The following is a 43,244-nucleotide window of genomic DNA, read 5'->3' as shown; positions in this document are numbered from 1 at the left end:
GCAACGCCCGGCCCCTCGTGGTCGCGCAAGGCCTGCGCGGTCCGGGCCAGCAGGCGCAGGTTGCCGGGCAGATGGCGCAGCCCCTCGCGCCCGGCCTCGACCGCCTCGGCGGTCCGGCCAAGCCGGTGCAGCGCCTCCACCAGCCCGTTCCGGGCCCGCTCATGGGTCGGGTCGGTGTCGAGCACGCGGGCAAGAAGCGTGACCGCGTGGGCCAGGTCATCCGGCGCGGATTGCTCGGCCAGCGCGCCGGCCAGACCGACGCGCAGCGGGGTGATCCAGCCCGGCGCGTCGCCCATGCCCTCGAGCTGCGCGGCCAGCGCGCGCACCCGGTCTGCAAAGCTCTCCTCGTCCAAGGCCGCCAGGGATCTGCCCGCCCGTTGTCGCACCGTTACCGGCCCCGACGATAGGACCGCGGGCCGCGGCTTGGCAATGACGGCGCATCGGCACGGCGTATGCACGGGGTGTGTACGGAGTGTGCACGGGATGTGCACGCCCCGCGCGGGGCCAGTTCGGGCCACTCAGCCGGGCGGCGGCGGCAAGACCTCGACTCTCGGCGCGCGGGTGACGTTCCACGCCGGAACCTGCGCGCGGGCGCGCTCCACGGCGGACAGGTCGAGGTCGAGTACCCGCAGCGACGGCGCGTCCTCGCCCATGTCGGCCAGCACCTCGCCCCATGGCCCGACGGCCAGCCCATGCCCGTAGGTCACCCGCCCGTCGGCATGTTGACCCGCCTGCGCGGCGGCCATCACGAAGGCCCCCGTCTCGATCGCGCGGGCACGCAGAAGCACCTCCCAATGCGCGCGGCCCGTGGGCACGGTAAAGGCCGAGGGGATGAACATCAGCACCGCCCCCGCCTGCGCATAGGCGCGATAAAGGTAAGGAAATCTAAGGTCATAGCAGATCGACAGGCCGAACAGCCCCCAGGGCGTCCGCGCCAGCACGGCGCGGTCGCCGGGGGCGAAGCGCTTGGACTCGCCGATGGGCGCCTGCCCCTCGAGCGCCACGTCGAAGAGGTGGATCTTGTCATACTCCGCCACGATCCCGCCCGCGGCGTCGATCAGCGTGGAATGGTTCAGGAACCGCCCGTCCGGCCCCAGAACCGGGGTTGAGCCGGTGTGCAGCCAAAGCCCATGCTTCGCCGCGAGGTCGCGGCAAGCGGCGATGAACGGATCGGTGTCCGCCCCGACGACCTGCTGCCGCGAGGTCTCCGGATCACGGTTCATCAACCCCGCCACCTCCGGCAGCGCCAAAAGCTCCGCCCCCTCATCGGCGGCCTGCCGCGCAAGCGCAGAAACGCTTGAAATATTGGCCTTATGCGTGTCGCCCGAGCACATTTGCGCCAGCGCCACGCGCAGGCTGGCGGCGCTCATGACCGGCTCAGGGTGCGCGCGACCGCATCCTTCCAGCCCGCGTAGCGCGCCGCGCGCGCGGCCTCGTCCATCCGCGGCTCGAAGGTCCGGTCCAGCGCCCATGTGCGGGCAAAGCCCTCGGCATCGGGATAGACGCCCGCACGCATCCCCGCGACCCAGGCCGCCCCCAGCGCCGTCGTCTCCAGCACCTCGGGCCGGTCCACCGGCGCGCCGAGGATGTCGGCGAGGAACTGCATCGTCCAGTCCGACGCGCTCATCCCGCCGTCCACCCTGACGTTGCCGCCACCCGCGCCCTGCCAGTCGGCGGTCATCGCCTCGACCAGGTCGCGCGTCTGGTAGCCGACGCTTTCCAGCGCCGCGCGCGCGAACTCGGCGGGGCCGGAGTTGCGCACGAGGCCATGGATCGCCCCGCGGCAGTCCGGGTCCCAGTAGGGCGCGCCAAGCCCAGTGAAGGCCGGCACGAGGTAAAGCTGCTGCGCGGGGTCCGCGGCCTCGGCCAGCGGGCCGCTTTCGGCGGCGTCCTCGATGATCTTCAGCCCGTCGCGCAGCCATTGCACCACGGCGCCCGCGATGAAGATGGACCCCTCCAGCGCATAGGTGGGCTTGCCGTCGAACTGGTAGGCGATGGTGCCGAGCATCCGGTTCTGCGAGCGGACCAACGTATCGCCCGTGTTCAGAAGCGCGAAGCACCCGGTGCCGTAGGTCGATTTCAGCATCCCCGGCGCGAAACAGGCCTGCCCCAGCGTCGCCGCCTGCTGGTCGCCCGCGACGCCCAGAATGGGGATCGCCCCGCCGAAAAGCGCCGGATCGGTCGTGCCGAACTCGGCGGCGCAATCCCTGACCTCGGGCAGCATGCCCATCGGGATGCGCAGAAGATCGCAGATCTCGGCATCCCAGCGCCCCTCGCGGATGTTGTAGAGCAGCGTGCGCGCGGCGTTGGTCGCGTCGGTGACATGGGCCGCGCCGCCGGTCATGTTCCAGATCAGCCAGCTGTCAACGGTGCCGAAGGCGACCTCGCCCGCCTCGGCCCGCGCGCGCAAGCCGTCCACGTTGTCGAGCAACCACGCGAGCTTGGAGCCCGAGAAATACGGGTCGAGCAGAAGGCCTGTCTTCTCCTGCACCATCGCCTCGTGCCCCTCGGCCTTCAGCGCGGCGCAATGGGCGGCGGTGCGGCGGTCCTGCCAGACGATGGCGTTATGCACGGGCGTGCCGGTCGCCTTGTCCCAGACCACCACGGTCTCGCGCTGGTTGGTGATGCCGATGGCGGCGATATCGGCGGCGGTCACACCGCCCTTGTCCATCGCGGCGCGGCAGGTGGCGAGGACGCTGTCCCAGATCTCGCCCGCGTCATGCTCGACCCAGCCCGACGCCGGGTAATGCTGGGTGAATTCCTGTTGCGCGCTTGCCCCCGGCGACAGGTCCGCGCCGAACAGGATCGCGCGTGTCGACGTGGTGCCCTGATCGATGGCCAGAACATGAGTCATCGGCCCCTCCCCTCTTTTTCGTTTGCCGGTCAGCCTATCCCAAGCCGCAGCACCTGCAAGTCATTGGGCCAAGTCACTCGGCGAAGTCATTGGGCCGCCAGCGCCGGGGCCTCGGCCTTCATGAAGGCGTCGATCCCCTCGATCTGCTCAGGCGTCAGGCGCAGGCCCAGCTTGGAGCGGCGCCAGACGACATCCTCGGCCCGGCGGGCGTATTCGCGCGTCATCAGCCAGCGCAGTTCGCCCTCGGTCAGGGTCGCGCCGAAGTCGCGGCCGAGATCCTCGGGGGTTGTCGCCCCGTCCAGGATCAACGCCGCCTCGGTCCCGTAGGCGCGGACAAGCCGCTTGGCCCAACGCTCGGACAGGAAGGGATAGGCGGCGCGCAGCCCGTCGATCAGCGCCTGCACGCCCTCCACCGGGAAATCCCCGCCGGGCAGGGGCACGCCCGCGGTCCAATGCCCGCGGGTGCCGGGGAAGGCGGGGGAAAGCTTGTTCCACGCATCCTCTGCCAGCTTGCGATAGGTGGTGATCTTGCCGCCGAAGACGTTGAGCAGCACCGGGCCGGTGTCATCGACAGACAACACGTAATCCCGCGTCGCCGCCGTCGCCGACTTGGCCCCGTCATCGTAGAGCGGGCGCACGCCGGAATAGGTCCAGACCACGTCCTCGGCGCTCAGGGCATTGCGGAAATACTGGTTGGCGAAGGCCAGCAGGTAGTCGCGTTCCGCGTCGGTGCAGGTCGCGTCCCGCGGGTCGCCGTGATGCTCGGCGTCGGTGGTGCCGATCAGCGTGAAATCGGTCTCGTAGGGGATGGCGAAGATGATGCGCCCGTCCGAGCCCTGAAAGAAGTAGCACTTGTCATGCTCGGCCACGCGCGGAACGACGATATGCGAGCCGCGCACGAGGCGCACGTTCTCGCGGCTGTTCTGCCGGATGACGCCCTGCACGATATCGGCCACCCAAGGCCCGCCCGCGTTGACCAGCGCGCGGGCCTCGACCACTTCCTCCGCGCCGTCGCGGTCCAGCGTGATGCGCCAGTGATCGCCCGCGCGCTCGGCGGCGACGACCCTTGTCCGCGTCAGGATACGCGCGCCGCGCTCCTCGGCGTCGCGGGCGTTCAGCACGACAAGGCGGGCATCCTCGACCCAGCAGTCGGAATACTCGTAGGCCTTGGTGAAGCGATCCTGAAGCGCCGCGCCCTCGGGCGTGCCGCGCAGGTCCTGCGCCTTGGTGCCCGGCAGGATCTTCCGCCCGCCGAGGTTGTCATAGAGGAACAGGCCCAGCCGGATCAGCCAGTCGGGCCTGCGCCCCTTCATCCACGGCATGAATGTCGTCAGAAGACGCGAGGTCGGCGTGGTGCTGTCGAAGCGCATGTCGCGCGACAGCGGCAGGACGAAGCGCATGGGCCAGCTGATATGCGGCATCGCGCGCAGAAGCGTCTCGCGTTCCTCGAGCGCGTGGCGGACCAGGTTGAACTCGAAGAACTCGAGATAGCGCAGCCCGCCGTGGAACAGCTTGGTCGAGGCCGAGGAGGTCGCGCCGGCCAGATCGCCCATCTCGGCCAGACAGACCGACAGGCCCCGCCCCGCCGCGTCGCGGGCGATGCCGCAGCCGTTGATGCCGCCGCCGATCACGAAAAGGTCGTAGCGCGCGCCCATGGCGACTCCTTCCCCTCGCGGGGTCTGAAAAACGCCCTCTGCCTCTCACCTCATGTTCGTTTTGTCAATTTTCATGTTCGGTTTTTTTCGCTATAGGCGGTCACATGATCATGACCCCGCGCCAATCCGACATCCTCGACCGCGCCCGCCAGATGGGGCGCGTGGCGGTGGAAGAGCTTGCCGAGACCTTCGGCGTCACCGTCCAGACGATCCGCCGCGACCTGACCGAGCTGTGTGACGCGGGGCTGCTTGCCCGCACCCATGGCGGCGCGATGCTGCCCTCGGGGGTGACCAACATCGCCTACGAGGAACGCCGCCGCCTGTCGGCGGATGCGAAAGAGGCGATCGGCCGCGCGGCCGCCGCGCTGATCCCGGCGGGGGCGTCGCTGTTCCTGAACATCGGGACGACGACCGAGGCCGTGGCCCGCGCGCTGGCCGAGACGCCGAACCTGATGGTGGTCACCAACAACCTGAACGTGGCGCAGATCATGAGCACCCATCCGACCGCCGAGGTGATCCTGACCGGCGGGCGGCTGCGCCGCGCCGATGGCGGGCTGACCGGCGACATGGCGGTCGAGACGATCCGGCAATTCAAGGTCGATATCGCCGTGATCGGCGCCTCGGCGCTGGACAGCGAGGGCGATTTGCTCGACTTCGACCCCGACGAGGTGCGCGTCAGCCGCGCGATCCTGTCACAGGCGCGCGCGGCCATGCTGGTGGCCGATCAGGGCAAGCTGAAGCGCGCCGCGCCCGTGCGGATCGGCTCGCTCCGCGATCTCGACCGTTGGGTGACGGATGCCGCGCCCCCGCCCGCGCTGCGCCAGCTCTGCGCCGAGGCGGGCACGCGGGTCACGATTGCGGAACCCGCGCGATGAGGCGCTCGACCTCGGGGCCGAGCGCCTCGACGATCAGGGCGACGCCCGCGGCGTTGGGGTGGATGCCGTCAGGTTGCATGTAGGTGGCAAGGGCGGTGGCCGGATCGGCCTCGGCCGCGTCGGTCAGCGCGCCGAGGAAGCTGTCGACATGGAGAACGCCGTAGGCTTCGGCCAGCTCGGGATACATCGCGTCGAAGGCGGCCTTGAACTCCGGCCCGTAGTTGCCCGGCGCAGACAGGCCCACCAGCAGCACTTCCACCCCGGCCTCGGCTGCCGCGGACAGGATGCCGTCGAGGTTCGCCCGGCTCGCTTCGGGCGGGATGCCGCGCAGCAGGTCGTTGCCGCCAAGCGCCACGATCATCGCGTCCACCTCGGGCGTGAGCGTCCAGCCGACGCGCGCCAGCCCGCCGGCGGTGGTGTCGCCCGAGACGCCCGCGTTGATCACGCGCACCTCGTGGCCGCGGTCGCGCAGCCACGCCTGAAGCTGCGGGACGAACCCCTCGTCCTGCACCAGCCCGTAGCCCTGGGTCAGGCTGTCGCCCAGTGCGGCGATGGTCAGCTCTTCCGCCGCGGCGGGCGACGCGACCATCAGCGCCAGCGCCAGCGCCTTGCCCGTGCGGGCCAAGGCCCCATATGCCAAGGACCGAAGTGAACCGAGGCGTTTAGTGATGACCGATCCCGTCCTGTCCCTGACCGATGCGCGCCTGTCGCTCGATGGCAACGCCGGCCGCGTCGATATCCTGCACGGCATCACGCTGCAGGTGGGCAAGGGGGAAACCGTGGGGCTTACGGGGCCGTCGGGGTCTGGCAAGTCGTCTCTCCTCATGCTCATGGGCGGGCTGGAACGTGCCACCGGGGGCGAGGTCCGGGCGCTGGGGCAGGACCTGACCGCGATGAACGAGGATCAGCTCGCCCGCTTTCGCAGGGAGAATATGGGGGTGGTGTTCCAATCCTTCCACCTGATCCCGACGATGACGGCGCTGGAAAACGTAGCGACCCCGCTGGAACTGGCAGGCCACGCCGATGCCTTCGAGCGGGCCGAGGCGGAACTGGCCGCCGTGGGCCTCGCCTCCCGCGCGCATCACTACCCCAGCCAGATGTCGGGCGGCGAGCAGCAGCGCGTCGCGCTGGCCCGTGCCGCGGCACCGCGGCCCGCGATCCTTCTGGCCGATGAGCCGACCGGCAATCTCGACGGCACCAACGGGCAGGCGATCATGGACATGCTCTTCGGGTTGCGCGACCGGCACGGGGCGACGCTGGTTCTGGTCACCCACGCCCCCGAACTGGCCGCGCGTTGCGACCGCGAGGTGCGGCTGCGCGACGGGCGGCTGGACGCCGACGCGCTGAGGGATGCCGCGGAATGAGCGTCGCGCTTCGCATCGCGCGGCGGGAATTGCGCGGGGGGCTGAAGGGGTTTCGCATCTTCCTTGCCTGCCTTGCGCTTGGCGTGGCCGCCATCGCCGCGGTCGGATCGGTGCGCGAGGCGATCCAGTCGGGGCTGACGCGCGAGGGGGCGGTGATCCTCGGCGGGGATGCCGAGATGTCCTTTACCTATCGCTTCGCCTCCGAGGTCGAGCGGGCGTGGATGGAGGCCACCGCGCTGCGCGTCTCCGAGACGGTCGATTTCCGCTCGATGGTCGTGGTCGACCGCGGCGAGACCCCCGAACGCGGACTGACGCAGGTGCGCGGCGTCGACGGGGCCTATCCGCTTTACGGCACGGTCGCGCTGGACCCCGCCATTCCCTTGGAGGAGGCGCTGGCCACCACGGACCGCCCCGGCGCGGTCATGGACCAGCTGTTGATCGACCGGCTGGCGCTTGCGGTGGGTGACACCTTCCGCCTCGGCACGCAGGACTTCGAGCTGCGCGCGGCACTTGTCACCGAACCGGACGGGGCGTCGGGCGGCTTCGGCCTGGGCCCGCGGACCATCGTGACGCTGGAGGGGCTGGAGGGCTCGGGCCTGCTTGCGCCCGGCACGCTTTACGACAGCCAGTATCGCCTTGCCCTGCCCGAGAGGGCGGAGCTTGCCGCGCTGGCCGAGGACGCGCGCGCGCGTTTCGAGGACACCGGCATGCGCTGGCGCGACAGCCGCAACGGCGCGCCGGGCGTGCAGGAATTCGTCGACCGGATCGGGGCCTTCCTCGTGCTGGTGGGGCTGGCCGGGCTCGCCGTGGGCGGTGTCGGCGTCTCGGCCGCCGTGCGCGCCTATCTCGACGGCAAGGTCGAGACCATCGCCACGCTCAAGACGCTGGGGGCCGAGGGGCGGACGATCTTCGCTGCCTATTTCGCGCAGGTGGGGCTGTTGACGCTGGTAGGGCTGGCCATGGGCCTGGCCCTCGGGGCCGCCCTGCCCTTCGTCTTCGCCCCGCTGATCGCCGCGCAACTGCCGGTGCCCATCGCCTTCGCGGTCTACCCCGGCCCATTGGCCGAGGCTGCGCTTTACGGTGCGTTGACCGCGCTGATCTTCACGCTCTGGCCGCTCGCCCGCACCGAACAGGTGCGCGCGGCGGCGCTGTTCCGCGATGCCTCGGGGCCGGTGAGGGCATGGCCGCGGCCCATCTGGGTGGGTTTGACCCTCGCGCTGGCGGCAACGCTGGTGGGGGCCGCGACATGGCTGTCGGGGATCGAACGGCTGGCGCTTGGAACGGCGGGCGGCATCCTTGGCGCGCTTCTGCTGCTGGCGCTGGCGGCGCGCGGCATCCGAGCGCTGGCGCGCCGGTTGGCGCGGTCGAAAGCCGTCCGCGGGCGCACCGCGCTGCGCACGGCGCTTGGCGCGGTCGGCGGGCCGGGGTCGGAGGCTACGAGCGTCGTCCTGTCGCTCGGCCTCGGGCTGGCCGTTCTGGCGTCGGTCGGGCAGATCGACAGCAACCTGCGCGCCGCGATCCAGCGTGACCTGCCTGAGGTCGCGCCGTCGTATTTCTTCGTCGATATCCAGCCCGACCAGCTGCAGCCCTTCCTCGACCGCGTCACCACCGACCCTGCCGTCAGCCGGGTGGACACCGCGCCGATGCTGCGCGGCATCATCACGCGGATTAACGGCGCGCGCGCGCAGGAGGTGGCGGGCGATCACTGGGTGATCCAGGGCGACCGGGGCGTGACATACACCACCACCGCCCCGCCCGCCGAGGAGATCGTCGCGGGCACATGGTGGCCCGACGACTACAGCGGCCCGCCGCTGATGGCCTTCGCCGCCGAAGAGGCGATGGAGATCGGCATCGGCGTCGGCGACACGATCACCGTCAACATCCTCGGCCGCGACATCGAGGCCGAGATCGCCGCGCTCCGCGAGGTGAGCTTCGAGAACGCGGGGATCGGCTTCGTCGTGACCATGTCGCCCAACGCGCTGGCGGGCGCACCGCACACCCATATCGCCACCGTCTACGCCGAGGAGGCGGCCGAGGCCGCCATCCTGCGCGACGTGGCCGGGGCCGCGCCCAACATCACCGCGATCCGCGTGCGCGACGCGCTCGACCGCGTGGCCGAGGCGTTGCGCAGCCTTGCCGCCGCGACCTCCTACGGGGCGGGGGCGACGCTGGTGACGGGGTTCATCGTGCTGATCGGCGCGGCGGCGGCGGGCGAGCGGGGGCGCGTCTTCGAAGCGGCGGTGCTGAAGACGCTGGGCGCCACGCGCGGGCGCATCCTGTTGAGCTTCGCGCTCCGCTCCGCCTTTCTTGGCGCAGCGGCGGGGGCGGTGGCGATCCTGGCGGGCGCGCTGGGGGGCTGGGCGGTGATGACCTTCGTGATGGACACGTCCTATCGCTTCGAGCCCGTGTCCGCGATTGCCATCGTGCTGGGCGGGGCGCTGGCCACGCTGCTCGCGGGGCTTGCCTTTGCGTGGCGGCCGCTGGCCACGCGCCCCGCCCGCGTGTTGCGCGCGCGCGACTGACGCAGGCAGGACGCAGCGGGCACCCTTGCCAATCGGCAGCGAAGGGCGCACCTGCAGCGCATGTTGCGCCCGTTTCGTTCCCTCTTCGGCCGTCGTGCCGCCGACCTGCCCCCCGAGGGGGGGCCGAGGCACGAGGATCTGCCGCGCCCGCAGAGCACGTGCTATATCGTGGGCGACCTGCACGGGCGCGCCGACCTGCTCGAGCTGATGCTCGAACTGATCGACGCGCATATCGGCGGCACCGGCAGCGCCGATCCCAAGCTGGTTTTCGTGGGCGACTACATCGACCGCGGCCCCGACAGCGCGGGGGTGCTGACCCGGTTGCGCGAGCTGACCCGCGATTTCCCCGAGAACGTCGCCTGCCTGATGGGCAATCACGAGCGGATGCTGCTCGACGTGCTGGCCGACCCGGCCTTGCGCGGCCCGCGCTGGCTGCGCGAGGGCGGGGCGGCGACGCTGGACAGCTTCGGCATCCGCAGCGACCCGCTGCTGGGCCCCGCGCCGGAGCCCGACGCCTGGATCAGCGCCGCCGCACGGCTGGCCGAGGCGCTTGGCGCGGAGGGACGCGACTGGCTGAACGGGCTGCCGCTCAGCTGGCACTCGGGCAATCTCTGGGCGGTGCATGCGGGCGCCGACCCGGCGCGCGGGATGGCGGACCAGACCCCACGGGTTCTGCTGTGGGGCCACCCCGAGTTCGACAGCGCGATCCGCGGCGATGACGCGTGGATCGCCCATGGCCATGTCGAGCGGGACAGGCCGGTCTTTGCCGAGGGGCGGATCGCGCTTGATACCGCGGCCTGGTCCACCGGCAAGCTGACCGCCGTCGCCATCAAGCCCGACGGCAGCCACGCCTTTCTTCAGACCTGAACCGGGGCGGGCGCCTCAGCGGTTCAGCTTTTCCTCGGCCCCGTCCTCGATCCGGGTCTGCCACAGGGGCACGCCCTTGCGGAAGGCCGCGCGCCCGATCATGTGCGCGGCCACCGGGGCCGTCACCAGCAGGAACAGGATCGCGGCAAGTGCCCGCGTGATCGTCGCGGCGTCCGCGAAATAGATCGCCCCCGCGCCCAGGATCAGCCCCGAGCCCAGCGTGCCCGCCTTGGTCGAGGCATGCATCCGGATCAGCACGTCCGGCAGGCGCAAGACGCCAAGCCCCGCCACGAAACAGAAGAAACCGCCCAGCAGCACCATGGCCGCCATGATCCATTCAGCCATTGCTTTCGCCCTCCGCCGCCGGTGTCTCTTGCTTGGTGTCGCGCGTTACCGTCGTGTTGCGCCGCTCGACGTAGCGGGCAAGCGCGACGGTGGCGAGGAAGCCGACCAGCGCCAGCACGATGGCCACGTCGATGAAGGCCGTGTCGTCCGAAAGCATCGCGTAGAGCCCGCAGAAGCTGACGATGAGAACCGTCATCATGTCCAGCGCCACCACCCGGTCGGGCAGGCTGGGACCGAGGATCAACCGGATGAAGGCGAAGGCCACGCCCAGCATCACGAGAACGAAAGAGATGTCGATTGCCGTGCCGAGAATATCCATGTCCCTACTCCGTCGCCTCGATGACCCAACGCTCCATCCCGTCCTTGATCTGCCGCCGGATCTCGTCGGGGTCATCGGCGAACATGGCGTGGATGTAGAGCGTTTCGCCATCCTCGGTCACGTCCAGGCTGAGGGTGCCCGGCGTCAACGTGATCAGGTTCGTCACCAGCAGCACATCCATCTCGCGCCGCACGGTGAGCGGCACCGAGATGATGCCGGGCCGGGCCTTGTGCTGCGGGGTCAGCACGTCCCAGACCACCTGCAGCGACGAGACGACCAGCTCGTAAAGGAACAGCACGATCAGCTTGGCCCATTTCGTCGCCCGGCGGAAATAGCTTTCGCATCCCGGAAACAGCGACCGCGTGAGCCAGAGGCAACCCGAGCCGATCACGAAGCCCACCGCGAGACCGCCCAGCGTGATGTTGCCGGTCAGCGCCGCCCAGGCGAGCGCCAGCAGGATGTTGAGCGCGAAGACGTTGATCATTCCGTCACCTCCATCAGGGCAAGGCCCGTGGGCGCTTCGGTCTCGGCCGTCGCGCCCAGCACGGCGGCGACATAGTCCGACGGGTCGAGAAGCTGCGCGGCCGAGCGTTCGGCGAATTGAACGAAGGGTTCGGGGAAGAAGCCGATGATGCAGGTCAGCACCGCCAGCGCCGCGATGGGCGTCAGGAGCGCCGCGCGGTCCTTGCCCTCGAGGCGCGACAGCCGCGGCTCGACGCCCTCGGGGTGCGGCTTCCAGAAGGCATAGCCCCAGATCTTCGTCATCGAGTAGATCGTCAGAAGCCCCACGACCAGCGCCACCGCGGCGATCCACCAGGCCCCGGCGTCCAGCGAGGCCTTGACCAGCACGTATTTCGCCCAGAACCCCGAGAGCGGCGGGAAGCCCGCCAGCGAAAAGGCCGGGATCAGGAACAACAAACCCAGGAACGGCGCATACCGATAAAGCCCGCCGATCCGGTCGAGGTCGGTCGACCCCGCGATCCGCTGCGCCACGCCCGCGACGAGGAACAGGTTCGCCTTCACGATGATGTGGTGCACCAGGTAGAAGACCGCGCCGACGATGGCGAGCGGCGTGAACAGCGCAAGGCCGAGGATCATGTAGCCGATCTGGCTGACGATGTGGAACGACAGGATGCGCCGGATGTCGTTCATCGCCGCCGCCCCCAGGACGCCCGTCACCATGGTGAAGCCCGCCACCCACAGAAGGATCGTGTGGGTATAGGCGATGTCGGTCGTGAAGATCAGGGTGAAGGTCCGGATCAGCGCGTAGACGCCGACCTTGGTCAACAGCCCCGCGAATATGGCCGAGACCGCGATCGCGGGCGTGTGGTAGCTCGCCGGCAGCCAGAAGAAGAGCGGGAAGACCGCGGCCTTCACCCCGAAGGCGATCATGAAGAGAATGGCGATCAGAACGAGCAGGCCCTCGTTCTCGACCTCCTGCACGGCGCCGTGCAGGTCGGCCATGTTGAGCGTTCCGGTCATGCCGTAGAGCAGGCCGACGCCCGACAGGAACAGGATCGTCGAGACGAGGTTCAGCGTCACGTACTTGATCCCGCCGTCAAGCTGCACCTTGCGCCCGCCGAGGATCAGCAGCCCGAAGGACGAGATCAGCATGACCTCGAACCAGACATAGAGGTTGAAGAGGTCGCCGGTCAGGAACGCCCCGCAGACCCCGGCAAGCAGCACCTGGAACAGCGCGTGATACCCCAGCGCCTCTTTCTTGGTGTCGATGTCCGACAGCGCGTAGACCGCGACGGCCAGCCCGGTGATCCCGGTGATGACGACCATCACCGCCGACAACAGGTCTGCCACCAGCGTGATGCCGAAGGGCGCCGCCCATTCGCCCATCTGGGCCGCGATCACGCCCTGGTCGAGCACGTCGACCATCAGGATGATGGACGCGACCAAAAGGCCCGCCGAACCGATGACCGACAGCCACCGCCCCTCGGGGCCTGCGCGGAACAGGAAGGCCAGCACCGCCGTGGCGAAGGGGATGATGATGGGGCTTGCGAGAACCCAGCTCATTTGCCGCCCTCCTCGGGCTCGGCGAGACGCATCTCGTCGGAATTCAGGGTGCCGAGGTTCTGGTAGGTCCGGTAGACCAGCGTCAGCGCGAAGGCGAACAGGCCGAAGCCGATCACGATCGCGGTCAGAACCAGCGCCTGCGGCAGCGCGTTGGCGACGGTCCCCAGCGGCGCGTCCGCGCCCTCGGGGATCAGCGGCGGCGCCTCGGCCGTCAGGCGGCCCGAGGCGAAGATGATCAGGTTGGCCGCGTTCGAGATCAGGATCAGCCCGAAGAGAAAGCGCAGCACGTTGCGCGCCAGCATCAGGTAGACCGAGGCCGCGACGAGGACGCCGACCATGATGGCGACAAGGATCTCCATCAGACTTCCTCCTCCAGCGCGAGAACAAGGGTCAGGATCGACCCGAAGACCACGAGATAGACCCCGATGTCGAAGACGAGGACCGAACTGATCGGCAGGCCCTTGTCATCGGGGTCGGCGGGGTCGGCGCCCGCGAACCACCATTGCCCGGTAAAGAAGGCTTCGCCGAAGAAGGCGGCGAAGACCCCCGCGGCCAGCGCGATGCCGAGGCCGACCATGGCGATGTTCTGCGGCTCGTAGCGGAGCGTGCGGCGCGTGGCCTCGGCCCCCTGCGCGATGGCATAGAGCACGAAGCCGGTGGCCCCGATCAGCCCGCCGATGAAGCCGCCGCCGGGCAGGTTGTGACCACGCAGAAGCATGAAGATCGAGAACAGCAGCAGAAGCGAGGTCAGAAGCCGCGTCGCGGCCACGAGGATGATGGAGTTGTTCATTTCCGGCCCTCCTCGATCTCGTCATCGGTGTTGCCGTAGCGCGTGCCGCGCAGCAGCGCATAGGCCGAGAGCGCCGCGATCACGACCACGGCGATCTCGCCGAAGGTGTCGATGGCGCGGAAGTCGACGAGGATCACGTTGACGATGTTGCGCCCGTAGGCCTCGGGCCAGCTGGCGACCTCGAAATAATCGGTGATGCGGCGGTCGATGTCGCCCTGCAGGACGGCGACCATCACCAGCGTGACCAGCACGCCCACGACGCCCGCAAGCGCGGCATGGAGGGGCCGCCGCTTGCGATCCTTGGCAAGACCCAGATGCGGCAGTTTCAGCATGGCCACGGCGACCAGCACCACGACCAGCGTTTCCACCAGAAGCTGCGTGATCGCCACGTCGGGCGCGGAGAACATGATGAAGATCAGCGCGACGCCGATGCCCACCACGCCCAGCGCGGCGATGGCGGTCATCCGGCTTTGGGTGATCGCGGTCAGGATCGCGCCGGCGGTGATGAACACGAGCACGGCCCAGTGCTTGAACAGCAGCCCGTCGAACTCGCCCGCCCAGTCGACACGGAAATTCAGGACGTCCTTGAGATACATCGTGGCCCCCACGCCGATGGCGAGCGTGGCGAAGATGGTGAAGATGTAGCGTTGCAACACGCCCGATTGCAGGATGCCGGTCTGCCACGCGGCCAGCGCCTTCAGCCCGTCGAGCACGCGGTCCCAGCCCGGATCGAACTTGATCGGGTTCGCCTCCATCACCCGGCCGAGCCAGGCGCGCATGGGCCGGTGGACCGTGTAGAGCAGCGCACCGGTGGCGAAGGTGGCCAGCGACAGCAGGAAGGCCGCGTTCACCTCGCGGAAGAGGTAGAGATCGACGGTATAGTCGTAGTCGCCATACACCGCCCAGGTGCCGGGCGCGACCAGCCAGGCCTCGACCGTATCGGGAAACAGGCCGAAGCCCAGCGAGAACACGCCAAGGATGATCGGCCCGATCCACATCGCCCAGGGCCCTTCATGCGGGGTCTGGGGCGTGTCGGCATCGGCGAGCTTGCCCGTGAAGGGGCGCAGCACCGCGATACCGGCGGCGACGAACATCAGCACCGAGGCCGCGAAGATCGTGCCGGTGATCCAGATGGTCGCCTGCTCGTGGCCGAGGCCCGCCTTGTAGAGGAACTCCTTGCCGATGAAGCCCACGAAGGGCGGAATGCCCGCCATCGAGATCGCGGCCAGCGCGCCGCCGAGGAAGGTCAGCGGCATCTTGCGGCCAAGGCCGCGCAGACGGTCGGCCTCGCGCGTGCCGGTCTCGTGATCGACGATCCCGATCATCAGGAAGAGCGCCGCCTTGTAGAGCGAGTGGACGACGAGGAACGCCATCATCCCCTTGATCGCATCGGGCGAGCCGGTGCCGATGAAGAGCGTCAGCGCGCCCAGCGCCATCAGCGTGGTATAGGCCAGCACCTGCTTGATGTCGGTCTGCCGCACCGCAAGGATCGAGGCGAAGACGGTGGTGAAGCCGCCCGCGATGACCAGCGTCCAGAACCACAGCTCGCTGTCGCCGAGCGCCGGGTTGACCCGCGCCATCAGGTAGACGCCCGCCTTCACCATCGTGGCAGAATGCAGGTAGGCCGACACGGGCGTGGGCGCGGCCATGGCGTTGGGCAGCCAGAAATGGAACGGGAACTGCGCCGACTTGGTGAAGGCACCGGCAAGGAACAGGATCACGATGGGCACGTAAAGCGGGTGTGCGCGGATCATGTCGCCCTGTTGCAGGATGACCGACAGCTCGAAGCTGCCCGCCACGTTGCCCAGAAGGATCATGCCCGCCAGCAGCGCAAGGCCCCCGGTGCCGGTGACCAACAGCGCCTGCAGCGCCGAGCGGCGCGATTTCGCCTCGTCCGAGGAGAAGCCGATCAGGAGGTAGGAGGAGATCGTCGTGATCTCCCAGAACACGAAGAGCGCGATCAGGTTGTCCGACAGGACAAGGCCCAGCATGCCCACCATGAACATCATCAGGAACAGCACGAAGCGCGGGTATTCGGGGTGGGTGCCCAGGTATTTCGTCGAATAGAGCGTCACCAGCGCCCCGATCCCCGAGATCAGCAGCGCAAAGGTCAGCGACAGCCCATCGATCAGCACGGACAGCCGGATGTCCATCGACGGCACCCAGTCGAGCGCCAGCAGCACCGTGTTCCCGGCCGAGACCGGGCCGACATATTGCAGCATCCAGACAAAGATCGCGGCGGGTATCGCCACCGAGATCCAACCCGCCGGGCCACCGTAGACCCGCGGCACCTCTGCGCTTGATTTCGCCACCCCTTTGGTCCCTCTGTTGTTAGGCCGTCATCGCCATGGCGTTTCGTTATGTGCTTGTCGCATCCGCATCATGCAGCGTGACCGGTGTCGAGAAGCCGGCCGGCTTCACCACCAGCACCGGACACGGACAATCCCGAACCAATCCCTCGGCCACCGGACCGGTGAGCGCGACGACCAGATCATGCCCCTCGCGCAGCACCATGCGGATCACCTCGACCGCCGCATCGCCGTGCAAGACGGCCTCGCTTGCGTCCAGCCCGGCCTGCCGCGCTGTCTCGGCAGCTTCGGCAAGCCGTGCGCGACGCATGGCAAGGTCGTCAGCACTGGTGCCGTGCCGCTCGATCACATCAACGACGGTCAGGGCGGCACCATTAGCCTGCGCGAGGCGCACGGCCTCGGCCACGACGGCATCCTGCGCCGTCCCCGCCCCCTGCACCGCCAGTATGGAATTGAATGCCGTCATCCACCTCACCCGTGTTGGCAGGCGAGATAGGGGGCGAGACGACATAGGTCCAATCGAAACGAAACTGGATATTGATAGAAGTTGTCTATAAGAAAAGCCTCATGCCGACGCTTCAGCAACTCAGATATCTCGCCCTGCTCGATGAAACGCTGCACTTCCGTCGCGCGGCCGAGCGGGCGCATGTGACCCAGCCCACCCTCTCAGCGCAGCTGTCGGCGCTGGAGGAAAAACTGGGGCTCATGCTGGTCGAACGATCCAGGTCGCGGGTCATCATGACACCCGAAGGTCATGACATCGCAACGCGGGCCCGGCGCATCCTGCGCGAGGTCGACGAGATCATGGACCTCGCGCATCGCGGGCGGCAACCGCTGGGCGGGACCGTTCGCGTCGGTGTCGTCGCCTCGCTGGGGTCCTACTTCCTGCCGCTGGTCATCCCCGATCTGCACGCCTCGCACCCCGACCTGCGGCTTTACGTGCGCGAAGGGGCCGCGGCGGACCTGTTGGCGCGGCTCGACGATGGAACCCTCGACATGCTGTTCGTGCCCCTGCCCGTGCGGGGTCACGAGCTCGAGACCGCGCGCCTGTTCCGCGAGCCGCTGCTGGCGGTGGCGGCGAACGACCACCCCCTTGCAGCACTCGACGCGGTGCCGCGCGACCGGTTGAAGGGCGAGACGATTCTGTCGCTGGAACCGGGGCACAAACTGCATGAACAGGTGCGCCAGATCTGCGAGGACACCGGCGCCGAGATCAGCCTGGATTACGGCGCCACGTCGCTCGACACGATCCGGCAGATGGTCGGCATGGGTCTGGGTCTGTCGCTGCTGCCCGCGCTCTACGTGCGGTCCGAGGTTCAGCCCAACCGCCTTGTCACGGCGCGGCCGCTGGCCGGGCCGCAGCCGTTCCGCACCGTCGGCATGGTCTGGCGCAAACGCGCGGCCCGCGCCACCGAACACATGGAGCTTGCGCAGATCCTGCGCGGCATCCTGCGGCGCACCGCCCCCGAGGTGACGGTGATCGACTGAGCCGGGTCGGGGGAACCAAAGGTCCGGATGCATCCCCCCGGCTGACGGCAGGGGCCGAAGGGATGCACCCGGAATGGAGGGTCCGCAAGGTCCGTGAACGCTGGAAGGGACAACCACCAGCTTTGCGACCCCTCCGACAACGGTCCGCGCGTGCCCACGTCCCGTTATCCTGTCTGTTGACACGTGGAGAGTTAGCGCAGGACTTGCATAGGGAAAATACAGTCTTGTATTGAAGTTCGATTGGAAAAAGCTAATCTCGCGCCATGGCCAACAGCGTCCCACCGATCACCCTGCGGCAGATGCGATACCTAATCGCGCTCGAGGAAACGCAGCATTTCCGCGAGGCCGCGGAAAGTTGCGGCATCTCGCAGCCTTCGCTGTCGGTTCAAATCAAGACGCTGGAGGAGACGCTGGGCCTGACCCTCGTCGAGCGCGGGCGCGGCCCGGTGCGGCTGACGCTGGCCGGGCGCGAGGTGACGCGCCGCGCGCGCGAGATCCTCGACGCCACACAAGGCATTCTCGACCTGTCGGTGACGCTGACATCCGGGCTTGGCGGCACCATCCGGCTGGGCACCTCGGCGACGCTGGGGCCCTACCTGATGCCGCATGTGGTCGCCGACCTGCGCGAGACGCATCCCGACCTGCGGCTCTACATCCGCGAGGCGGTGCCGCGCGACCTGCTGCGCGAGCTGCATGACGGCGTGCATGACCTGATCCTGACGCAGCTTCCCGTGTCGGGCGCGACCCTGTCCACCGCGCGGCTGTTCCGCGAGCCGCTGTCGGTCGCCCTGCCGGTGGATCACCCGCTGACCGCGCGCGAGATGCTCAGCAACGACGACCTGACCGGGCAGACCATCCTGTCGCTGTCGCCCGCCTATGCCCTCTACGACCTGATTTCCGCCGTCTGCGCCGAGACCGGGGCCGACCTGTCACGGGAATACGAAGGCACCTCGCTCGATGCGTTGCGGCAGATGGTGGCGATGGGGATGGGCCTGACCTTTCTTCCGGCGCTCTACGTGGAAAGCGAGATCGCGGGCCGCGCGCGCGACGTGGCCATACGGCCGTTCCGCGGCCGCCGCTTCGCGCGCTCCGTCGGCTTCGTGTGGCGCACGGCCTCGGGTGCCGGGCCGGCTTATGAACGGCTGGCCGCCGCGATCCGCGCCACGGCAGGGCGCTTTCCGCACCTCGTGATCGAGGGGTGAACCTGCGGCATTGACGCCCGGCTTGGCCATGACAAGACTGCGCACATGACGCAGCTTCTGAGCCTCCCCGATGTCCATGCGCTGGCCTGCGATTGCCTGACCCGCGCCGGTGTTCCCGACCCGGTCGCCCGGCATGTCGCGGCCGAGGTGGCGGCGGCCGAGGCCGCGGGCGAACGGCACAACGGGATGGAGGCGCTGCTGCGCGACATCCGCCTGTTGCGCTACGGGCGCATTCACGCCGACGCGCCGCCGACCGAGACCCGACCGCGTGCCGGGTTGATCCGTATCGACGCCGCACATGGCTTCGCGGCACCGGCGCTTGCCGGGGCGATGGCAGAGCTGGCGCAGATGGCGCTCGCACAGGGCATCGCCATGGCCCGGCTGGAACGCGCAAGCGCGCCAGGCGCGATGATCCGTGCGCTCGACCGGCTGTCGGGCCGCGGCCTGATCGCGCTGGGTTTCGGCCCCGCGGGGCCGGTGCGGCTGGCGCATCCCGACCTGGTCGCACCGGTTCGGCTGGGGCGCATGGCGGCCGAGCGGCTGCCGCCGCTGTTCGCCCCGGTGGCCAACGGGCAGCCCGCCGACAGCCCGCTGGGCGGGCCGGTGAACCACGCCGCCTGGCTGGTCGCGCTGACCGAGGACGGGCTGGGCGCAAGCCTGTTCGACGCCGATCTCACGGATGCGCCCGACCCGCTGCCGCCGACGCATGAAATCGCCTTTTCCGTCGAATTGCTCGAACAGATCGTGACCGCCTGATGCCCGAAACCTTGCTCAAGGGGCTGACGTTGCGCGGGCTCGAGGTGTTCGAGACGCTCGCGCGGACCGGCTCGGTCGCCGTCACCGCAGACCGTCTCGGCATGAGCGCGCCCGCGGTGTCGCAGCAGCTGCGCAACCTGAGCCTCGCGCTGGGGGTGGAACTGGTCGATCACTCGCGCCGCCCGATGGTGCTGACCCCTGCCGGGCGTCTGTTCCTCGGCCGGGCCGAGGCGGCGCTGCAGGCGCTGAGGGCAGGCCAACGCGGCCTGTCGATGCTGGACCTGGCCGAGCTTTCGGCCCTGTCGATGGGGGTGATCGACGATTTCGAGAACGAGGTGACCCCGCAGCTGGCCATCGACCTGGCCGAGGCGATGACCCATTGCGCCTTTCACCTCGTGACGGGGGCGAGCCATGCGCTGCACGCGCGGATCGCGGCGCGCGAGCTCGATATCGTGATCTGCGCTGCCGGCAGCCCCGATCCGCTCGGTACGCTGGCGCATCCGTTGATCGAAGACCCCTATATCCTGGCCGTGCCCGCCGGAACCTCGGTCGCGGGCGGGCTGGGGGCGCTGTCGCACCTGACCTTCGTGCGGCGCGATCCGGACCAGGTGATGGGCCAGCAGATCGAACGCTACCTGGCCGGTGCGGGTCTCAGCCCGCCGCAACGCTTCGAGATGGATTCGAACCAGTCGATCAGCGCGCTTGTCGCAGGCGGCAGCGGCTGGACGATCACCACCCCGCTCAGCCTGCTGCGCGCGGGACGCTTCGCCGACCGCATCGACGCGCATCCCCTGCCGGGCGCGCCGATCTCGCGGCGGATCGTTCTTTACGCGACCGACGACTGGACCGGCCCGATCCCGGCGCAAATCGCCGAGCGCGCGCGCGACCTGATCGAGGAACATTTCGCGGAGCCCGGACGCAGCCGGATGCCCTGGCTCGGCGACAGCTTTCGCCTGCGCCGGGATGACGGGACCGGGACGGGCGGCGATTCCAGCCCCGCCTAGGGGCACCTCGGGCCATCTCAAGGCCGACAGATCGCGCCATCTGCGCTGCGGCGCAGAAAACGGGGCGGTCCAGCCGCGCCGCCGCGGTCCGGCCGAGGCGAAAACCCCCTGCAACTGCAGCCTTGAGTTGCAAATTGTAAATTAATTTACTCTTTCTGCAGCGTGAAGAGAAAAGCGTTTACATAAAACTTCTGCACCCTCAGTCAGATGTTCGTGATTAACGACGGACCTGTCATCTTCTCGCCACATCCGTTGGTGGGTCGCGTATTGACCCCCGATGGATATGCGGCCTGTCGGTCGGCGCAGATCGGAACGGATGGGACTAGGGACCGATCCGATCAAGCGCTCCGGGAAACGGGTCTGCACGTCAGGGGAGGCTGACCATATTTCGATGCCCCGTCCGGGGTCCGCGTGCCGCAAGCCTGTCGGCTGGATGCGGCAGATCACATCCGCGAACCGGTCCGTGCCAGGATCGGCACGGAGCGCCTTCATGCGCCTGACGGCGCGTAACACTCGAGGGAGAACTACCTTGGCCACAGATACTCAATCCGGCCCCGCCCTGCTTGACGACGCACATGTCGACGCCGCGCGCTACGACGCGATGTATGCCGCCTCGATCAACGACCCCGAGGCGTTCTGGGGCGAGCACGGAAAGCGCATCGACTGGATCAAGCCCTACACCAAGGTGAAGGACACGTCCTTTGCCCATGACGACGTGCATGTGCGCTGGTACGAGGACGGCACGCTGAACGTGGCCGCCAACTGCATCGACCGCCACCTCGCCACCCGCGGCGACCAGACCGCGATCATCTTCGAGCCGGACGAGCCGACGGACGAGGCCCAGCACATCACCTACAACGAACTGTCCGGGCAGGTGGGCCGCTTCGCCAACGTGCTCAAGGGGCTTGGCGTCCAGAAGGGCGACCGCGTCGTCATCTACCTGCCGATGATCCCCGAAGCTGCCTACGCGATGCTGGCCTGCGCCCGGATCGGCGCGATCCACTCCATCGTCTTCGCCGGCTTCTCGCCCGACGCGCTGTCGGCGCGGATCAACGGTTGCGATGCCAAGCTGGTCATCACCTCGGACGGCGCCCCCCGCGGCGGCCGCATCACCGAGCTGAAGGACAACGTGAACAAGGCGCTGCTTCATTGCGCGGATGACGTGAAATGCCTCGTGGTCAAGCGCACCGGCCAGCAGGTCGCCTGGGTGTCCGGGCGCGATCACTGGTACGACGACCTTGCCGCAGGCGCATCGACGGACTGCCCGCCGGAAGAGATGAACGCCGAAGATCCGCTGTTCATCCTTTATACCTCGGGCTCGACCGGTCAGCCCAAGGGCGTGGTCCACACCACCGGCGGCTACCTCGTCTATGCGTCGATGACCCACGAGATCACCTTCGACTACAAGGACGGTGACATCTTCTGGTGTACCGCGGACGTGGGCTGGGTCACCGGCCACAGCTACATCGTCTACGGTCCGCTGGCCAACGGCGCGATCACGCTGATGTTCGAAGGCGTGCCGACCTACCCCGACGCGGGCCGGTTCTGGGCCGTCTGCGAAAAGCACAAGGTCAACCAGTTCTACACCGCCCCCACCGCCATCCGCGCGCTGATGGGCAAGGGCACCGATTTCGTGAACAAATACGACCTGTCCTCGCTCAAGCTGCTGGGCTCGGTCGGCGAGCCGATCAATCCCGAGGCGTGGAACTGGTACAACGAGAATGTCGGCAAGGGGAACTGCCCCATCGTCGACACCTGGTGGCAGACCGAAACCGGCGGCCACATGATGACGCCGCTGCCGGGCGCGCATGAGCTCAAGCCGGGTGCCGCGCAAAAGCCGTTCTTCGGGGTGAAGCCGCTGGTGCTCGACCCCACGAGCGGAGAGGTCATCGAAGGCAACGGCGTCGAGGGCGTTCTGGTCATCGCCGACAGCTGGCCGGGCCAGATGCGGACCGTCTGGGGCGACCACGACCGCTTCGTGAAGACCTACTTCAGCGACTACAAGGGCTACTATTTCTCGGGCGACGGCTGCCGCCGGGATGCCGATGGCGATTACTGGATCACCGGCCGCGTCGATGACGTGATCAACGTTTCGGGTCACCGCATGGGCACCGCCGAGGTCGAAAGCGCGCTGGTCGCGCACGAGACCGTCAGCGAGGCCGCCGTGGTCGGCTACCCGCATCCGGTGAAGGGTCAGGGCATCTATTGCTACGTCACCCTGATGGCCGACGAGACGCCCTCGGACGAGCTGAAGAAGACGCTCAGCGACTGGGTCCGCAACGAGATCGGGCCGATCGCAAAACCGGACGTCATCCAGTGGGCCCCCGGCCTGCCCAAGACGCGCTCGGGCAAGATCATGCGCCGCATCCTGCGCAAGATCGCCGAGAACGACTTCGGCAGCCTTGGTGACACCTCGACGCTGGCCGACCCGTCGGTCGTGGACGAACTGATCGCCAACCGGGCGAACCAGTGAGCGCGCAGATGACCGAGACCGCCGTGGACACCCGCCCCGTCAACCTGATCCTGCTCGGCCCTCCGGGGGCGGGCAAGGGCACGCAGGCCCGGATGCTGGAAGAGAGCTTCGGCCTCGTCCAGCTGTCCACCGGCGACCTGCTGCGCGGCGCCGTGGCGGCCGGAACCGAGGCGGGGCTTGCCGCCAAGGCCGTGATGGAGAAGGGCGAGCTTGTCTCGGACGAGATCGTGCTTGCGGTCCTGAAAGAGCGCCTCGCACAGCCCGACGTGGCGGCCGGCACGATCCTCGACGGCTTTCCCCGCACGGCGGGGCAGGCCGCGGCGCTCGATGCCCTTCTTGCCGAACGCGGCGAGCAGATCGACGCCGTGATCAGCCTGAAGGTTCAGGACGAAGCCATGGTCGAGCGCGTCTCGGGCCGCTTCACCTGTGCCGGTTGCGGCGAGGGCTATCACGACAGCTTCAAGCAGCCCGCCCGTCCGGGCGTCTGCGACAAGTGCGGCGGCACCGAGATGAAACGCCGGGCCGACGACAACGCCGAGACGGTGCGCACGCGACTTCAGGCGTATCACGCCGACACCGCGCCGCTGATCGACTATTACGCCGCCCGCGGCACCCTGACCGAGGTCGATGCAATGGCCGAGATCGGGCGCGTGCGCGCAGAGATGGAGGCGATCGTGGGGAAACTCACGGCCGCCTGAAAGAATTCACCGGGGCGGAGAGGCTCCGTGCCGGTGGATACATGCTCGTCGGACCAAGGAGGGACCGGCGGGCAGGAACCTTCGAAGGGAGTAAGCAATGGCCGAAAAGCCTGATAACAACGCGTACTGGGCCGCGAACATCCGTCTGGTCACCATCTGTCTGGTGATCTGGGCGATCGCGTCCTACGGCTTCGCGATTCTGCTTCGCCCGATGCTGAGCGGCATCGCGGTGGGCGGCACGGACCTGGGCTTCTGGTTTGCCCAGCAGGGATCGATCCTCGTCTTCCTCGTCCTGATCTTCTTCTATGCCTGGCGCATGAACAAGATCGACAAGGAACATGGCGTGGACGAAGAATAAGGGACGGACCAGACCATGGATCAGACAACACTCAATTTCATCGTGGTGGGGCTGTCGTTCGCGCTCTACTTCGGAATCGCGATCTGGGCCCGCGCGGGCTCCACGTCGGAATTCTATGCCGCGAACCGGGGCGTGAACCCGGTCGTGAACGGCATGGCCACCGCGGCCGACTGGATGTCGGCGGCTTCCTTCATCTCGATGGCGGGTCTCATCGCCTTCGTGGGTTACTCCAACTCCACCTTCCTGATGGGCTGGACCGGCGGCTATGTTCTCATGGCCATGCTGCTCGCGCCCTATCTGCGCAAGTTCGGCAAGTACACGGTCCCCGAATTCGTCGGTGACCGCTACTATTCGAACGCCGCGCGCGTCGTGGCGGTGATCTGCCTCATCGTGATCTCGGTGACCTACGTGATCGGCCAGATGACCGGCGCAGGCGTGGCCTTCTCGCGCTTCCTGGAAATCAGCTCGACCGCAGGCCTTCTGACCGCGTCGGCGGTGGTCTTCGTCTACGCCGTTCTCGGCGGGATGAAGGGCATCACCTACACGCAGGTGGCACAATACGTCGTGCTGATCATCGCCTACACCATCCCGGCGGTCTTCATCTCGCTGCAGCTGACCGGCAACCCGATCCCGGGCCTGGGCCTGTTCTCGAACATGGCCGAAGGTCAGCCCGGTGCCGGCACGCCGCTTCTGGTGACGCTGGACGGTCTGCTGACCGACCTCGGCTTCAACGAGTACACCTCGGGCAACACGCCGTTCCTGATGGCGCTGTTCACCCTGTCGCTGATGATCGGCACCGCGGGTCTGCCGCACGTGATCATCCGCTTCTTCACGGTGCCCAAGGTGTCCGATGCCCGCTGGTCGGCCGGTTGGGCCCTGGTCTTCATCGCGCTGCTCTACCTGACGGCACCCGCCGTGGGCGCGATGGCGCGTCTCAACATCACCACCCAGTTCTGGCCCGAAGGCGTCCAGGGCGAGGCGGTGTCGCTCGAGACGATCCAGTCCGATGAAGCCTACAACTGGATGCTCACCTGGGAAGCCACCGGCCTTCTGGGCTGGGAAGACAAGAACGGCGACGGCCGCATCCAGTACTACAACGAGAACGGCGCAGGCATGGCCGAACTGGCCGCAGAGCGCGGCTGGGCCGGCAACGAGTTGACCAACTTCAACCGGGACATCCTGGTTCTGGCCAACCCGGAAATCGCCAACCTGCCGGGCTGGGTGATCGCGCTGATCGCCGCAGGCGGCATCGCGGCGGCCCTGTCCACCGCGGCAGGCCTGCTGCTGGCCATCTCCTCGGCCATCAGCCACGACCTCATCAAGTCGGTGATCAACCCCAACATCTCGGAAAAGGGCGAGCTTCTGGCAGCCCGGATCTCGATGGCGGGTGCGATCGTGCTGGCCACCTACCTCGGCCTGAACCCGCCCGGCTTCGCCGCGCAGGTGGTGGCGCTCGCCTTCGGTCTTGCCGCGGCGACGCTGTTCCCGACGCTGATGATGGGGATCTTCTCCAAGCGGATGAACGCCCAGGGTGCAACCTGGGGGATGATCGCCGGTCTCGCAGTGACCTGCCTTTATCTCTTCACCTACCTTGGCTGGTTCTTCATCCCCGGCACCAACATGCTGGCGAACACGGCCGACAACTGGATCCTCGGCATCCCGCCGACCCACTTCGGCCCGATCGGCGCGGTGATCAACTTCGCGGTCGCCTATGTCGTGTCGAACGCGACGGCAGCTCCGCCGCAGCACATCCAGGACCTCGTCGAAAGCGTTCGCATCCCGCGTGGTGCCGGCGCCGCCGTCGATCACTGAACGTGACCCGTCACCAGGGCCTGCGACACCGCGGGCTCTGGCCAATCACCCGGCGCATCCCGACCCTTCGGGGTGCGCCTTTTTCGTTTCCCCGGACGGCAGCCATGACGACCGAGATCTCCGCCACGCTCGCGCAGACGCACCCCTACGACCTGCTTGCGCCCGATGAGCGCGACGCGCTGGCCGGCAAGGTCGGGCGCCGCACGATGGCCGCGGGTGACGTGATCTACGCGATCGGTCAGCCGGTCACGGAGTTGTGCCTGATCCTGTCGGGGCGGATCGAGATCACCGATCAGGACGGCGATTTGCTGTCCATTCTCGGCCCCCGGAATTCCTTCGGCGAACGCGGGCTGATGCGCGACGGTATCGCGCCCGTCACCGCGACGGCGACCGAACCGGGCGAGATGCTGACCATTCCCGCGGATGTCTTCCGCGCGCTGGTCGCCGCCCATCCCCGCATCCTGCGCTTCTTCGACCGCACGCGCCCGGCCTCGGCACGGCGGCAGGACGTCACCACGATGGCCCTGTCGGCGCTGATGACGCGCGGGCCGCTCACCTGTGCGCCCGAGACCCCGCTGATCGAGGCCGCCCGGAAGATGCGCGAGCTTGGCGTGTCCTGCATCATCGCCTGCGAAGGGCAGTCCGTGCGCGGCATCCTGACGACGGGCGACATCACCTCGCGCGCGGTGGCCGAGGGGCTGCCGCCCCGGACGCCGGTGGCGCAGGTCATGACCCCCGATCCGATCACCCTGCCGCCCGCCGCGCTTGTCGCCGACGTGCTGCACAAGATGGTCGAGCGCGGCATCACCCACATGCCCGTGGTCGAGGGCGGGCGGCTTGTCGGCATCCTGACCCAGACCGACCTGACCCGGTTCCAGGCGACCTCCTCGGCGGCGCTGATCCATGACATCGCCGCCGCCTCGGACAGCGCCGCCCTTGCGCGGGCCGCCCGTCGCATCCCCGACCTGCTTGTCCAGCTGGTGAGTGCGCAGAACCCGCACCAGGTCGTCACGCGCCTGATCACCGATATCGGCGACGCCATAACCCGCCGCCTGCTGGCGCTGGCCGAGGAAAAGCTCGGTCCGCCGCCGGTGCCCTATCTCTGGCTCGCCTGCGGCTCGCAGGGGCGACAGGAGCAGACCGGCGTCAGCGACCAGGACAATTGCCTGATCCTCGACGATGCCGCGACACCGCCCGATGACGAATATTTCGCCGCGCTGGCCGGCTTCGTCTCGGACGGGCTGGACGAGGCTGGGTATTTCTACTGCCCCGGCGACATGATGGCGACCAACATCAAGTGGCGGCAACCGTTGCGCGTCTGGAAGCAGTATTTCCGCGGCTGGATCAACCGGCCCGACCCCGAGGCGCAGATGCTGGCCTCGGTCATGTTCGACCTGCGCCCCATCGGCGGGGCCGAAAGCCTGTTCCCCGATCTGCACGCCGAGACGCTTGCGGCGGCTGCGAAGAACTCGATCTTCGTCTCGCACATGATCTCCAACTCGCTGAAGCATCACACGCCACTGGGCCTGTTCCGCGGCTTTGCCACCGTGCGCTCGGGCGAACACAAGAACACCATCGACCTCAAGCACAACGGCGTCGTGCCGGTGGTCGACCTGGGGCGCATCTACGCGCTGAAGGGCGAGCTGACCGAGGCCAATACCCGCGCGCGGCTGCTTGCGGCGATCGAGACAGGCGTCGTGTCGACCTCGGGAGGCCGCGACCTGCTGGACGCCTACGACATGATCGCCGACACGCGGCTTGCCCACCAGGCCACGCAGATCAAGCGCGGTGATCCGCCCGACAATTTCATGGCGCCCGCCGACCTCTCCGACTTCGAACGCAGCCACCTGAGGGACGCCTTCGTCGTCATCAAGACCATGCAGAACGCCGCCGGTTCCGGCCGCGGCTACCTGAACTGAAAGAGACACGATGTTCTGGACCCTCGTCACCGTTTTCATCTCGGGCTTCGCAGGAGCCGGTATCGGGCTGTTGCTGCGCCAGATCACGCGCAAGCGCCTGCCCAAGGGCATCGTGCCGATCTGCGCGGGCCTGACCATGATCGCAGCGACGGTCGCGCTGGAATACCAATGGGCCGACGGCATGCGCAGGACCATGCCCGAGGACCTGGTGATCGTCACCACGCGCGAGCAACAGGCCTGGTATCAGCCCTGGACCTATATCCGGCCCTGGGTGCGGGGCTTCATCTCGTATTCCCCTGCCGAGACCGTCGAAACCGCGCCCGGCTCCGGCATCTCGGTGGTGCAGCTGCGCATCCAGGAACGCTGGAACCCGCAGATGATCCGCCCCGCGCTTGTAGATTGCGCCGGCAGCCGCTGGGCCGACCTGACCGCATCGACCGAGTTCACCGAGGCAGGCATTCCCGTCGACACCGATTGGCGCACGGCAGGCCCCGACGACCCGATCATCGCCGCCCTCTGCGACCGGGAGACCGCAGAGGACTGAGACCACGGCACACCGGCAGGGACGGGCCAGCGCCCGCCCCGGTGCCCAGCCCCGGATGTCGCGCGGACCACCGGGACGGGGCGCGCCGGACCGTCATACGGACAGGGGCACGGAGGAGGGCCCCGCATCATGCTGACCCGACTTTCCCTGCGTCTGCGCATCTTCCTGTTCTTCGCCCTCATCGCGCTCGGCGGATCGGCCCTCGTGATCGCGGGGCTGATCGTAGGCTATATCCGCCTTGGCGAGGCGCATGCCCTCAGCGCCTTCGTCATCGCGGGGGTGGTCGCGGTCTTCGCCATCGCCGGGCTGACGACCTGGATCTGGGTGCTGTTCGACGAACATGTCGCCCGACCGGTCGAGCGGCTGGCCGCCGACCTGCGCGCGCGCGCGCATTCCGATGTCGACCAGGGGATCGACCCGGCCGTCGCGCGGTACCTCGGCGACCTCGCGCCCGCCGCCGATGCGGTCGCCGCGAACCTGACCGAGACGCGCAACGCCATGGCGCTGGCGGTGGGGCGCGAAACCGCACGGCTCGCCACCGAGAGAACACGGCTCGAGACGCTGCTGGCCGAGGTGCCCGACGGCGTGATGTTCTGCACGCCGCATCACACCATCGCGCTCTACAACGGCCATACCCGCGACATCCTGGGCGAAAGCGACGCGCTTGGCCTCGGCCGGCCGGTCGCAGGGCTGCTGCGGATGGGACCGATCACGCAGGCCTATGACCGGCTTGCGGCCAACGGCAGCGACGAGGGGACCGACATCCTCGTGACCACGCGGGCCGGCGCGCGCCTGCTCGAGGCGCGGCTGCGCCTATTGCGGCTCGAGGGGCAGGAGACCGAGGGCGCGGGCTATGTGCTGACGCTGCGCGACGTGACCGCCGATCTCAAGGTGCAGGCCGAACGCGCCTACCTGCTGAACCACCTGCTCGAACGGGTCCAGGCATCGCTGCCCGCCCTGCCCGAGGGCGAGGCCAAGGCGGCGCTGGAAGGCCTTGCCGAGGAGACCGCCGCGCGCAAGGCCGCGACGGACACGAAATGGTGGCCGATGGAGGACCTGACCGCCAAGGATCTCGGCGCTGGCCTGACCGCGCGCCTTGCGCGCAAGGGCGTCGGGATCACCTGCGACCTCGGCCCGACACGGCTCAGGTGCGACGGCTTCGCCATCACGCGGATGCTGGAGCGCCTTGCGCTCGACTGGATCGGCGCGGGGGCCGGGGGGCTGGTCCTGACCTTCGCGTCCGAAGGGGGCGAAAGCGCCGTCCTCAGCCTAGAGGCCGAGGGCGACGCGCCCACCGGCCCGCAGCTGGACGGGTGGCTGGCCACCCCGCTTTCGCCGGGCCTGTCCGGTTTCGCGGGGGCCGATGTGCTGCTCAGCCACGGCACGCGGCTTGGCGTGGAGCCGGCGGGGCCGGGCCGTCACGCCCTGCGCCTGACCCTGCCGCTGGCCGAGGCGCGCATGACGGGGCCGACCCGCGTGGTGATGTATGATTTCGACCTGCTGAACGCGGAAATTCCCGACGACCTGGCCGCCGCCGCCCTCAAATCACTCAGCTTCGTGATCTTCGACACCGAGACCACGGGCCTAAATCCGCAGGTCGACGAGGTCTGCCAGATCGCCGCCGTCCGCGTCGTCAATGGCCGCATCGTCGAGGGCGAGGAATTCGACATGCTGGTCAACCCCGGCCGCAGGATCCCCGCCGCCTCGACCGCGGTGCATCACATCACCAACGAGATGGTCAAAGGTGCCCCCCCGGTGACCGAGGCGCTGCGCCGCTTCCATGCCTTCGCCGAGGGCTCGGTCCTTGTCGCCCACAATGCGCCCTTCGACATGAGCTTCCTGCGCCGGCGCGAGGCCGAGATCGGCAAGCGTTTCGACCAGCCGATCCTCGACACGGTGCTCTGTTCGGCGATCCTCTACGGGCAATCCGCCGAGCATACGCTCGACGCGCTCTGCGACCGGCTGCACATCCGCATCCCCGAGGCCGCGCGCCACACCGCGATCGGCGACGCGATCGGCACCGCCGAGGCGTTCCGCAAGATGATCCCGATGCTCGAAGCGGCGGAGCTGCCCAATCTGGGGGCATTGATCAAGGCCTTCGACCGGCACAGCCGGTTGATCGAACATCTGAATTGACCAAGCCTGCGGCTCGGGTAAGCCGGGAGGCAGGCAACAGGGAAAGGTCGCCGCCATGGCACGCGTTCCACTCTACAAGGCGGCAGAGGCGGAGCTGGTCCGCCGGATCGAAAGTGGTGAATGGGAGGTGGGACGCCGCCTGCCCAACGAGTTCGTCCTGGCCGAGGAGTTTCGCGTCAGCCAGGGCACGATGCGCCGGGCACTGATGTCGCTCGAGGCGATGGGCTATCTCGACCGCAAGCCGGGCCGCGGCACGCTTGTGAGCCTGCCCGGCAAGGCTGAGGCGACAGCGCCCCCCACCGCCGCGCTGTCGCTCAAGGGGGCCGATGGCGCGCCCCTCGGGCTGCAGGTCTACCGCGCCCGCGCCGGTGCCCGCGGGGCCGGGCCAGAGGAGGCCGACCTGTTCGGCGCGGCCCGCCTGTCCGTGCTCGAACGCACCCTGACGCGAAGCGGCGCGCGGGCCGCACTGGAGGAGATCGCGGTGCCCGAGGCGCTGCTTCCGGCGCTGGACGAAGACGCCGCCGTCGACCTGGCAGACCTGCTGGCCGAGGCGGGCCTGTCACCGCAGGGGATCACCGACAGCCTGACAGCCGCCGTGACCACGATGTCGGAGTCGGTCGCGCTCTCCTGCGACCGCTACACGGCGCTTCTGGTGCTGACCCGCACGGCGACCGACCCCGAGGGGCGCATCATCGCCCGCCAGACCCTGCGCCTGATCGCGGATGGGGTGACCTACGGGCCTTGACGCGCTGTTAAGGTTATCGCGCGCGCCCCCCAATTCTCCGTTTCAAAACTATCCCCGCCCGTTGCCCGACAGGCGGCTTTGCCGCCGAAAGGGGAGGCTCCCGCACCCGACACCGGCGCGCCGTCCGCAAGCCGGGAGCCGTCCGATCACGTCAGATCCCGTCGATGCAGACGTATTTCGTATCGAGGTAATCCTCGAGCCCCTGGCTTCCGCCCTCTTTCCCGAGGCCGCTTTCCTTGATCCCGCCAAAGGGCGCTTCCACGGTCGTGATCAGCCCCGAGTTGATGCCGATCATCCCGTATTGCAGCCGCTCGTTCAGCCGGAACGCCCGACCAAGGTCGCGGGTGTAGACGTAGGAGGCGAGGCCGAAGACCGTGTCATTGGCCATGGCGATGGCCTGATCCTCGGTCTCGAAGGTGAAGACGGGGGCGAGCGGGCCGAAGATCTCTTCGGTGGCGAATGCCATGTCCTGCGTCGCCCCGGTCAGGACGGTCGGCTGAAAGAAGCTGCCGCCGAGCTGGTGGCGCGCGCCGCCCAGAACCACGGTCGCCCCCTTGCCCTTGGCATCGTCCAGCAATTCCTCGACCTTGGCCACGGCATCGAGGTCGATCAGCGGCCCCTGCGCCACCCCTTCCTCGCGCCCGTCGCCGACCTTGAGCGCGCGGGTTTTCTCGACGAGCTTCTCGACGAAAGCGTCATGCACCGACGCCTGCACGTAGATCCGGTTCGCGCAGACACAGGTCTGCCCCGAGTTGCGGTATTTCGAGACGATGGCCCCCTCGGCGGCGGCATCCAGATCGGCATCCTCGAAGACGATGAAGGGCGCGTTGCCGCCCAGTTCCATCGACACCTTCTTCACCGTGTCGGCCGACTGGCGGATCAGCTCCTTGCCGACCTCGGTCGAGCCGGTGAAGGTCACCTTGCGCACCTCGGGCCGTTCCATCATCGCGCCCGCGATGGCGCGCGCCGAGCCGGTCACCACGTTCACGACGCCCGCAGGATAGCCCACCTCTTCGGCCAGCGCCGCCCAGGCGAGGCCGGAATAGGGCGTCGCCGTCGCGGGCTTGGCGACGATGGGGCAGCCCACGGCGAGCGCCGGGGCCACCTTGCGCGCCAGCATGGAGGAGGGGAAGTTCCACGGCGTGATCATCCCCACTACGCCGACCGGGTGCTTGGTGACGAGGATGCGCCGACCGTTCACGCCCGCCGGAACGATCTCGCCCTTGGCGCGCCGGGCTTCCTCGGCGAACCAGCGCACGTATTGCGCCCCGATGGCGATCTCGCCCTTCGCCTCGGCCAGCGGCTTGCCCATCTCGACGGTCAGAAGCTCCGCCAGCGCCGACTGGTTGTCCATCAGCGCATCATGCAGCTTCCAGAGCAGGCCCACGCGGCTCATCAGGTCCATCGCCGCGAAATCGGCGAAGGCGCCCGCCGCCGCGTCGATGGCGCGCATCGTCTCGGCCTCGCCGCAGGCGGGCACGGTGCCGATCACCTCGCCCGTGGCGGGGTTCGTCACCTCGATCACCTTGCCGCTGTCGGCCTGCACCCACGCGCCGCCGATGTAATTCGCCTCGCGCTGCCAGCTTTGCCAATTGGTCATCCCATCGCTCCCATCTTGCGGGCCACGTCCAGCATCCTGCACGAAAAGCCCCATTCATTGTCATACCAGCCAAAGACACGCAGCATGCCGCCCTTGGCGCGCTTGATCTCGGGCCCTTGCAGCACCACGGACTCGGGCCGCGCGCGCAGGTCGGTCGAGACCAGGACCCGGTCGGTGAAGCCCACGATCGGCCCTGCACGCTCGCGGAAAAAGGTCTGCGCGGCCTCGGCCTGCGGCCTGTCGCGGGTGATAACGGCCAGGTCCACGCAAGAGACCGAGGCGACCGGCACCCGCACCGCCGAGCCGGTGATCCGCCCCACCAGATGCGGCAGCACCACGTCCACCAGCTGCGCCGCGCTTGTCGTCGTCGGCACCATGGACAGCGCCGCCGCGCGGCTGCGGGCCAGGTCTTCGCCCATCGGCTGATCCACCGTCGGCTGGCTGCCGGTGTAGCAATGGACCGTCGTCATCAGGGCGCTTTCCAGCCCCCATTCCGCGTCGATCATCGCGGCCAGCGGCGCAACCGCGTTGGTGGTGCAGGAGGCGTTGGACACGATCCGGTGCGCTGCGGTCAGCGCCGCGTCATTGGCCCCCAGAACGACCGTCACGTCCGCCTCTGGCGACGGCCCCGAGACCAGAACGCGGGTCGCGCCCGCGTCGAGCCCCGCCTCGGCGAAGCTCCGGGTGCGGGCAAGGCCGGTGCATTCCATCACCACGTCGATGCCCGACAGGTCGAGAAGCGCAAGGTCGGCCACCTGCGTGAAGGGGATCGCGCGGTCACCGATGCGCAAGACGCCAGCGCCGGCCTCGACCCGCTCGGGCCACGGCCCGAAAACGCTGTCGTATTCGAACAGATGCGCACAGGTGGCGAGCGGCGCGATGTCGTTCAGCGCCACGATCTCGATCTCGGGCCAGCCGCCCCCGAGCCAGGCGCGCAGCACCGAGCGCCCGATGCGCCCGAACCCGTTGATCGCCACCTTGATGGTCATGTCCAGCCCCCTGCCCTTGGCCCGAGTCATGCCCGCGCCCGCGACCCGGCGCAAGAGCGGCCCATTCCCCTTGTCCCCGCGCCACGTTACGAAGCCGTGACGCAGCGGAGGACAAGATGACCGAGACCACACGCCAGACCCGCATCACGAGCAGCCACTGGGGCGCCTTCGAGGTGGTGACCGAGGGCGACCGCATCGTCGAGACGCGCCCCTTCGGCCCCGACCCCGCGCCGCCCGGCATTCCCGCGATCCTGCCCGCCGCCGTCCACCATGCCTCGCGCGTCGCGCGACCCTCGATCCGCCGCGCCTGGCTGGCCAGCCGCGACCGCGCGGGCCGGGGCGACGGCGATTACGTCACACCCCCCTGGGACGAGGCGCTGGACATCGCCGCCGAGGAGATCGACCGCATCCGCAAGACCCATGGCAATGGCGCGATCTACGGCGGCTCCTACGGCTGGGCCTCGGCGGGGCGCTTCCACCACGCACAGGGGCAGGTGCATCGCTTTCTCAACTGCATCGGTGGCTATGTCTCGAGCTTCGGCAGCTATTCAACCGGCTGCGCGCAGTCGATCATCCCCCATGTCTTCGGCGAGAATTTCCTGACGCTGACCTACGAGGCGCAGGACAGCTACGCCACCATCGCCGAACACACCGAAACGCTGGTCATGTTCGGGGGGATCAACCCCAAGAACTCCATGGTGTCCATGGGCGGCATCACCGAGCACGCAACCGCCGGATGGTTCGAGCGTTTTGCGGAACGGGGCATGACGCGCATCAACATCGGCCCCCAGCGGGGCGACGCGCCCGAGGGGTGCGAGTGGCTGCCCTGCCGCCCCGGTTCGGACACTGCGCTGATGCTGGCGCTGGCGTTCGTGCTGGAGGAGGAGGGGCTGACCGACCGCGCCTTTCTCGACCGCTACACCGTCGGATTCGACCGCTTCCGCCCCTACCTGGTGGGTGAGGCCGACGGCACGCCGAAATCCCCAGACTGGGCCGAACCGCTCACCGGCGTTCCGGTCGGCACGATCCGCGAGCTTGCGCGCCGCATGGCGGGCAGCCGGACGCTCATCACCGTCGCCTGGTCGCTGCAACGGCAGGAACATGGCGAACAGCCCTACTGGATGTCCGCCGTTCTGGCGGCGATGCTGGGGCAGATCGGCCTGCCCGGCGGCGGCGTCGGCTATGGCTACGGCGCGATAGGCGGCATCGGCAAGGATTTCCGCAGCGTGGGCGGCATGACTCTGCCGCAGGGCACGAACCCGGTGGCGGACGTGATCCCGGTCGCCCGCGTGGCCGACATGCTGCTGAACCCCGGTCAGCCCTATGACTTCAACGGCGCGCGCCGGAGTTACCCCGACATCCGCCTTGTCTACTGGGCGGGCGGCAACCCGTTCCACCATCACCAGGACCTGAACCGCCTGCACCGTGCATGGCTTCAGCCCGAGACGATCATCGTCAACGAGCCGTGGTGGACCGCGACCGCCCAGCGCGCCGACATCGTCTTCCCCGCCACGACGCCTTACGAGCGCGAGGATATCGGGCGCAGCCCGCTCGACGATTACCTGTTCCACATGCCCGCGCTTATCCCGCCCGTGGCCGAGGCGCGCGACGATTACGCGATCTTCGCGGGGCTGGCCGAGCGCATGGGGCTTGAGGACGCCTTTACCGAGGGGCGCGACGCGGGCGCGTGGATTTCGCATCTCTACGAGGGCTTTCAGGCACGCGCGACCGCCGCGGGCGTTGCCGTTCCAACGCTGGAGGAGCTGCGCGCGAAGAACTGGGTCAAGCTAGACATCGCCGTGGATGAACAGCCCAAGCCGGTGCTGCGCCGTTTCCGTGCCGACCCGGAAGGCGCGGCGCTGAAGACCCCCTCGGGCCGGATCGAGATCTTTTCGGAGCGGATCGACGGCTTCGGCTACGACGATTGCCCCGGCCATCCAGTCTGGCTGCCGCCCGCCGAATGGCCCGGCGCCGCGACGGCGGCGGCGCCGCTGCACCTCGTCTCGCCGCAGCCGGGCGACAAGCTGCATTCGCAGCTCGAGGCGGCGCTGGCGGATCTGGAGGGCGCGCGGCCCGAGACCATTCTTATACATGAAAAGGATGCCGCCGCGCGCGGCATCGCCACGGGCGACCTGGTCCGCGTCTTCAACGGTCGCGGCGCGGTGCGGGCGCGGGCGCGGGTGACGGCGGATATCCTGCAAGGCGTCGTCGCGCTGCCCACCGGCGCATGGGTCGGCCCGCCGGGCGGCAACATCGACCCGAACGGCAACCCCAATGTGCTGACCCGCGACGTGGGCACCTCGCGGCTGGGGCAAGGGACCAGCGCGCATTCCGCGCTGGTCGAGGTGGAACGGGCGTAGCGTGGGCCGTGCAGCCCACCCTACCTGTGGGCCGCGATATCCTCGGCGACGGCCTGCTTGTAGAGCGCCTGTATCCGCGCGGTGACGGGGCGTGACCCGTCGCCCACGCGCTTGCCGTCGATCGAGGCCACCGGCGTCTGCGCCCCGAAGGTGCCGGTCAGGAACGCCTCGTCGGCCGAATAGGCCTCGTAGAGCGAATAGTTCTTCTCGAAGACCGGGATGCCGTCCTTGCGGCACAGCTCGATCACCTTGGCCCGCGTGACGCCGTTCATGCAGTAATCCCCGGTCGAGGTCCAAACCTCGCCCTTCCGCACGATGAAGAAGTTGCAGGCGTTCGTCGTGTTCACGAAGCCATGCGGGTCCAGCATCAGCGCCTCGTCGGCACCCGCCGCCTCCGCCTGCAGGCAGGCGATCACGCAGTTCAGCTTGGAATGGCTGTTGAACTTGGCGTCCTGGCTGTGCGGCAGCCCCCGCACCTGCGGCACGCTGGCCAACCTGATCCCCGCCGATTGCAGCCGGTCCACCGGCCTCGAATGCTCCATGATGATCACCAGCGTCGGCCCCGAGCGGCTGAGGGCGGGATGCTGGAACGGTTTGACCTTCACCCCGCGGGTCAGCATCAGGCGGCAGTGAACATCCGTCTCCATCCCGTTGGCGCGGCGCGTCATCTCCAGCGCCTCGGCGATGCCGGCGCGGTCCATGCCCACGTCGAGGCTGACGGCGTGGCACGAGTCGAAGAACCGGTCCATATGCGCGTCGAAGAAGGCCCAGACCCCATCGTAAAGCCGCATCCCCTCCCACATGCCGTCGCCCAGAAGGAAGCCGCTGTCATAGACCGACACCTTGGCCTCGTCGCGGTGCTTCAGCTCGCCGTTGACGTAGATCAGGATGTCGCGGTTGCGCGGATCATCCTCGGCGTCATGGGTCGTGCCGTGATCGGTGGTCATGGTCCCTCCTGCTCATGCCTTTGGCTCGGGCGCGGCCATGGCAGCCCCCGGCGTCACAGCCTCTGTGCAACGTCGCACGGGACGTGTCGAGCGGATTGGCCTATGGTCCCGCCACGGACAGGAGGACGCAGGCATGGCAGACACCGCATATCGCAAGATCCAGACGCAGGGCGTGCACCACATCACGCTCACCGGGGCGGACCGGCAGACGAGCATCGATTTCTGGGAAGGCGTGCTCGGCATGCCCTTCGTCTTCGACCAGCCGAACCTCGACGACGAGAACGAGGGGCATCTCTATTTCGATCCGGGCGACGGGCGGCTGATCACGATCTTCACCAACGAGACCCGCAAACCCGACGCCACGCCAGTGCCCGAGGCAACCGGCTCGCTGCATCACCTTGCCCTCTCGGTCAGCCAGGCGACATTCTGGCAGATCGCGGAACGCCTGGATGCGCGGGGCGTGAACCATTCCGGTCCCGTCGACCGCGGCTTCATGGATTCAATCTATTTCCGCGATCCGCTGGGACTGAGGATCGAGCTGGCCTCCTACCGGTTCGAGCCACCCGAGGGCTGCCGCCACGCCGACGTGATGATCGAGGCGCACCGCATCCGCGTTGCCCGCGGGGATCACCATATCGACAAGGTCCACCTTGCCGACGCGATCGAGCTTCTGGTCGCGCGGCGGCACGCCTCGCTCTCCGCCGACCGGTCGGCGCGGAACCCCTATTGAGCGCCCCGGCATGACGGCGCGCGCATGACCCGGTTTTCCGCCAACCTCGGGTTTCTCTGGACCGACCGACCGCTTCCCGATGCGATCCGCGCCGCCGCAGTGGCGGGCTTCGACGCGGTGGAATGCCACTGGCCCTATGACCTGCCGGTCGGCGACCTGCGCAGGGCGCTCGACGAGACCGGGCTGCCGATGCTGAGCCTGAACACGAGGCGCGGCGATGTGGAGAGCGGCGAAAACGGGCTGGCCGCCCTGCCCGGCCGCCGCACCGAGGCGCGGGCCGCGGTGGACGAGGCGCTTGACCATGCAGAGGCGCTTGGCGCGGCGGCGGTGCATGTCATGGCGGGCGCAAGCTCGGGCACGGCCGCCGAGGCGGCCTTCGTCGAGACGCTGCTCTACGCATGTGACCGCGCGGCCGGGGCGGGCCGGATCATCCTCATCGAGCCGCTGAACAGGTTCGATGCGCCGGGCTATTTCCTGAACACCACGGCACAGGCGGCGGAGCTGATCGAGCGGATCGGCGCGCCGAACCTCAGGCTGATGTTCGACTGCTACCATGTCGGCCGAACGGAGGGCGACGTGTCGGGCCGCCTCCAGGCGTTGATGCCGATGGTCGGCCACATCCAGTTCGCCGCCGTCCCCGACCGCGGCCCGCCCGATCATGGCACGGTCGACTACGGCACGCTCTTCCGGGAAATCGCCGCGCTGGGTTGGGACAGGCCGCTCGGCGCGGAATACAGGCCCACGGGCCCCACCGATGACACGCTCGAATGGATGGCCCGGCTCAGGTGAACGGCCGCGACATCCGTGCGGCACCGGAGGAGGACGTTTCCGGAAGGATCACGACATTCTCGGGGGGATTTTGGTAGCGGAGGAGGGACTTGAACCCCCGACACGCGGATTATGATTCCGCTCCGCATCATTGTTTTTTCGGAAGAAATTTCCCAAATGGGGCGTTTCCCCACCTAATGGGATCAATGAGTTACAAGAAAAGTCCCAACCAGATTGTTGTGCATCCAAGCGCTCATTCTGTCGTGTCAGGTCGCCACTTAATCTGACCCTTGTCGACATGAGGTAGCCGTTCGGTTGGCACCGCGCTCTATCAGGCGGCCTGAGCCTGAGCGGCGGTGATCGGTGTCCAGTTCAACGGCAGGAGCTCGTCGAGCCGGTTGATCTTGTGGTCGTGGATGCGGTCGAGCACGTCGGTGAGATAGGCCTTTGGATCGAGGCCGTTGAGCTTTGCGGTCTCGATGATCGTCATGGCGCGGGCCAGCGTTTCGCTGCCGCTATCGGCGCTCGCGAAGGAACAGTTTTTCCGGCCGATGCCGATCGGGCGCAAGGCGCGCTCCGCCGGATTGTTGTCGATGGCCACCCGACCATCGGTGAGGAAGCGACTTAAGGAGGCCCGGGGGGCCAGCCCATAGAGGTACGCACGGGCCAGATCGCCCTTGCCGGGGATCCGCGTGAGCTGGCTTTCGGACCACTCGAAGTAGGCCTCGACCTTCGGAGCGCTGTGCTTCTGCCGCGCGTCGAGACGTATCTCGGCGGTCTGCCCGTTGATCTCGCGCTCGATGTCCTAAAGCGCGCCGTTAGGCAGTCTTACGGAACCACATAACCTAGCCCGCTCCGTGATACGCATTTATGTTGCGCGTTCGCATAATGCTCTTGACAGCACACGGGCCTAGGCATATTAAATACATGTAAACACGCTGCATGGATATCACAATGTCTCGCCCCTCTCTTCCCGACCTTCGCCTAGAGCTTGCCGCCACCCTCATCGTGCAGGCCAAGCACATCGTTCTCGCAACCGACAGCCCGGAACAGGGTGAGGCCTTTCTCGGGTGCGATCCCGAGACAGCCCGCGCCGAGGCAGTGGACCTGAACCGCTTCCCCATCGCGGCCGAGATCGAAGCGCTGCACGCCTATGCCTTCACACCCACGGTGGACGATCTCTACGACGTGAATGCGCTGCATGGCCTGGCGCACTTCCTCTCCAGCCTCCCTCGAGAGGATTGGGACGGCAGCGTTCATGGCTTCCCGGCAAGGGGGGGGCCGTCCGCCATGGCCGACGTGCTCGACGCGGCCTCCGCGCGCGCCGCCCTCGATGGCCAGGAGGGCGCGTGGGACGACCACCTCTCGACACGGCAGCTGGCGCTTCTGGCAGACATCACCGAAGGTGCGGTGCGCAATGCCCTCTCCCAAGGCGGTGCCGGCGGTCTCACAGCGATCCCGGGCGCGAAGCCGGTCCGCGTCTCGCTCGACGAAGCCCGCCGCTGGCTGCCCGGGCGCCGCGGGTTCCGCCCGACCCCGACCGGTCCTTCTGATGATCCGGTGATGACCGACCGGCTTCGCGGCTTCGACCGCATGGAGCAGCTGACGGATTTCGTAGGCCGTCATGCGGTGCGGCGACTCGGTTCGGCCGAGGCGCTCGGGGCGGACGCCGCCGGATGGCTCGACGGCAGCTACACCTTCGACGCCGGGATGGCCCGCGACATCGCCGTGGCGATCGGGGCGGACGTGCCGACCTTCATGGGCAAGGCGCTGGAACTGGCATTGCGCCGCGACGCGGGAGACCTGACATGACCCGCTCTGTCCGCTCGCCCTTCCGGACCTGTCGCCACGCCCGCGCCCGCATGCAGGGCCGAGCCATCCGGGCGCAATCGCTCGACACGGTCCTGAACTACGGCACCGAGGAAAAGGCCCACGGGGGCCGAACCCTGGTCCGACTTGACCGTGAGATGCGGCTCGAACTCGAACGAGAGCACCCGGAAATGCGCGGTCGCCTTGGGATCTATGCGATCCTCGCAGCCGAAACGGTGGTCACAGTCTGCCACGACACCAGGCGGCACCGGGGCCGTCGCAGTCGCCGTCGCGGCAAAAGCACTTTCTGATCTCCATCCCAATTGGGAAAACCGCCATGCCGTTTTCGACATATCAATCCGCCTTGATCGTCGCGCGCAGCATCCGTGATCCGCGACTCCTCCTCGTGAGCGAAAATCGCCGTCATCTTCCATCTCCATGGATGCCATGTCCTCCTTGCAGGAGAGGGTCACGCGGAGCTGGCACCACCCGAACGCGGTGGGCAGCTGCATCGGCGTCGAGCGCCGCCATCTGATATCGATTTGAACCGGAGTTTAATCATGCGTTTTTCTGCCGAAGACCTGCTCGCCGCCCTTCTCGAAGCACCACCTCTCCCGACCGTTCAGGCACCACGCGAGTCCCGAGGTCTTTACGGCCTGGTCGATCATCATGGGGACCTTCGTTACATCGGATCGACCAGTTCGGCCGATCAGACCTTCTACCAGCGGATCCACCAGCGCCATCGCACCGGCTCGGAAGGAATGAGCCACTACTTCTCGCAGATGTACAACACCGGCCGGATGTGGCGCGATCGCAAGGACCCGACGACGAAGGCCGATGGCGACCTCGCGAAGGCGCTTCGTAACGGTTTCATTGCAGACCATTGCCGCGCAATCTGGCTGCCCCTGCCCGACACGCTCGACATCGCGCGACTTGAGGCCGAGGTGCTTTCTATGGCTCCGGATCACGCCATCGCTTGGAACCGGCGCAAAATGCATTCCTATGATGAACCGGTCGACCTGGTCGAGGCAACGTTGCGCCGCCTTGGATGGGGCCCGCAGGAATTGGCAGCCATCGAACGCCAGCGTCTGCGCTTCCTTGCCGCCAAGGTCGGTCCTGCAGCTGGCCCAATCACACGCCTCGTCAAGGTGCCTGCACCAGAGGCCGCAGCAATCCGGCAAGCGCGTGTCGCGCCCTTTCCGAAGGGGCCTTTCCGCTTCTTCGCGCTGGATGTCGAGACGGCGAATAATGACCGTGGCAGCATTTGCCAGATCGGTGTTGCATGCGTGCGCCCTGACAACTCCATCGAAACCTGGATGACCTATGTCGATCCGCAGGTTGACCGCTGGGTATTCACCTATCTGCACGGGATCAACGCCCGCACGGTCCAAGGTGCCCCGACTTTTGCCGAGGTCTTGCCGGTCCTGCAGGAAGCGCTGCATGGCGGGATCGTCTATCAGCACTCGGGCTTTGACCGCAGTGCGATGGCTGCTGCTTGCGGGAATTCCAGCCTGCCGGTCCCCCAGTGGGTCTGGCGAGACAGCGTTCACGTCGCCCGTGCGGCCTGGCCCGAATTGCGGGGCAAGGGCGGTCATGGTCTCGCAAACCTCAAGCAGCACCTTGGCCTCATGTTCGAGCACCATGACGCAGGTGAAGATGCGCGGGCCGCCGCAGAGGTGGTTTTGCGAGCCGAAGGTGTTCAGCCTGTAGCAGCTCCGGGCTTGGTGCAGGCGAGTGGGGATCCGAATATGGATGCCGAGGATTGCGACTTGATCGACGATGGGGACGACTTCGCGATACCAATGCGCGAAGCTGGCGCGGCAGCGATGCCTTCACCACAGGGCCCAGCACAACATGTCTCGCGGCACATCGGAATGGTCGAAATCACGCAAGGCAACATCGACCACAGCCACATCTACCTCAGAAGTTTCTTCGAGAAGTTCCCGACCGACGCGATCGGCGGATCGAACCGAGCCTCTGCCGCCCCGCGCGAGATTGCCGTCGATTGGGGCGGTGACGCCGTCGTCATGACTGATCTGGACGGAGCGAAGCGGTTCTTCCGCAAGCGCAGCTGGATCCGTGAGTTCTTCGAGCGGAACGACGCCAAGCCAGGTGAGTCCGTGCTGGTGGAGCAGCTTGGTCCGTACAGCTATCGTGTATCCATGAGCAGGGGAGCAAAGTGAGGTTCTTGCATTCACGTGGCGCTAATGGCTGGGGGCGACCAACCGCCAAAGGCAGCAAAGGCGGGAAGCGGAAGTTCGCTGCAACTGCGCGAGGCGCGTGCCCGAAAGCATCAAGCAGGCATTCAACGGCCTTTGGATCGTAGGTTCGACACTCGGACTTGCATCCACCTCTGGGTCACGTCCGTCAAGCTGGTGTAATTTCCCTGATGGCCTGAGGGCATGATCAGGCGGCTTTCGTGGTTATGCTAAGAATGGGGTCGATCTCCTCCTTGTCGATCTGGGCGAAGGCCTCGACCATCATGTAGCGGCTCGAGGTCTGCCACTCGTCGTTCTGCTCGAACAGAACGGCGCCGATCAGGCGCATGATGGAAGCCTCATTGGGGAAGATCCCGACCACGTCGGCCCGGCGTTTCACCTCCTTGTTCAAGCGTTCGATCGGGTTCGTGGAATGAAGCTTGGTCCGGTGCTGGCGCGGGAAGGACATGTAGGCCAGCACGTCATGCTCGCTGGCGTCCATCAGGTCGGCCAGCTTGGGCCAGCGCGGGCGCAGTTGTTCGGACACCTTTCGCCAGGTTTCACCGGCGTGGGCGCGGTCGGGCTGATCGAAGGCCTGTCGGATCGCGGCGGCGACGACGGTGTGCTGGCCGCGGGAGACATGGGCCAGCGCGTTCCTCATCCAGTGAACGCGGCAGCGCTGCCAGGTGGCCTCGAAGACCCGGGCGATGGCCGCCTTGAGGCCAGTGTGAGCGTCGCTGATCACCAGCCTGACCCCGCCAAGGCCGCGGGCGCGCAGGGAGC

At 67.9% G+C, this 43,244-nt stretch carries 39 protein-coding genes and 1 pseudogene; 22 read left to right on the top strand and 18 right to left on the bottom strand.

Going from position 1 to position 43,244, the window contains the following annotated elements:
- From QQK83_RS11630 to glpD, 4 genes are all read right to left on the bottom strand, one after another.
- The coding region (locus tag QQK83_RS11630; RefSeq protein ID WP_284264390.1) for a tetratricopeptide repeat protein at nucleotides 1-353 on the bottom strand (353 nt) is incomplete at its 3' end.
- 165 nt (nucleotides 354-518) lie between these two features.
- Nucleotides 519-1,370, bottom strand: a complete 852-nt coding sequence (locus QQK83_RS11625; RefSeq protein WP_284264388.1) for a carbon-nitrogen hydrolase family protein — start codon at nucleotides 1,368-1,370, stop codon at nucleotides 519-521.
- Entirely contained in the window at nucleotides 1,367-2,854 is a 1,488-nt protein-coding gene (gene glpK, locus QQK83_RS11620) for a glycerol kinase GlpK (RefSeq protein ID WP_284264386.1), read from the bottom strand. The genes QQK83_RS11625 and glpK overlap by 4 nt, the downstream gene beginning before the upstream one ends.
- Nucleotides 2,855-2,940: 86 nt before the next feature.
- On the bottom strand, nucleotides 2,941-4,509 hold the full coding sequence (gene glpD, locus QQK83_RS11615; protein WP_284264384.1) for a glycerol-3-phosphate dehydrogenase: 1,569 nt from the start codon (nucleotides 4,507-4,509) through the stop codon (nucleotides 2,941-2,943).
- A 104-nt stretch (nucleotides 4,510-4,613) separates the two neighbouring features.
- Here glpD and QQK83_RS11610 point away from each other — a divergent pair, with 104 nt between their 5' ends.
- Complete coding sequence (locus tag QQK83_RS11610) at nucleotides 4,614-5,384, top strand: DeoR/GlpR family DNA-binding transcription regulator (RefSeq protein ID WP_284264383.1); 771 nt, start codon at nucleotides 4,614-4,616, stop codon at nucleotides 5,382-5,384.
- On the opposite strand, the gene QQK83_RS11605 is transcribed toward QQK83_RS11610, so the two are convergent.
- Complete coding sequence (locus tag QQK83_RS11605; RefSeq protein WP_284264392.1) at nucleotides 5,359-5,973, bottom strand: arylesterase; 615 nt, start codon at nucleotides 5,971-5,973, stop codon at nucleotides 5,359-5,361. The genes QQK83_RS11610 and QQK83_RS11605 overlap by 26 nt on opposite strands.
- A gap of 79 nt (nucleotides 5,974-6,052) precedes the next feature.
- Here QQK83_RS11605 and QQK83_RS11600 point away from each other — a divergent pair, with 79 nt between their 5' ends.
- From QQK83_RS11600 to QQK83_RS11590, 3 genes are read left to right on the top strand one after another with little or no spacing between them, the layout of a single operon-like run.
- Nucleotides 6,053-6,748 (top strand): ABC transporter ATP-binding protein, encoded by a 696-nt coding sequence (locus QQK83_RS11600; RefSeq protein ID WP_284264381.1) that lies wholly within the window; start codon nucleotides 6,053-6,055, stop codon nucleotides 6,746-6,748.
- Nucleotides 6,745-9,270: an ABC transporter permease gene (locus QQK83_RS11595; RefSeq protein ID WP_284264379.1), complete on the top strand. Its 2,526-nt coding sequence runs from the start codon at nucleotides 6,745-6,747 to the stop codon at nucleotides 9,268-9,270. Before QQK83_RS11600 ends, QQK83_RS11595 begins: the two co-directional genes overlap by 4 nt.
- A 60-nt stretch (nucleotides 9,271-9,330) precedes the next feature.
- The gene (locus QQK83_RS11590) at nucleotides 9,331-10,137 is read left to right on the top strand and encodes a metallophosphoesterase family protein (RefSeq protein ID WP_284264378.1); all 807 of its coding nucleotides are present in this window, start codon (nucleotides 9,331-9,333) and stop codon (nucleotides 10,135-10,137) included.
- 15 nt (nucleotides 10,138-10,152) lie between these two features.
- On the opposite strand, the gene mnhG is transcribed toward QQK83_RS11590, so the two are convergent.
- Genes mnhG through QQK83_RS11550 form a run of 8 tightly spaced genes read right to left on the bottom strand, consistent with a single transcriptional unit; the run spans nucleotide 10,153 to nucleotide 16,391 of the window.
- A complete protein-coding gene (mnhG, locus tag QQK83_RS11585) occupies nucleotides 10,153-10,482 on the bottom strand; it encodes a monovalent cation/H(+) antiporter subunit G (RefSeq protein WP_284264377.1) in 330 nt (109 codons plus the stop codon).
- Entirely contained in the window at nucleotides 10,475-10,801 is a 327-nt protein-coding gene (locus QQK83_RS11580; protein WP_284264376.1) for an MrpF/PhaF family protein, read from the bottom strand. Before QQK83_RS11580 ends, mnhG begins: the two co-directional genes overlap by 8 nt.
- A 4-nt stretch (nucleotides 10,802-10,805) precedes the next feature.
- A complete protein-coding gene (locus QQK83_RS11575) occupies nucleotides 10,806-11,285 on the bottom strand; it encodes a Na+/H+ antiporter subunit E (protein ID WP_284264375.1) in 480 nt (159 codons plus the stop codon).
- A complete protein-coding gene (locus QQK83_RS11570; protein ID WP_284264374.1) occupies nucleotides 11,282-12,826 on the bottom strand; it encodes a Na+/H+ antiporter subunit D in 1,545 nt (514 codons plus the stop codon). The genes QQK83_RS11575 and QQK83_RS11570 overlap by 4 nt, the downstream gene beginning before the upstream one ends.
- Entirely contained in the window at nucleotides 12,823-13,185 is a 363-nt protein-coding gene (locus QQK83_RS11565) for a Na+/H+ antiporter subunit C (RefSeq protein ID WP_284264373.1), read from the bottom strand. Before QQK83_RS11565 ends, QQK83_RS11570 begins: the two co-directional genes overlap by 4 nt.
- Nucleotides 13,185-13,616, bottom strand: a complete 432-nt coding sequence (locus QQK83_RS11560) for a Na+/H+ antiporter subunit B (RefSeq protein ID WP_284264371.1) — start codon at nucleotides 13,614-13,616, stop codon at nucleotides 13,185-13,187. The genes QQK83_RS11565 and QQK83_RS11560 overlap by 1 nt, the downstream gene beginning before the upstream one ends.
- The gene (locus tag QQK83_RS11555) at nucleotides 13,613-15,928 is read right to left on the bottom strand and encodes a putative monovalent cation/H+ antiporter subunit A (protein WP_284264370.1); all 2,316 of its coding nucleotides are present in this window, start codon (nucleotides 15,926-15,928) and stop codon (nucleotides 13,613-13,615) included. The genes QQK83_RS11560 and QQK83_RS11555 overlap by 4 nt, the downstream gene beginning before the upstream one ends.
- A 46-nt stretch (nucleotides 15,929-15,974) precedes the next feature.
- Nucleotides 15,975-16,391, bottom strand: coding sequence for a universal stress protein (locus tag QQK83_RS11550; RefSeq protein WP_284264369.1), 417 nt, complete (start codon nucleotides 16,389-16,391; stop codon nucleotides 15,975-15,977).
- 101 nt (nucleotides 16,392-16,492) lie between these two features.
- Between QQK83_RS11550 and QQK83_RS11545 the strand changes: the two genes are divergently transcribed.
- The 12 genes from QQK83_RS11545 to QQK83_RS11490 all read left to right on the top strand — a co-directional run bounded on the left by QQK83_RS11545 (nucleotide 16,493) and on the right by QQK83_RS11490 (nucleotide 31,060).
- Nucleotides 16,493-17,413 (top strand): hydrogen peroxide-inducible genes activator, encoded by a 921-nt coding sequence (locus tag QQK83_RS11545; protein WP_284264368.1) that lies wholly within the window; start codon nucleotides 16,493-16,495, stop codon nucleotides 17,411-17,413.
- Nucleotides 17,414-17,712: 299 nt separating this feature from the next.
- Nucleotides 17,713-18,615 (top strand): hydrogen peroxide-inducible genes activator, encoded by a 903-nt coding sequence (locus tag QQK83_RS11540; protein WP_284264365.1) that lies wholly within the window; start codon nucleotides 17,713-17,715, stop codon nucleotides 18,613-18,615.
- A gap of 45 nt (nucleotides 18,616-18,660) precedes the next feature.
- Entirely contained in the window at nucleotides 18,661-19,371 is a 711-nt protein-coding gene (locus QQK83_RS11535) for an Ldh family oxidoreductase (protein WP_284264364.1), read from the top strand.
- Complete coding sequence (locus QQK83_RS11530; protein WP_284264362.1) at nucleotides 19,371-20,375, top strand: LysR family transcriptional regulator; 1,005 nt, start codon at nucleotides 19,371-19,373, stop codon at nucleotides 20,373-20,375. Before QQK83_RS11535 ends, QQK83_RS11530 begins: the two co-directional genes overlap by 1 nt.
- 529 nt (nucleotides 20,376-20,904) lie before the next feature.
- Nucleotides 20,905-22,848, top strand: a complete 1,944-nt coding sequence (gene acs, locus QQK83_RS11525) for an acetate--CoA ligase (RefSeq protein WP_284264360.1) — start codon at nucleotides 20,905-20,907, stop codon at nucleotides 22,846-22,848.
- An 8-nt stretch (nucleotides 22,849-22,856) separates the two neighbouring features.
- A complete protein-coding gene (locus tag QQK83_RS11520) occupies nucleotides 22,857-23,546 on the top strand; it encodes an adenylate kinase (protein ID WP_284264358.1) in 690 nt (229 codons plus the stop codon).
- A gap of 97 nt (nucleotides 23,547-23,643) precedes the next feature.
- Nucleotides 23,644-23,904, top strand: coding sequence for a DUF4212 domain-containing protein (locus tag QQK83_RS11515; RefSeq protein WP_284264356.1), 261 nt, complete (start codon nucleotides 23,644-23,646; stop codon nucleotides 23,902-23,904).
- A gap of 15 nt (nucleotides 23,905-23,919) precedes the next feature.
- Complete coding sequence (locus tag QQK83_RS11510; RefSeq protein WP_284264354.1) at nucleotides 23,920-25,716, top strand: sodium:solute symporter family protein; 1,797 nt, start codon at nucleotides 23,920-23,922, stop codon at nucleotides 25,714-25,716.
- Between the two features lie 104 nt (nucleotides 25,717-25,820).
- A complete protein-coding gene (locus QQK83_RS11505) occupies nucleotides 25,821-27,635 on the top strand; it encodes a DUF294 nucleotidyltransferase-like domain-containing protein (protein WP_284264352.1) in 1,815 nt (604 codons plus the stop codon).
- 10 nt (nucleotides 27,636-27,645) lie between these two features.
- Nucleotides 27,646-28,179 carry a hypothetical protein gene (locus QQK83_RS11500; RefSeq protein WP_284264350.1) on the top strand — a complete coding sequence of 178 codons (534 nt, stop codon included), beginning with the start codon at nucleotides 27,646-27,648 and terminating at the stop codon, nucleotides 28,177-28,179.
- Nucleotides 28,180-28,308: 129 nt separating this feature from the next.
- Complete coding sequence (locus QQK83_RS11495) at nucleotides 28,309-30,315, top strand: 3'-5' exonuclease (protein ID WP_284264349.1); 2,007 nt, start codon at nucleotides 28,309-28,311, stop codon at nucleotides 30,313-30,315.
- 55 nt (nucleotides 30,316-30,370) lie between these two features.
- A complete protein-coding gene (locus tag QQK83_RS11490) occupies nucleotides 30,371-31,060 on the top strand; it encodes a GntR family transcriptional regulator (protein ID WP_284264348.1) in 690 nt (229 codons plus the stop codon).
- A gap of 151 nt (nucleotides 31,061-31,211) precedes the next feature.
- Here the strand turns inward: QQK83_RS11490 and QQK83_RS11485 are convergent, their stop codons facing one another.
- Both QQK83_RS11485 and QQK83_RS11480 read right to left on the bottom strand, forming a co-directional pair.
- Nucleotides 31,212-32,660 (bottom strand): NAD-dependent succinate-semialdehyde dehydrogenase, encoded by a 1,449-nt coding sequence (locus tag QQK83_RS11485; RefSeq protein ID WP_284264347.1) that lies wholly within the window; start codon nucleotides 32,658-32,660, stop codon nucleotides 31,212-31,214.
- The gene (locus tag QQK83_RS11480; RefSeq protein WP_284264346.1) at nucleotides 32,657-33,649 is read right to left on the bottom strand and encodes a type I glyceraldehyde-3-phosphate dehydrogenase; all 993 of its coding nucleotides are present in this window, start codon (nucleotides 33,647-33,649) and stop codon (nucleotides 32,657-32,659) included. The genes QQK83_RS11485 and QQK83_RS11480 overlap by 4 nt, the downstream gene beginning before the upstream one ends.
- 116 nt (nucleotides 33,650-33,765) lie before the next feature.
- On the opposite strand from QQK83_RS11480, the gene QQK83_RS11475 reads away from it, so the two are divergent.
- The gene (locus QQK83_RS11475) at nucleotides 33,766-36,009 is read left to right on the top strand and encodes a molybdopterin-dependent oxidoreductase (RefSeq protein ID WP_284264345.1); all 2,244 of its coding nucleotides are present in this window, start codon (nucleotides 33,766-33,768) and stop codon (nucleotides 36,007-36,009) included.
- 20 nt (nucleotides 36,010-36,029) lie between these two features.
- Here QQK83_RS11475 and QQK83_RS11470 read toward each other — a convergent pair whose 3' ends face one another.
- Nucleotides 36,030-36,956: an aminotransferase class IV gene (locus QQK83_RS11470; protein ID WP_284264344.1), complete on the bottom strand. Its 927-nt coding sequence runs from the start codon at nucleotides 36,954-36,956 to the stop codon at nucleotides 36,030-36,032.
- 133 nt (nucleotides 36,957-37,089) lie between these two features.
- Here QQK83_RS11470 and QQK83_RS11465 point away from each other — a divergent pair, with 133 nt between their 5' ends.
- A complete protein-coding gene (locus tag QQK83_RS11465) occupies nucleotides 37,090-37,686 on the top strand; it encodes a VOC family protein (protein ID WP_284264343.1) in 597 nt (198 codons plus the stop codon).
- A gap of 24 nt (nucleotides 37,687-37,710) precedes the next feature.
- On the top strand, nucleotides 37,711-38,475 hold the full coding sequence (locus QQK83_RS11460; RefSeq protein ID WP_284264342.1) for a hydroxypyruvate isomerase family protein: 765 nt from the start codon (nucleotides 37,711-37,713) through the stop codon (nucleotides 38,473-38,475).
- Nucleotides 38,476-38,785: 310 nt separating this feature from the next.
- On the opposite strand, the pseudogene QQK83_RS11455 reads toward QQK83_RS11460, so the two are convergent.
- Nucleotides 38,786-39,259: pseudogene (locus tag QQK83_RS11455) on the bottom strand (IS66 family transposase); the annotation flags it as partial.
- 137 nt (nucleotides 39,260-39,396) lie between these two features.
- Between QQK83_RS11455 and QQK83_RS11450 the strand changes: the two are divergent.
- From QQK83_RS11450 to QQK83_RS11440, 3 genes are all read left to right on the top strand, one after another.
- Nucleotides 39,397-40,266, top strand: coding sequence for a hypothetical protein (locus QQK83_RS11450; RefSeq protein WP_284264341.1), 870 nt, complete (start codon nucleotides 39,397-39,399; stop codon nucleotides 40,264-40,266).
- Nucleotides 40,263-40,574, top strand: a complete 312-nt coding sequence (locus QQK83_RS11445) for a hypothetical protein (RefSeq protein WP_284264340.1) — start codon at nucleotides 40,263-40,265, stop codon at nucleotides 40,572-40,574. Before QQK83_RS11450 ends, QQK83_RS11445 begins: the two co-directional genes overlap by 4 nt.
- Nucleotides 40,575-40,823: 249 nt before the next feature.
- The gene (locus QQK83_RS11440) at nucleotides 40,824-42,446 is read left to right on the top strand and encodes a 3'-5' exonuclease (RefSeq protein WP_284264339.1); all 1,623 of its coding nucleotides are present in this window, start codon (nucleotides 40,824-40,826) and stop codon (nucleotides 42,444-42,446) included.
- 223 nt (nucleotides 42,447-42,669) lie between these two features.
- Here QQK83_RS11440 and QQK83_RS11435 read toward each other — a convergent pair.
- A partial coding sequence (locus QQK83_RS11435) for an IS256 family transposase (RefSeq protein ID WP_284264338.1) occupies nucleotides 42,670-43,244 on the bottom strand: 575 nt, incomplete at its 5' end.

Source organism: Roseicyclus amphidinii (genome assembly GCF_030163755.1).
GTDB classification, from domain to species: Bacteria; Pseudomonadota; Alphaproteobacteria; order Rhodobacterales; family Rhodobacteraceae; genus Roseicyclus; species Roseicyclus amphidinii.
Note: the sequence above shows the minus strand (reverse complement) of the source record. Positions and strands in the feature narration are given on the sequence as shown.

What these genes read in the sequence shown, in the direction of transcription:
- QQK83_RS11480 (WP_284264346.1), bottom strand. Translation starts at nt 33,649, where the DNA reads ATGACCATCAAGGTGGCGATCAACGGGTTCGGGCGCATCGGGCGCTCG.
- QQK83_RS11595 (WP_284264379.1), top strand. Translation starts at nt 6,745, where the DNA reads ATGAGCGTCGCGCTTCGCATCGCGCGGCGGGAATTGCGCGGGGGGCTG.
- glpD (WP_284264384.1), bottom strand. Translation starts at nt 4,509, where the DNA reads ATGGGCGCGCGCTACGACCTTTTCGTGATCGGCGGCGGCATCAACGGC.
- QQK83_RS11510 (WP_284264354.1), top strand. Translation starts at nt 23,920, where the DNA reads ATGGATCAGACAACACTCAATTTCATCGTGGTGGGGCTGTCGTTCGCG.
- QQK83_RS11540 (WP_284264365.1), top strand. Translation starts at nt 17,713, where the DNA reads ATGCGATACCTAATCGCGCTCGAGGAAACGCAGCATTTCCGCGAGGCC.
- QQK83_RS11575 (WP_284264375.1), bottom strand. Translation starts at nt 11,285, where the DNA reads ATGATCAACGTCTTCGCGCTCAACATCCTGCTGGCGCTCGCCTGGGCG.
- QQK83_RS11470 (WP_284264344.1), bottom strand. Translation starts at nt 36,956, where the DNA reads ATGACCACCGATCACGGCACGACCCATGACGCCGAGGATGATCCGCGC.
- QQK83_RS11535 (WP_284264364.1), top strand. Translation starts at nt 18,661, where the DNA reads ATGACGCAGCTTCTGAGCCTCCCCGATGTCCATGCGCTGGCCTGCGAT.
- QQK83_RS11600 (WP_284264381.1), top strand. Translation starts at nt 6,053, where the DNA reads ATGACCGATCCCGTCCTGTCCCTGACCGATGCGCGCCTGTCGCTCGAT.
- QQK83_RS11495 (WP_284264349.1), top strand. Translation starts at nt 28,309, where the DNA reads ATGCTGACCCGACTTTCCCTGCGTCTGCGCATCTTCCTGTTCTTCGCC.
- QQK83_RS11460 (WP_284264342.1), top strand. Translation starts at nt 37,711, where the DNA reads ATGACCCGGTTTTCCGCCAACCTCGGGTTTCTCTGGACCGACCGACCG.
- QQK83_RS11565 (WP_284264373.1), bottom strand. Translation starts at nt 13,185, where the DNA reads ATGGAGATCCTTGTCGCCATCATGGTCGGCGTCCTCGTCGCGGCCTCG.
- QQK83_RS11570 (WP_284264374.1), bottom strand. Translation starts at nt 12,826, where the DNA reads ATGAGCTGGGTTCTCGCAAGCCCCATCATCATCCCCTTCGCCACGGCG.
- mnhG (WP_284264377.1), bottom strand. Translation starts at nt 10,482, where the DNA reads ATGGCTGAATGGATCATGGCGGCCATGGTGCTGCTGGGCGGTTTCTTC.
- QQK83_RS11450 (WP_284264341.1), top strand. Translation starts at nt 39,397, where the DNA reads ATGGATATCACAATGTCTCGCCCCTCTCTTCCCGACCTTCGCCTAGAG.
- QQK83_RS11445 (WP_284264340.1), top strand. Translation starts at nt 40,263, where the DNA reads ATGACCCGCTCTGTCCGCTCGCCCTTCCGGACCTGTCGCCACGCCCGC.
- glpK (WP_284264386.1), bottom strand. Translation starts at nt 2,854, where the DNA reads ATGACTCATGTTCTGGCCATCGATCAGGGCACCACGTCGACACGCGCG.
- QQK83_RS11515 (WP_284264356.1), top strand. Translation starts at nt 23,644, where the DNA reads ATGGCCGAAAAGCCTGATAACAACGCGTACTGGGCCGCGAACATCCGT.
- QQK83_RS11465 (WP_284264343.1), top strand. Translation starts at nt 37,090, where the DNA reads ATGGCAGACACCGCATATCGCAAGATCCAGACGCAGGGCGTGCACCAC.
- QQK83_RS11475 (WP_284264345.1), top strand. Translation starts at nt 33,766, where the DNA reads ATGACCGAGACCACACGCCAGACCCGCATCACGAGCAGCCACTGGGGC.
- QQK83_RS11590 (WP_284264378.1), top strand. Translation starts at nt 9,331, where the DNA reads ATGTTGCGCCCGTTTCGTTCCCTCTTCGGCCGTCGTGCCGCCGACCTG.
- QQK83_RS11505 (WP_284264352.1), top strand. Translation starts at nt 25,821, where the DNA reads ATGACGACCGAGATCTCCGCCACGCTCGCGCAGACGCACCCCTACGAC.
- QQK83_RS11520 (WP_284264358.1), top strand. Translation starts at nt 22,857, where the DNA reads ATGACCGAGACCGCCGTGGACACCCGCCCCGTCAACCTGATCCTGCTC.
- QQK83_RS11530 (WP_284264362.1), top strand. Translation starts at nt 19,371, where the DNA reads ATGCCCGAAACCTTGCTCAAGGGGCTGACGTTGCGCGGGCTCGAGGTG.
- QQK83_RS11440 (WP_284264339.1), top strand. Translation starts at nt 40,824, where the DNA reads ATGCGTTTTTCTGCCGAAGACCTGCTCGCCGCCCTTCTCGAAGCACCA.
- QQK83_RS11490 (WP_284264348.1), top strand. Translation starts at nt 30,371, where the DNA reads ATGGCACGCGTTCCACTCTACAAGGCGGCAGAGGCGGAGCTGGTCCGC.
- QQK83_RS11500 (WP_284264350.1), top strand. Translation starts at nt 27,646, where the DNA reads ATGTTCTGGACCCTCGTCACCGTTTTCATCTCGGGCTTCGCAGGAGCC.
- QQK83_RS11580 (WP_284264376.1), bottom strand. Translation starts at nt 10,801, where the DNA reads ATGGATATTCTCGGCACGGCAATCGACATCTCTTTCGTTCTCGTGATG.
- QQK83_RS11605 (WP_284264392.1), bottom strand. Translation starts at nt 5,973, where the DNA reads ATGGTCGCGTCGCCCGCCGCGGCGGAAGAGCTGACCATCGCCGCACTG.
- QQK83_RS11550 (WP_284264369.1), bottom strand. Translation starts at nt 16,391, where the DNA reads ATGACGGCATTCAATTCCATACTGGCGGTGCAGGGGGCGGGGACGGCG.
- QQK83_RS11610 (WP_284264383.1), top strand. Translation starts at nt 4,614, where the DNA reads ATGATCATGACCCCGCGCCAATCCGACATCCTCGACCGCGCCCGCCAG.
- QQK83_RS11560 (WP_284264371.1), bottom strand. Translation starts at nt 13,616, where the DNA reads ATGAACAACTCCATCATCCTCGTGGCCGCGACGCGGCTTCTGACCTCG.
- QQK83_RS11485 (WP_284264347.1), bottom strand. Translation starts at nt 32,660, where the DNA reads ATGACCAATTGGCAAAGCTGGCAGCGCGAGGCGAATTACATCGGCGGC.
- QQK83_RS11625 (WP_284264388.1), bottom strand. Translation starts at nt 1,370, where the DNA reads ATGAGCGCCGCCAGCCTGCGCGTGGCGCTGGCGCAAATGTGCTCGGGC.
- QQK83_RS11545 (WP_284264368.1), top strand. Translation starts at nt 16,493, where the DNA reads ATGCCGACGCTTCAGCAACTCAGATATCTCGCCCTGCTCGATGAAACG.